General features: G+C 63.7%; 44 protein-coding genes and 1 pseudogene (2 of these 45 only partly in view). 17 read left to right on the top strand and 28 right to left on the bottom strand.

Annotation, left to right across the window (positions count from 1 at the left end; all coding sequences use genetic code 11):
- The 8 genes from ACEWPL_RS13980 to ubiA all read right to left on the bottom strand — a co-directional run.
- A protein-coding gene (locus ACEWPL_RS13980) for a flagellar basal body P-ring protein FlgI (protein WP_393934577.1) crosses the window boundary here: on the bottom strand, positions 1–731 show its 5' portion. 328 nt of this gene lie to the left of the window's left edge; the window shows 731 of its 1,059 coding nt (coding positions 1–731); its start codon is at positions 729–731; its stop codon lies beyond the left edge, outside the window.
- Positions 732–784: 53 nt separating this feature from the next.
- Complete coding sequence (locus ACEWPL_RS13975; RefSeq protein ID WP_393934489.1) at positions 785–1,792, bottom strand: flagellin; 1,008 nt, start codon at positions 1,790–1,792, stop codon at positions 785–787.
- A complete protein-coding gene (gene flgK, locus ACEWPL_RS13970) occupies positions 1,792–3,246 on the bottom strand; it encodes a flagellar hook-associated protein FlgK (RefSeq protein WP_393934490.1) in 1,455 nt (484 codons plus the stop codon). Before flgK ends, ACEWPL_RS13975 begins: the two co-directional genes overlap by 1 nt.
- 65 nt (positions 3,247–3,311) lie before the next feature.
- The gene (locus ACEWPL_RS13965; RefSeq protein ID WP_393934491.1) at positions 3,312–4,616 is read right to left on the bottom strand and encodes a flagellar hook protein FlgE; all 1,305 of its coding nucleotides are present in this window, start codon (positions 4,614–4,616) and stop codon (positions 3,312–3,314) included.
- Between the two features lie 121 nt (positions 4,617–4,737).
- Positions 4,738–5,565 (bottom strand): flagellar motor protein MotB, encoded by an 828-nt coding sequence (locus ACEWPL_RS13960; protein ID WP_393934492.1) that lies wholly within the window; start codon positions 5,563–5,565, stop codon positions 4,738–4,740.
- A 115-nt stretch (positions 5,566–5,680) separates the two neighbouring features.
- The gene (locus ACEWPL_RS13955) at positions 5,681–6,004 is read right to left on the bottom strand and encodes a hypothetical protein (protein WP_393934493.1); all 324 of its coding nucleotides are present in this window, start codon (positions 6,002–6,004) and stop codon (positions 5,681–5,683) included.
- On the bottom strand, positions 5,991–7,907 hold the full coding sequence (locus ACEWPL_RS13950; protein ID WP_393934494.1) for an OmpA family protein: 1,917 nt from the start codon (positions 7,905–7,907) through the stop codon (positions 5,991–5,993). The genes ACEWPL_RS13955 and ACEWPL_RS13950 overlap by 14 nt, the downstream gene beginning before the upstream one ends.
- Before the next feature lie 61 nt (positions 7,908–7,968).
- Positions 7,969–8,940: a 4-hydroxybenzoate octaprenyltransferase gene (gene ubiA / locus ACEWPL_RS13945; protein WP_393934495.1), complete on the bottom strand. Its 972-nt coding sequence runs from the start codon at positions 8,938–8,940 to the stop codon at positions 7,969–7,971.
- Between the two features lie 12 nt (positions 8,941–8,952).
- On the opposite strand from ubiA, the gene ACEWPL_RS13940 reads away from it, so the two are divergent.
- From ACEWPL_RS13940 to ACEWPL_RS13930, 3 genes are all read left to right on the top strand, one after another.
- Positions 8,953–9,678: a 16S rRNA (uracil(1498)-N(3))-methyltransferase gene (locus ACEWPL_RS13940; protein WP_393934496.1), complete on the top strand. Its 726-nt coding sequence runs from the start codon at positions 8,953–8,955 to the stop codon at positions 9,676–9,678.
- Positions 9,675–10,205, top strand: coding sequence for a hypothetical protein (locus ACEWPL_RS13935; RefSeq protein WP_393934497.1), 531 nt, complete (start codon positions 9,675–9,677; stop codon positions 10,203–10,205). The genes ACEWPL_RS13940 and ACEWPL_RS13935 overlap by 4 nt, the downstream gene beginning before the upstream one ends.
- A 77-nt stretch (positions 10,206–10,282) precedes the next feature.
- Positions 10,283–11,653, top strand: a complete 1,371-nt coding sequence (locus ACEWPL_RS13930) for a glutamate--cysteine ligase (RefSeq protein WP_393934498.1) — start codon at positions 10,283–10,285, stop codon at positions 11,651–11,653.
- 6 nt (positions 11,654–11,659) lie between these two features.
- Here the strand turns inward: ACEWPL_RS13930 and ACEWPL_RS13925 are convergent, their stop codons facing one another.
- The 12 genes from ACEWPL_RS13925 to ACEWPL_RS13870 form a co-directional block, all read right to left on the bottom strand.
- Positions 11,660–12,133 (bottom strand): flavin reductase family protein, encoded by a 474-nt coding sequence (locus ACEWPL_RS13925; protein ID WP_393934499.1) that lies wholly within the window; start codon positions 12,131–12,133, stop codon positions 11,660–11,662.
- Positions 12,134–12,254: 121 nt separating this feature from the next.
- On the bottom strand, positions 12,255–14,513 hold the full coding sequence (locus ACEWPL_RS13920; protein ID WP_393934500.1) for a TRAP transporter permease: 2,259 nt from the start codon (positions 14,511–14,513) through the stop codon (positions 12,255–12,257).
- Positions 14,514–14,614: 101 nt separating this feature from the next.
- Positions 14,615–15,601 carry a TAXI family TRAP transporter solute-binding subunit gene (locus ACEWPL_RS13915; RefSeq protein ID WP_393934501.1) on the bottom strand — a complete coding sequence of 329 codons (987 nt, stop codon included), beginning with the start codon at positions 15,599–15,601 and terminating at the stop codon, positions 14,615–14,617.
- Between the two features lie 214 nt (positions 15,602–15,815).
- A complete protein-coding gene (locus ACEWPL_RS13910; RefSeq protein WP_393934502.1) occupies positions 15,816–17,147 on the bottom strand; it encodes a sigma-54-dependent transcriptional regulator in 1,332 nt (443 codons plus the stop codon).
- The gene (locus ACEWPL_RS13905; RefSeq protein ID WP_393934503.1) at positions 17,144–18,919 is read right to left on the bottom strand and encodes an ATP-binding protein; all 1,776 of its coding nucleotides are present in this window, start codon (positions 18,917–18,919) and stop codon (positions 17,144–17,146) included. The genes ACEWPL_RS13910 and ACEWPL_RS13905 overlap by 4 nt, the downstream gene beginning before the upstream one ends.
- 59 nt (positions 18,920–18,978) lie before the next feature.
- On the bottom strand, positions 18,979–20,367 hold the full coding sequence (locus tag ACEWPL_RS13900) for a M20 family metallopeptidase (protein WP_393934504.1): 1,389 nt from the start codon (positions 20,365–20,367) through the stop codon (positions 18,979–18,981).
- A 3-nt stretch (positions 20,368–20,370) separates the two neighbouring features.
- Positions 20,371–21,939 carry a gamma-glutamyltransferase gene (locus ACEWPL_RS13895; protein ID WP_393934505.1) on the bottom strand — a complete coding sequence of 523 codons (1,569 nt, stop codon included), beginning with the start codon at positions 21,937–21,939 and terminating at the stop codon, positions 20,371–20,373.
- Positions 21,940–21,957: 18 nt separating this feature from the next.
- Entirely contained in the window at positions 21,958–22,947 is a 990-nt protein-coding gene (locus ACEWPL_RS13890; RefSeq protein WP_393934506.1) for an ABC transporter ATP-binding protein, read from the bottom strand.
- The gene (locus ACEWPL_RS13885) at positions 22,944–23,951 is read right to left on the bottom strand and encodes an ABC transporter ATP-binding protein (protein ID WP_393934507.1); all 1,008 of its coding nucleotides are present in this window, start codon (positions 23,949–23,951) and stop codon (positions 22,944–22,946) included. The genes ACEWPL_RS13890 and ACEWPL_RS13885 overlap by 4 nt, the downstream gene beginning before the upstream one ends.
- Before the next feature lie 4 nt (positions 23,952–23,955).
- Positions 23,956–24,852, bottom strand: coding sequence for an ABC transporter permease (locus ACEWPL_RS13880; protein WP_393934578.1), 897 nt, complete (start codon positions 24,850–24,852; stop codon positions 23,956–23,958).
- A 22-nt stretch (positions 24,853–24,874) separates the two neighbouring features.
- Positions 24,875–25,792 (bottom strand): ABC transporter permease, encoded by a 918-nt coding sequence (locus ACEWPL_RS13875; RefSeq protein ID WP_393934508.1) that lies wholly within the window; start codon positions 25,790–25,792, stop codon positions 24,875–24,877.
- 94 nt (positions 25,793–25,886) lie between these two features.
- A complete protein-coding gene (locus ACEWPL_RS13870) occupies positions 25,887–27,377 on the bottom strand; it encodes an ABC transporter substrate-binding protein (protein ID WP_393934579.1) in 1,491 nt (496 codons plus the stop codon).
- Positions 27,378–27,588: 211 nt separating this feature from the next.
- Here ACEWPL_RS13870 and ACEWPL_RS13865 point away from each other — a divergent pair, with 211 nt between their 5' ends.
- The 4 genes from ACEWPL_RS13865 (at position 27,589) to ACEWPL_RS13850 (ending at position 31,264) form a co-directional block, all read left to right on the top strand.
- Entirely contained in the window at positions 27,589–28,365 is a 777-nt protein-coding gene (locus ACEWPL_RS13865; protein ID WP_393934509.1) for an IclR family transcriptional regulator, read from the top strand.
- Between the two features lie 121 nt (positions 28,366–28,486).
- A complete protein-coding gene (locus ACEWPL_RS13860) occupies positions 28,487–29,473 on the top strand; it encodes a TRAP transporter substrate-binding protein (protein ID WP_393934510.1) in 987 nt (328 codons plus the stop codon).
- Position 29,474: 1 nt separating this feature from the next.
- Positions 29,475–30,020, top strand: coding sequence for a TRAP transporter small permease (locus ACEWPL_RS13855; protein ID WP_393934511.1), 546 nt, complete (start codon positions 29,475–29,477; stop codon positions 30,018–30,020).
- On the top strand, positions 30,017–31,264 hold the full coding sequence (locus ACEWPL_RS13850) for a TRAP transporter large permease (protein ID WP_393934512.1): 1,248 nt from the start codon (positions 30,017–30,019) through the stop codon (positions 31,262–31,264). Before ACEWPL_RS13855 ends, ACEWPL_RS13850 begins: the two co-directional genes overlap by 4 nt.
- On the opposite strand, the gene ACEWPL_RS13845 is transcribed toward ACEWPL_RS13850, so the two are convergent.
- Positions 31,261–32,250 (bottom strand): KpsF/GutQ family sugar-phosphate isomerase, encoded by a 990-nt coding sequence (locus tag ACEWPL_RS13845; RefSeq protein ID WP_393934513.1) that lies wholly within the window; start codon positions 32,248–32,250, stop codon positions 31,261–31,263. The genes ACEWPL_RS13850 and ACEWPL_RS13845 overlap by 4 nt on opposite strands.
- Positions 32,251–32,521: 271 nt before the next feature.
- Here ACEWPL_RS13845 and ACEWPL_RS13840 point away from each other — a divergent pair, with 271 nt between their 5' ends.
- The 4 genes from ACEWPL_RS13840 to ACEWPL_RS13825 all read left to right on the top strand — a co-directional run bounded on the left by ACEWPL_RS13840 (position 32,522) and on the right by ACEWPL_RS13825 (position 37,283).
- Positions 32,522–33,943, top strand: coding sequence for a mannose-1-phosphate guanylyltransferase/mannose-6-phosphate isomerase (locus tag ACEWPL_RS13840; protein ID WP_393934580.1), 1,422 nt, complete (start codon positions 32,522–32,524; stop codon positions 33,941–33,943).
- A gap of 117 nt (positions 33,944–34,060) precedes the next feature.
- Positions 34,061–35,176: a GDP-mannose 4,6-dehydratase gene (gene gmd / locus ACEWPL_RS13835; protein WP_393934514.1), complete on the top strand. Its 1,116-nt coding sequence runs from the start codon at positions 34,061–34,063 to the stop codon at positions 35,174–35,176.
- Positions 35,173–36,120 (top strand): GDP-L-fucose synthase family protein, encoded by a 948-nt coding sequence (locus tag ACEWPL_RS13830; protein WP_393934515.1) that lies wholly within the window; start codon positions 35,173–35,175, stop codon positions 36,118–36,120. The genes gmd and ACEWPL_RS13830 overlap by 4 nt, the downstream gene beginning before the upstream one ends.
- The gene (locus tag ACEWPL_RS13825; protein ID WP_393934516.1) at positions 36,117–37,283 is read left to right on the top strand and encodes a DegT/DnrJ/EryC1/StrS family aminotransferase; all 1,167 of its coding nucleotides are present in this window, start codon (positions 36,117–36,119) and stop codon (positions 37,281–37,283) included. Before ACEWPL_RS13830 ends, ACEWPL_RS13825 begins: the two co-directional genes overlap by 4 nt.
- A gap of 28 nt (positions 37,284–37,311) precedes the next feature.
- Here the strand turns inward: ACEWPL_RS13825 and ACEWPL_RS13820 are convergent, their stop codons facing one another.
- The 4 genes from ACEWPL_RS13820 to ACEWPL_RS13805 are packed head-to-tail and all read right to left on the bottom strand — an operon-like array spanning position 37,312 to position 41,579.
- Positions 37,312–37,923 (bottom strand): ABC-type transport auxiliary lipoprotein family protein, encoded by a 612-nt coding sequence (locus ACEWPL_RS13820; protein ID WP_393934517.1) that lies wholly within the window; start codon positions 37,921–37,923, stop codon positions 37,312–37,314.
- A 4-nt stretch (positions 37,924–37,927) separates the two neighbouring features.
- Entirely contained in the window at positions 37,928–39,643 is a 1,716-nt protein-coding gene (locus ACEWPL_RS13815; protein ID WP_393934518.1) for an MlaD family protein, read from the bottom strand.
- Positions 39,643–40,431, bottom strand: a complete 789-nt coding sequence (locus ACEWPL_RS13810) for an ABC transporter ATP-binding protein (protein WP_393934519.1) — start codon at positions 40,429–40,431, stop codon at positions 39,643–39,645. The genes ACEWPL_RS13815 and ACEWPL_RS13810 overlap by 1 nt, the downstream gene beginning before the upstream one ends.
- On the bottom strand, positions 40,431–41,579 hold the full coding sequence (locus tag ACEWPL_RS13805) for an ABC transporter permease (protein WP_393934520.1): 1,149 nt from the start codon (positions 41,577–41,579) through the stop codon (positions 40,431–40,433). The genes ACEWPL_RS13810 and ACEWPL_RS13805 overlap by 1 nt, the downstream gene beginning before the upstream one ends.
- A 291-nt stretch (positions 41,580–41,870) precedes the next feature.
- Here ACEWPL_RS13805 and ACEWPL_RS13800 point away from each other — a divergent pair, with 291 nt between their 5' ends.
- The 5 genes from ACEWPL_RS13800 to ACEWPL_RS13780 all read left to right on the top strand — a co-directional run bounded on the left by ACEWPL_RS13800 (position 41,871) and on the right by ACEWPL_RS13780 (position 54,511).
- A complete protein-coding gene (locus ACEWPL_RS13800) occupies positions 41,871–42,185 on the top strand; it encodes a TraR/DksA family transcriptional regulator (protein ID WP_393934521.1) in 315 nt (104 codons plus the stop codon).
- A 604-nt stretch (positions 42,186–42,789) separates the two neighbouring features.
- Positions 42,790–50,865, top strand: coding sequence for a hypothetical protein (locus ACEWPL_RS13795; RefSeq protein ID WP_393934522.1), 8,076 nt, complete (start codon positions 42,790–42,792; stop codon positions 50,863–50,865).
- 1 nt (position 50,866) lies between these two features.
- Complete coding sequence (locus ACEWPL_RS13790; RefSeq protein WP_393934523.1) at positions 50,867–52,693, top strand: hypothetical protein; 1,827 nt, start codon at positions 50,867–50,869, stop codon at positions 52,691–52,693.
- Positions 52,694–52,697: 4 nt separating this feature from the next.
- Complete coding sequence (locus ACEWPL_RS13785) at positions 52,698–53,261, top strand: SCO family protein (protein ID WP_393934524.1); 564 nt, start codon at positions 52,698–52,700, stop codon at positions 53,259–53,261.
- Positions 53,261–54,511: a c-type cytochrome gene (locus ACEWPL_RS13780; RefSeq protein ID WP_393934525.1), complete on the top strand. Its 1,251-nt coding sequence runs from the start codon at positions 53,261–53,263 to the stop codon at positions 54,509–54,511. Before ACEWPL_RS13785 ends, ACEWPL_RS13780 begins: the two co-directional genes overlap by 1 nt.
- A 226-nt stretch (positions 54,512–54,737) precedes the next feature.
- Here ACEWPL_RS13780 and ACEWPL_RS13775 read toward each other — a convergent pair.
- Positions 54,738–55,463 (bottom strand): annotated as a pseudogene (locus ACEWPL_RS13775) (peroxidase family protein); the annotation flags it as partial.
- A gap of 32 nt (positions 55,464–55,495) precedes the next feature.
- Here ACEWPL_RS13775 and ACEWPL_RS13770 point away from each other — a divergent pair.
- Positions 55,496–55,987: an ATP-binding protein gene (locus tag ACEWPL_RS13770; protein WP_393934526.1), complete on the top strand. Its 492-nt coding sequence runs from the start codon at positions 55,496–55,498 to the stop codon at positions 55,985–55,987.
- Here the strand turns inward: ACEWPL_RS13770 and ACEWPL_RS13765 are convergent.
- Both ACEWPL_RS13765 and ACEWPL_RS13760 read right to left on the bottom strand, forming a co-directional pair.
- Positions 55,982–57,334 (bottom strand): ATP-binding protein, encoded by a 1,353-nt coding sequence (locus ACEWPL_RS13765; protein ID WP_393934527.1) that lies wholly within the window; start codon positions 57,332–57,334, stop codon positions 55,982–55,984. The two genes, ACEWPL_RS13770 and ACEWPL_RS13765, sit on opposite strands and share 6 nt — an antisense overlap.
- Positions 57,331–57,671, bottom strand: the 3' portion of a protein-coding gene (locus tag ACEWPL_RS13760) for a response regulator transcription factor (protein WP_393934528.1). It continues 319 nt past the right edge of the window; only the last 341 of its 660 coding nucleotides appear in the window; the start codon falls outside the window, past its right edge; the stop codon is at positions 57,331–57,333. The genes ACEWPL_RS13765 and ACEWPL_RS13760 overlap by 4 nt, the downstream gene beginning before the upstream one ends.

The raw sequence follows: 57,671 nt of genomic DNA, 5'->3' as shown, positions 1-57,671 counted from the left end.
TGATCGACGACGACACGCGCCTTCGTCTCCGGCTCGACCAGCAAATTCTCGATCTGCGCCAAGGCGTGAGCCGGGGAGGGCGCACGCGTGCGCGCGATATCGAGTTGAACCGTGCCGCTATCCAGCATGACCGCCACGGCCCTGCCAAAGCTGCCGTTGATGACATTCTCGATCCGCCCGGCTGTGGTAAAATCGGGCTCCCTCAAAGCCAGCCTGAGCTGATCGAGCGAATTCAGCTCGAAAGCGATCTCACGCTCGACCCGCGCCCCTGACGGAATGGTCCCGGATGTGGGAACGCCCTGCACGACGGTCGCCGCGTCGCCCTTGGCCGCAGCTCCGCCCGCGATGATCGTTCCTTGCGCCACCGCATAAATCTGGCCGTCAGCCGCGTTGAGTGGGGTCATGACCAAGGTGCCACCAAGAAGACTGTCGGCATCACCGATGGCAGACACAGTGACATCGATTTGTCCCCCTGCACGCGCGAAGGGCGGCAGACTGGCGGTCACAAGGACGGCGGCCACGTTCTTGGGGCGAAACTGCTCGCCCGCGACGTTCACCCCGAGACGCTCGAGGATGTTCGACATGATTTCCTCGGTGAAGGGCGCGTTCCTGAGCCCGTCACCCGTCCCGTTAAGACCGACGACCAGCCCATAGCCGACCAAGTCATTGCCGCGCACACCGTCAAACTCCACAAGATCCTTGATCCGGATCGGGCTGGACGCGGCAGGCATCGAAACCGCCAGGATGATCGAAATAAAGCAGGCGAACTGGAGGATCAGATGTTTCAAAGGAAATTCACCAGGCTGAGGCGCGACGACCGCGCTGTGAGCGTATAAATCATCTCGAGCTGCAATTGCGCCTGTTCGAGGGCGCTCGCGGTTTCGAAAGGATCGACGGACAATAGATCGTTGCGGGCGATTTTCAGCGACGACTGCTCGGCTGCGTTGCGCGTCATGGATTGATCTATGCGTTCTTCGGCCGTGCCAAGATCCGCCCGCAACCCGATCAAATCGTCGATACCAACGGTCATCGCCGCCCCTGATGCGCGCATGAGGGACAGGCGTTCGCCATCACTCAGCGCCAGACTGTCATCTCCGGAGAGGGCCGCCATCACCGTGTTTTTCAAAGCCGCGCGTATCTGCAAGTCGTCAGCCCGGATCGACAGGGTGACCTCCTCGCCGTTCCCAAGGCGGTGAGGCGAAAGATCATCCGTTCCGCCAAGATAAATCATCGTCTCGAAACCGCCCCCGGCAGTATCGAAAAAATCATCCAGGGCGGTCATCACGGCGTTTGCACCTGTGGATCCCGCTACCGCGAGCCGCGCCGCATCCATGATCTGCGCCGAACTTGCAAGCGGGGAACTTCCGACAGAAGTGCCTGCGAAAACGGGACGCCCGGCGACCGTGGTGTTGAGTGCCGAGACCATGGCATTCAGAGCCTCGCTTGCGCCATGCGATATCACCTCAAGTCCGGATCCTCCGCCAATACCATACTGTATGGCCTGTCCGGCCAGATCCGTCATTTGGGTCTGCACCATTTCCAACGCGCTTTGCATCGTCGCAGCCTGTGTGGAGGCCAGAGTGCCCGCGGCACGATACGCGTCCTTCAACGCCAACTGGTTCTCCATATCCGCCAACTGCCCGAAGCTGCCGTTGAGATGCTGCGAGATGTCTGACGCCTGCCCCGAGGACAGCTCCTTGGTCAACCGCATGACGTCCGACTCGACCGACGCACTTTGGCGGCGCATCGAGATGGACTGTGCCAGTTCACCTATCGCATGAAACATCATCATCAAATTCCCAGTAGCGTTTGCATCATATCGTCGAGTGTCTGGATCATTCGCGCATTGGCGGTGTAGGCCTGCTCGATCAGCAGGAGGCGCGCGGTTTCGTCGTCGGAGTTGACCCCGTCGGCAGACAACCTCTCATCCAAGCCGGACTGGCGGACAGCGGCAAAACTGACCGCACGGTCTTCTGCCAGCGCGCTCTGGGCGAGTTGGGACACCATGCTGCCGACATGTTGCGATAGCGAACCAACAGCGCCGCCCAGATCGCCCGAGGCCATCGTGCCGCGCCCTGACAACGCATCGCTCAGTCCGTGCAGGACCGCCGCATTGGCAGAGGGGCCCGCCACTGTAGCGCTCAGACCATCGCGCAGCTTGGCGGGATCCCCGCCTTGGGCCAGATCAACCGCCGCATTCAGCGTCATCCGGCCTGCGATACCCGCCTCATTTGCCGGATCAAAACGTGCGCCCGCGTCGGTGAAAAGGCCGGCATCCGTGCTGCCGATTGTGGCATCCCAAGGCAGGTCCTGAAACCGCTCGATCATGTCGCGCGCCAGTGCATCGACCTGCCGCTGCGAGTCGACCGCCAGCGAGTCGCGCACCTCGAACAGTGCCGCAAGGCGCCCCCCCGCTAGGGGGCTGCGCATGCCTGATGGCGCGACATCCTTGCCATTCAGTTGAATCCCCGAGAGCAAACCATTGTCGAGACTCATATGCGGCTCGATAATATTCGTGCGTGTGAAGTCCAGCTTCGCGCTCGAGCTATCGACCAGGAGTGCACCGGCAGGCGTCATCAGCGCAACGGCGCCGTCGTCGCGCTGGACCTCGCGAACCGGCACCATTTCCGCCACACGGTCTATAACCACTTGCCGATGATCGAGCAGGCCAGACGCATCCGCGCCCTTGCGTTGCGCGTCCTGGATTTGGATATTGAGTTTGTGAACCTGCTCAAGATCGGCGTTCAGAGCTTTGACGGCCAGGGAAATCTCTTCTTCCGCGCGCATGCGCTGGGATTGGATATCGCCGGATATGTCGTTGAAGGCCTTGCTGACCTCCGCCGCGCGCAAGCTGACCTGCTGCAGCCGGTCGGCCGCTTCGGGTTGACTGGCGGCGGTAATGAGAGATGCCTCGAGCGCCGCGATCCGCGCCGAGAGCGAGCCTGCCTCCTCGGGCGTGCCGATGCTGGTCTGCATGCCTTGCAGGAACTGTGCGCGGGTCTGGGTATGGGCCACTTCGCTGCCTGCAAGCCGGCGATCAGATAGGACAGCACTGTCGACATGCCGCGTGATCCCGGTGACACGCACGCCGCCAAGGCCGGCATATCCGTTGGGCGACAGCTCGAGCTCCCGCCGCCCGTATCCGTCCGTTTGAATATTTGCCAGGTTGGCCGATACCACCCCCGCGGCGCGCGAGTTTGCGGCCAGACCAGACAGGGCGCTCGACAGGGCGGAGGAGATGCTCATCGGAGTGACTTTCTATCGGGATTGGAGGGCCGGACACAGGACCTGCGTCCGGGACACACGACTTATCAACGCTTGATGTTGGTTGTTTCCTGCAACATCTCGTCGACGGTCTGAATGACCTTCGCATTTGACGAATAGGCGCGCTGAGTCTGGATCATGTCGGTCAATTCGCCCGCCACGTCGGTTGCACTTTCTTCTCGGGCGAAGGCGACAACATCGCCGGTAGGGCCGTCACCCGCGTTCCAAAGGAAGAAAGAGCCGCTCTCGGGTGAGGGCATGTATGTCTGCTGATCAAGGGAGATCATACCGTTTGGATTAGGCAGATCGACCAACGGCACCTGATAGATGATCCGCGTCACTCCGGTGTCAAAGGACGCATGGACGAACCCGTTTTCATCCACCTTTGCGGAGGTCATGTTCCCAACCGGAGAACCGTCCTTCGAGGTGGACAAAGGCAGGAATTTCTCACCCAGCTGAGTCATACCATCCCGGGCACCGAGCGTGCCGATGTTGACCTCGACCGGGCCACCACTGACGTTCACGATTACTGATCCCGTAAGCGCGTCATATGCCCCTCCGGCACCGGCGGACACTACGCTGGCGAGGGTACCTCCGGCTGTCCGGGAGTCATTGAAATTCAGTGTGTACTCGCCGATGACGGCCCCGCCTTGGGCAGAATCGCGCAGCGTCATGGCCCATTCATTCGAATTGCCCGTGCCGGGAATGGTGGGAGCAAAGTCGATCTGCACGGTCTCGGGCTTGCCCAAATTGTCAAAATACTCGACGGACATCGTCTGAGGAATGCCCGCGGCCCCTGCATTTGTATCCGTGGCCGGCAGGTTGAGCCCCAGCCTGATCGAGGTCGTCGGCTCGCCTGTGACTTGATTGGCGTTGATGCGCACGGGCTCAAGCCCGTCTGCCGTATCACGCGGGAATTGTGACATCGTTCCATCGGGATTGGCAGGCCAGCCAAGCAGAACCAGGCCATTTTCTGTCTTCAGAAGGCCGTCGGCATCGGGACGGAAAGATCCCGTTGTCGTCAGCAGCATCTGCTGGCCGCCATTGTCCAGCGCCACTTCACTGGCGCGCGCCACGGGCAGCATCCCGCGACCGCGCACAGCCAGGTCCGTTGCGTTGGATGTGGTGCTGAGAGAGCCACCCTGGTCAATCAGGCGCTGCGTCGACGACCGCACGCCCCCGGCAGAATAGCTGCCGCCCGATCCGCTGATCACCATCGACTGAAAATCCGTTTCGACCCGTTTGTAGCCGTAGGTCGCCGAATTGGCGATATTGTCTGAAATCGCCGCGAGGCGGTTGGCATTGGCATTGAGCGCCGCCACGCCCGCATTGAGCGAAGAAGAGATTGTCATGGATACGCCTTTCTGCTGCATCGACCTTGATCGACGACCAGACTTACGCGCGCTCCTTTAACATCCGCCTAACAGATAAAATCCAATTCAATCCGGCCTGCATTTTGGACGACCGCCTGTTTCAGGTCGGCCGGCGCAAGAAGACCACCTCGACCCGATTGTTGCGCACGGCCATCGGATTTCGAACCACCGGGTCCCGATCTGCATGGCCTGTCACGCGCGACACCCGCTGAGGCGCGAGCCCGCTATCCATCAACAGCCCGCGCATGACCTGCGCCCTCTCGGTCGAGATATCCCAGGCCCGGTTTTCCTTTAGGACAACCGGGGCCGCGCGCAAATGCGCCTCGACGGCAACGGAATTCGTGACCATGCCGCCCACGTCCACCAGCAGATCCGCCAGCTGACGCAGCGTTGAGGTCGGGGTGGTTCCCCCCTCTTCGAAGAGAGGCGCGTTCGCGATATCGAACAGCTCGACCACCAACCCCTCATCGGTCACGCGGGTGATGATGTGCCGCTTCAACTCGGACGAAACCGTGCTTTCGCCATTGGTGCCGTTCAGGGTTTCGTCGATCTTTTGCTGCAGATCCTGCAGGTCCGCATCCACTCCCGTCTGGCCGCGCGCCATGTGCGATTCGTTGGCGCGCATCGCCGACGCGCCAAAGCCGTCGCTGGACAAGGTATCCTCGGCCATGACGCTTTCGCCGCCGAAATGCCCTTCGCCGCCGCCCGAGACGCGGCTGATCGGCACGACCGGACTGAAATAGTCGGCCAAACCCTTGCGCTGTTTTTCCGTTGTCGCGTTCAGCAGCCACATCAACAGAAAGAATGCCATCATCGCCGTGACAAAGTCCGCATACGCGACCTTCCAGGCACCACCATGATGCCCGCCACCACCGACGATTTTCTTTCTCTTGATGATGACCGGCGCCGCATTGCTTTGCGCGCTCATCTCACCACCTCTTGTCTCACCCGAGACCAGAGATATCAGCCCAGCTCTTACCGCGCCGTTAACACTTCAACTTGTAACGGTTTTGGCAGGCCAGGACGTAGGCGAGGGATCAGCGTCAGCCTTGCTCACGCTCGATATGGGCCCGCATATGCTCGGCCTCCTGCCGCGCCTCGCGCAGCCCGTCCATCGTGGCGGCCAGTTCGGCCTCGGTCTGGACCAGCTGATTGGTCAACTCCGCCTCGCGCTGCTGCAGATAGGTGATCGCCTGATCGCGCGTTTCCTCGGCCTCGTGCAATTCCTGGGCCATGCGGTCCAGTTCGCCGACATCGGAGTGGGAGACGCGGATGAATCTGTGAACCACCCAGTTGGCGAACCAGCCCAGCGCAAAGGCAACGAAGAGGATGATCGCCGTGGCGATGATAAACTCAGTTCTGTTCATCGCCCGAGCCTTCTGCCGCTTCGCCTGTCTCCGTCTCTTCCTGCCCCTCTTCTTCAAGGCTTTCAAGCCCCGAGTTCTCCGGGTCCGGCGCGGGTTCGGCCTCGATCAGCTTGAACTCGATGCGCCGGTTGGCTTCGCGGCCTTCCTCACTGTCATTTCCGGCGATGGGCTGGCTCTCGCCATAGCCCCTGGCGGTAAAGCTTGACGTCAGCACCCGGCGCGCGCGCAGCGCATCGAGGACGGCGTTGGCGCGGCTCTGGCTTAGCTCTTCGTTCATTTCCTCGCGGCCTTGGCTGTCGGTATGGCCGCCGATCTCGATCTGGATCTCGCCGCACTTGTCTAGAATATCCGCGATATCGTTCATGATGGCCGCGCCATTCCCATCGATATTGGCGGAGCCTGGCTCGAAATTGATCTTGTTCTCATCCTGAATAGCGGCGATCTGCGCCACGCATTCCTCAGGCGTCGGCAGGCCCGCCACCGGGTCGAGCGCCTCCTTGTAGTCAACGTCGATATTGAACTGCGCCGCGTCGCCGAGCTTGTCGGCCAGAAGCCCTGCAATCTGCGCGCCCGCTTCCTTGCGGCCGGTCTGTCCGGTGACGGTCAGATCGGTCGGCGTGACGACAACCGCCCCTTGCGCCAGAAACCCAAGCGCTTCCAGCCCGGTAAGCACGCGCAGCGGCCATTCCGCAGGAAGTCCCTCGACCACGCGGGCCCGGTTATAGACCGCGTCCGAGCGGAACCGCGCCTTGGCAAAGCTGTCGACCGTATCGCGCAGGCGCTGGCTGCCCAGCTTGCCGCGCAGCTGAACCAGCCCTTCGGGCGACAGGGTGGCCACGAACTCGGGGATGACCGGCGCGCCTTCGGTCTCGGGCGGGGGCAGAACGGCATGGAGGGCAAAGACATCCGGCAGATCGCTGTTCAGGCCGCCGACGATGTCGTCGAACTTGCCCTCGGGCGTTCCCTGCGCCGCAATCAGCGCGATATCCGCATCGGCGAAGGTGATGCTTCCGCCGCCCAGCTCGCCCAGCGCCTTGATGGCGATTGCGCCGGCCTTGCCCCATTCGGGCGTCGGCACGCCAAGGCCGATCGTGCAATCAGCCTCGCCTTCAAGGCCGGCCTCACGCGCGGCCTCTATAATGAGGCGCTGCGCCTCGGGCGTATCGGCTGAGCAGGCATCGAACCGGGCGACCCCGTCCTCGATCAGAAAGCGCAGCGTGAACGGCGTGATCACCGGGCGCGGCGCCGAGACGTTGACCGACACGCGCAGGCCCGACGGCACCCGGCGCTGCAGGCTTTGCTCCAGTGCGATTTTCTCTTCGGGACTGTCGGCCATTGTGATGATCGCCACCCGCCCCGCATCGACCGAGATCTTGGCGCGCGGCAGCTGGTCCAGCGCGCGCACGGCATAGCTGACGGCGGCGTTCCAGCCGCTGGCGACAGGGTAGTCGGCCGCCTCCAGAAGGTCGGTCACCTCGGCGCCATCCGCCACGTCCTGCAATTCCTCCAGAAATCCCTCGCGGTCCATCTCGGCCGGAATGAGGCCAATCAGGGAAATGCCATGATCGTTGCGCAGAATCTCGACCGAAAAGCGCGGCGGCGCGATTTCGGCGCTATCCTCGACCAGCATCTGGTCGATCACGCGCGCCGCATCCACGATCCGCCCCGCCACTGTCAGCGCCGCAAACCGCTTGGCCTCGCTGGGCGCGACGCCCGCCAGAAACACCTGCAGACCATCGGCATCCACCTCGGTCCAGGTCATGCCTTCCTTGTCCAGCTCGCTGCGCACACTGTGGCGGGCGTTGTCTTCGATCACGCGCACAGAGAACCCGGCGGCGACAAGGCAGAGGATCGCGGCAAGGAAAAACGTTCCGGCAATCGCGAATATGGAAGAAAGGCGCATGAACGGCCCGATCATTGTGAAACCTGAGCCATTGTTTATGCCTCCGCCCCCCGTAATTCAATCACACCAGCAGCGCGACGGCGAAAAACGGCAAGGGTAAAAGGCCCGCATCCCGGTTGGACCGAAAGAGGGTCAAAAGGCCCTGCATGTCCTGTGTATCAAGGCGCGTCATCTGCCATACCAGATGCAGCCCCAGCGCCCATGGCCCCAGAAGTGCGACCAATAGCGCCATCGGATCGCCGCCCTTTGCAGCCAGAATCACCGCGGCCGTCATCAGCAGCACGGCGGCCACCAGAAACCGCCGCAGCCATGTGGGCGAGCGGTCGCCAAAGAGGCGCGCGGTGGATTTCACCCCGATCAACGCGTCATCCTCGGCATCCTGATGGGCATAGATCGTGTCATAGAACAGCGTCCACGCAATGCCCGCGAGGTAGAGGATCACCGCCGGCCATTCCAGCCGCCCGGTATGCGCCGTCCAAGCCAGAAGGGCGCCCCAGTTGAACGCGGTCCCAAGGAAAACCTGCGGCCACCACGTGAACCGCTTGGCAAAGGGATAGACCGCGACAGGCGCCAGCGCGAGGATGCCAAGGCCGATGGCCATGGCCGGAAAGGTCAGCAGGATCAGAAAGGCGATCAGCGCCTGCAGCGTCAGCCAGACCAGCGCCCCCATCACGCTGACCTGCCCCGAGGGAATGGGCCGCGAGGCGGTGCGCGCGACGCTGCCGTCTATATGCCGATCAGTGATGTCGTTCCATGTGCAGCCCGCGCCTCGCATCAGGAAGGCGCCAATCGCGCAACCGCCAAAGATCCACAAATCGAACCACCGCGCCTGCCCGTCATGCAACATCGCCAGAACCAGCCCCCACCAGCAGGGCAACAGCAACAGCCACGTGCCGATGGGCCGGTCTGCCCGGCTGAGCCGCAGGTAGGGCCGCATCGGGGCGGCGGCATAGCGGTCCACCCAGTTACCGCGCACGGAGTCCGCGACAGAATCGCTCGCGGTGCCCTCTGGTCTCGTATCGCCGTCAGTCATATGGTGCGCCCCATGAATACCGCCAAGATCAGATTGTATGTAGAGCAGCCATTGGGGCCGGGGCAAACGGTTCGTCTCGGACAGGCACAGGCGCATTACCTTTTCGGGGTGATGCGACAGGGCCTCGGCGCGCCCGTGGCGCTTTTCAACGGGCAGGATGGCGAATGGCTGGCCGAGGTCAGCGAGGCAGGGAAAAAGGCCGGCGCGCTCGAGTGCCGCGAACAGACCCGCCCCCTGCGGATGCCGCCCGACCTCTGGCTGCTCTTCGCGCCGATCAAGAAGGCCCGCACCGATTTCATCGTCGAAAAGGCGGCCGAGATGGGCGCCGCGCGCATCTGCCCCGTCCAGACCGACTTCACCAATTCCGAGCGCATCCGGCAGGACCGCCTGCAGGCCCATGCCGTTGAGGCCGCCGAGCAATGCGGCGGCACCTTCGTGCCCCCCGTCGATGATCTGGCCAAGCTGGGCACGCTGCTGGACGGCTGGGATCCCGCCCGCCGCATCATGTTCTGCGACGAGGCGCTGGCAGGCGGCGGCGCGCTGGACCTACCTAAAGGCGTCGGCCCCTGGGCCATCCTCATCGGCCCCGAGGGCGGATTTTCCGAGGCCGAGCGCGCGCGTCTTGCCAGCCTTCACTACGCCCATGCCGCCCGCCTTGGGCCCCGCATCCTGCGCGCTGACACCGCCGCCGTCGCCGCACTGACCCTCTGGCAAAGCGCGATGGGCGACTGGACATGACCCGCTTCATGCGCCCCGAGGCGTTGCAATCTCTCAGCCGCTGGCAGGGCGTCCTGATCAGCCTCGGCATCATCGCCATCGGCGCTATGGTCGCGCTTGGCAGCTATGGCATCACCTTCTGGCTGGGCTGCGCCATTGCATTGCTGGGCGCCGTGTCCCTTATCGCCGCCGCGCAGCGCATGCGCTTTGCGGGTGGCGCGGGCGGGCCGGGCGTGGTGGAGATCGACGAGGGCGCGATCGGCTATTTCGGCCCGCTGGGCGGCGGGGTCATCGCGCGCTCGGAAATGACGGCGCTGGCGCTCGACCGCACGGGCAAGCCCGCGCATTGGGCGCTCAGCCAGCCGGGACAGGAGGATGTGATGATCCCGCTGACGGCCAGCGGAGCCGATGCGCTTTTCGACGTTTTCGCCGCTTTGCCGGGCATGAAGACCGAGCGGATGTTGGCCGAAATGCGGCGCAAGGATGCGGGCCGGACCCTTCTGTGGCGGCGTCCGGGCACCGAAGCACCGCATCTGCGCCTCACCTGAACTTGCGCGGCGCGGGTTGACACCCCCTCGCCCGCGCGCCACCTACTGGATTCTGAATTTCAGCGGAGGCTCTGCCCATGTCCATTCCCCAATCCGGCGGCGGGCCGATCGAGAACCACAGCCAGTTGGCCGAATATCTCGAGGCTGGAAACAAGCCCAAGGAAGACTGGCGCATCGGCACCGAGCACGAGAAGTTCGGCTATTGCAAGGATACGCATCAGCCCATCCCTTATAACGGTGAGCGCAGCGTTTCGGCCGTGCTGGAAGGGCTGCGCGACGCGCATGGATGGGCGCCCGTCACCGAGGATGGCAACCTGATCGGGCTGGAAAAGGACGGCGCGAACGTGTCGCTCGAGCCGGGCGGACAGCTTGAGCTTTCAGGCGCCCCGTTGGAAACGATCCACGGCACCTGCGACGAGGTGAACAGCCATCTGCGCGAGGTCAAGGATGTGGCCGACCGCGTCGGCGTCGGCTTCATCGGCCTTGGGGCCGCGCCGGAATGGAGGCATGAGGACATGCCGCTCATGCCCAAGGGTCGCTACAAGCTGATGGACAGCTACATGCAGAAGGTCGGCACGATGGGCCGGGTCATGATGCGCCGTACCTGCACCGTGCAGGTCAATCTGGATTTTTCCTCCGAAGCAGACATGGTCAAGAAATTCCGCGTGGCGCTGGCATTGCAGCCGGTCGCAACCGCGCTTTTCGCCAACTCGCCCTTCTTCGAGGGTAAGCCGAACGGTCACAAATCGTGGCGCAGCCGCGTCTGGCGTGATCTGGACCCCGACCGCACCGGCATGCTGCCCTTCGTCTTCGAGGACGGAATGGGGTTCGAGCGTTACGTGGACTACGCGCTCGATGTGCCGATGTATTTCGTCTACCGCGACTGCAAGTATGTGGACGCGCTGGGCCAGTCCTTCCGGGACTTCCTGCGCGGCGAATTGCCGGCCCTGCCGGGAGAAAAGCCGACCTTGTCCGACTGGGCCGATCATCTGACCACAATCTTCCCCGAGGCCCGAATCAAGAAATTCATGGAGATGCGCGGCGCCGATGGCGGCCCGTGGCGGCGCCTTTGCGCCCTGCCCGCCTTCTGGACAGGCATCATGTATGACGCCTCCAGCCTTGATGCCGCGTGGGATCTGGCCCGCGGCTGGACCGCCGAGCAGCGCGAGGCGCTGCGTGTCGCGGCCAGCGTCGATGGCCTGCAGGCGAAAGTGGACGGAATCGACATGCACGACCTCGCCCAGAAGGTGCTGAATATCTCCGAGGCCGGGCTGAAGGCCCGCGCGCGCCCCGGCGCCGAGGGGCTCATCCCGGACGAGACGCATTTCCTCAACGCCTTGCGCGAAAGCATCCAGTCGGGCCAGACCCCGGCGGACGAGTTGCTGGCGCGCTATCATGGCGAATGGAACGGCGATCTCAGCCGGATCTACGGCGAATATTCCTACTGATCCGCCTCAGATCGTGATGAACTCGCCCCGGTGATAGCCGAGGGCGGGGCCATCGCTGATGGCCGTTTCCAGAACCTCACCAATCAGGATCACATGATCACCCGCCTCCACCAGCTTGTGCTGCGCACAGATCAATGTGGCAAGCGAGCCATTCATAAGCGGCATGTCATGTGTTCCGGCATACCAATCAGCTTTTGCAAATTTGTCATCGCGGTGCGAGGCAAAGAGCTTACCCGTCTCCTTCTGCGCCCCCCCGAGAATATTGACCGCAAAATGCGGCGCCGCACGAAAGGCGGGGCCGCTATGCGCATTGTTCCCGATGCAGACCAGCACCAGGGGCGGATCAAGCGACACCGAGCTGAAGGAATTGGCCGTAAAGCCGCGTGGCGTCCCATCGGCCTCGCGGGTGGTCAGCACTGTCACGCCGGTGGCAAACCGGCCAAAGGCAGCTCGCAGCGCGCGGGTATCTGTAACGGTCATGAACGCTCCGGCAAATGTCGGTGAATTAGATAGGGCGCGCGCCGCATTTGGCACGCGCCCCTTCTATAGGCAGCTTTCCGGCGATGCACCCCCTTGCGGTGCGCCGCGCGCCGGGCGCGGCTCAGTCGCTGCCGCGCACGGCAATCTGCGCATCCGCAGCGGGTGCAAACCGACGCTGCACGAAATAAAGCAGCACGGTCAGCCCGATGCCGATCAGATCCGTAATCAGTCCGCCAGCAATCATGCAGAGCGCAGCCAGAACCAGCCCCGCGCGCATGAACCACGCCACGCGCCCACCCGCGAACCAGCCCTGCACGCCCGAGGACAAAAGGAACACGCCGAAGATGGCCGTCGCGCCCGCGCGGATCACCTCGACCCATGAGCCGTCCATCAGGATCGCGCCATTGTAGAAGAACATGAAGGGCACGATGAAGGCTGAGATACCGATCTTGAACGAGGCGACCGAGGTCTCCATCGGGTTCGCGCCCGATATGCCCGCCGCTGCATAACTGGCCAGCGCCACCGGGGGCGTGATGGCCGATACGACCGCGAAGTAGAAGACGAAGAAATGCGCCGTCAGCTGCGGGATGCCCAGCTGCACAAGGCCCGGCGCCACCACCGACGCCGCCACCGCATAGGCCGCCGTGGTCGGCATGCCCATGCCCAGAAGGATCGAGATGCACATCGCAAAGAAGAGCGCGATGAACTGGCTGGTGTCTGCAAGGCCCAGAAGAACCGACGAAAACCGCGCGCCCACGCCCGTCAGGCTGATCACGCCCACGATGATGCCCGCACAGGCGCAGACCGCGATGATCTGGATCGACATGATGCCGGCCAGCTCGAACGCCTTGACGATGCTGCGCAGCCCCATGCGGTAGGGCGTCAGCCACGAGACGACCGCCGCCGCCGCCGTCGCCAGGGTGCCCGCCCGGATCACCGAATAGCCCATGAAAAGCGCATAGATCAGGATGATGATCGGCAGGAACAGAAAGATGCGCCGCACCATGTCGCGGACCTTCGGCAACTCGTCCTCGCGCATGCCGCGCATGCCCAGCTTGGCCGCCTCGAAATCGACCATGAAGTAGATCGACACGAAATAGAGGATCGCCGGGATGATCGCCGCGATGGCGATGTCGGTATAGGGAATGCCCGTGATCTCGGCCATGATGAAGGCGCCCGCGCCCATGATAGGGGGCATGATCTGCCCGCCGGTGGAGGCCGCAGCCTCGACCGCGCCCGCCGTTTTCTTGTGATAGCCGACCTTCTTCATCAGCGGGATGGTGAGCGAGCCTGTGGCCACCACATTGCCCGCCGAGGTGCCGTTGATCATGCCCATGAGGCCGGAGGCGAAGATCGCCACCTTGGCCGGGCCACCGCGTGCGCGGCCTGCGGCTGCAAAGGCGAAGTTGACGAAATAGTCGCCCACTTTCGAGGCCTGAAGGAAGGCCGCGAAGATGATGAAGAGGATGATGTAGGTCGAGGAGACAGCCGTCGTTGGCCCGAGGATGCCCGCATCGGTGTAAACCTGGCTGAAGAAACGCGTCCACTGGATATTCGGCGCGTTCAGAAAGCCGGGCAGCAGATCACCCACGAAGACATAGACGAGGAAAATGCCCGCGATCACGATCAGCGCAAGCCCGGCCACGCGCCGCGTCATCTCCATGATGAGCGCGGTTCCGGCGACGGCAGCGAGGCTGATGCCGATCGGCGCGAAGGGCGTGCCCGTCGAGTTGCGCATGAGCGTGCCATACATCGTGATGAGATAGACGGCGACGGAAATGGCGCAGAGCGACAGGAGCAGGTCGGCGATGGCGATCTGCCCGCGCTCCCGGCCCCGGACCCAGCCGATGACGATGCCCGCGGCGGTCGCCACGACCAGAGGCAGGCCATAGTGATAGATCTCGAGCGTCTTGAATTCCGGGCTCATGCCGTTCCACTGAACGCCGCTGGCAATCTGGTTGGCAATGTCGAACGCAATGTAGATGGAGTAGAGCGCCGGCAGGATCGCGGCCAGCGCCAGCAGGTCCAGAGGATGCCGCGTGCTGCCGCCTTGGCCTTCGTCCAGAAACCCGCGCGCGGAATAGAGCGTGAAGCCGAGGATCAGGGCACCCGCGACATGGACGATGCGGAAATTCCATGTCTCCATCGGGAAGGTCGGAAGAAACGGGAGGCTGATCCCGGTCCAGGCCTCGATCGACATGCCGTTGAGCGCGGCCACGTGGAAAAACGCATAAATCGCCGACAAGGCCGCCACCAACAGATAGCCGCGCCCGCCAAAGAGGCGACGATTGGCCTCGACCGGCTCGTCATCGACACCCTCGACCACGATCGGGCCTTGCGGGTCGATCTCTTCGGCATCGCTTTTCAATTGGTCCGACATGCAAAACCCCCTCCCCGGAGCGTCGCCGCAGGGTTTGCGGCGCCCAAGTGTAGCATGCCGCCCCCTTCTTTGGGGGCGGCATGCCTGTCAGTGCGGATGGATCAGTTGCCGTAGATCATGTCGGCGGGGATGTCGGCGCCCGCATTCTCGATGAACCATTCGGCGGCGCCGGGATGCCACTTCAGCACTTTGTTCTTGTCCCAGTTCTCGGGCAGGGTCGAACCTGCGGCCTTGTGGATGCCGACCATGCGCTCGTTATCCGACATGACGACATCGACGGCCGCCTTGACGAAGGACGCGGGCAGATCGCAATTCGCGATCGAGAAGTTCCACATCGAGACCGAGCGCGCATCCTCTTCAAGCGTGCTGTAGGTGCTCGCCTTGATCGAGAAATCCGACACCGGGAAGGCTTCGATCAGCTGGGCCTGCTCTTCTTCGGTGAACTCGATGATATTCACGTCGGTCTGCACTTCGAGCTGGCTGACGGCGGGCACGGGCACACCGGCGGCAAAGGCGATGACGTCCAGAAGACCGTCCTGAAGCTGACCGCCCAGATCGGCCCAGCCACCGTTGCGGCGCTCGTAATTCACGCCCAAGGTGTCCATCATGCGCGGGAAATATGTGTCCGAGGTCGAGCCGGCGGGGCCGAAGCCGATCTTGGCGCCATCGGGGATCTCACTGACCGAGGTGATGCCCGAGGAGGCCAGCGCCGTCACCGAGAAGGGCGTCTGATACATCGGGAACATCGCGCAGGCCTGCGTCATCTCGAGGCCGGGTGCGATGGGGTTCGTGCCGGCCAGCGATTCCGCCGCCGGGCCCATCGTGGTCATTCCAAACGCGGCCTCGCCGGTGTGGACCAGCGCCATGTTCTGCATCGGCCCGCCGGTGACTTCGCCGCCGCCGGTCAGACCCAGCTCTTCGGCCACCAGATTCGCCCAGCCCGAGCCATAGGCGAAATACGTGCCACCCTGGCTGGCGGTGCCGACGGTAAAGCTGCTGGGCCAATCGGACTTGTCGACATCCTGCGCGAAGGCCGTGCCGGCGGCCATAATGATCGTGGTGGATGCAAGAATTGCGGTGAGTTTCATGTCTCTCTCCCTTAGGTCCATGAGATATGCGCGGCCCCCTCCCGGTGCCGCGACCATGCGCGACTAGATCGGAGCGCAGAGGCGCGCAGCAAGCGAAATAGGAGGGGTCAGGGCGGCAGCATAGCAGAAATCGGCGCGCGATGGGTCGAAAAGGGGGCATTGGCACCACATCGCGTGTCGATTGGCACACATTTCGGCGCCCTGCAAATGGCGCTCAGGCGAATTCGCCCCGGTCTAGTCCATGCTTCTGCATTTTCTCGTAGAGCGCCTTGCGGCTGATCCCCAGCGCCTCGTAGGTCGGTTTCAGCGCGCCGTTATGGGCCGCCAGCGCCGCGGCAATCAGCGCACGCTCATGCGCCGCGACCTGGGCGGACAGCGGCCCGGCGGGCGGCGCGGGCTCGGCAGGCGCCGCCTCGGCAGGCAGGCCCAGAACCATACGGTCGGCCACATTGCGCAGCTCGCGCACATTGCCGGACCAGTCGCGCGCGGCGGCCTCGGCCAGAGCGGCCGGGTCCACATCAGGCGCGGGCCGTTTGTAGCGCGCCGCCGCCTCCTGGACGAGATGGAGCAGCAGCAGCGGAATGTCCGAGCGCCTCTCGGACAAAGGCGGCGCGCGGAGGGTCACGACATTGAGACGATAAAGCAGATCGCTGCGAAAACGCCCCTCCTCCACCGCATCCTCCAGCCGATCCTTGGACGCCGCGACAAAGCGCACATCCAGATCGACCGGATCGTTCGACCCGAGCGGCGTGATCTGGCGGCTCTGGATCGCCTGCAGAAACTTGGCCTGAACGCCAGTATCGAGGCTGTCGATCTCATCGAGAAAGACGGTGCCGCCGCGCCCATGCTCCAGCTTGCCGTAGCGCGTGCGATGCGCGCCCGCAAAGGCGCCTGCGACGTGGCCAAAAAGCTCGATCTCGACCAGATCACGGGGCAGCGCGGCGCAGTTGATATGCACGAAGGGCTTGCCCTGCCGGGCCGAGGCGCGGTGAAGCGCGCGCGCAATCACCTCCTTGCCAGTGCCGGTCTCGCCCGTGATCAGCACATCCGCCTCGGTCGCCGCGACGGCGCGCACCTGCTCGCGCAGGCGCACCATCACGTCCGAGCGCCCGATCAGCCGGGCCTCGATTACGTCGCGCCCGCCAACCTGATTGCGCAAGCTGCGGTTCTCCAGCGTCAGACGCCGCTTTTCCAGCGCGCGGCGCACGACCTGCACCAGATGCGCCGGATCATAGGGCTTTTCGAGAAAATCATAGGCGCCGTCCCGCATCGCCTGAACGGCCAGCTCCACATCGCCATTGCCCGTCACGATAATGACCGGCAGCGCTGGGTCAATCTCCAGCGCGCGGCGCATCAGAGTCATGCCGTCCATGCCGGGCATGCGGATATCGGTAATCAGAACGCCCGGAAAGTCGCGCGCCAGTCGCGCCAGCGCCAGCTCGGCCTCGCCTACCGCCGAGGCGCTCAGACCCGCCAGCTTGAGCGTCTGGGCCGCGGAAAACCGCAGTTCTTCCTCGTCATCGACGAACAGCACCTCGTCGGTCATTCGGCTGCCTCCTGCACGGGCGCGTCCGCCGCGACCAGATCAATGCCGAAAATCGCGCCGCCCTCGGGGTGGCTCTCGCCCCAGAGCGTGCCGCCAAAGTCCCGCACGATATTGTAGGAAATACTCAGGCCCAGCCCCAGGCCCTGCCCCATCGGCTTGGTGGTGAAGAACGGGTCGAACATCTGCTCGGCCGCGCCTTCGGGCAGGCCGGGCCCATCATCGCGCACCGTCACCCTCCAGCCACCGCGATGCCGCGCAACGGCGATGCGCAGCAACCCGCTGCCTGGCATCGCATCGACGGCGTTCGAGATGAGATTAACCAGCACCTGCTGCAGTCGCACATGCCCGCCGATCACCCATGGCGCGCCCTCGGCTGGCGCGTAATCCAGCGTCACGCCGCTGGCCTTCAGCTTGGGCGCGCTGACGGCAAGCGCGTCATCGATCACAAGGTTCAGCGGCACCGGGCCGATCGCCTCGCCGGGGCGGCGCGCGAAATTGCGCAGGTGGCGCGATATGGCCGCCATCCGATCAGCCATGCGGCTGATGCGCCCAATATTGTCACGCACCTCGCCCGTTTCGCCACGGTCGAGGAAGGTCTGCGCGTTCTCGGCATAGGCCTTGACCGCCTGCAGGGGCTGGTTGAACTCGTGGCTCAGTGCCGCCGACATCTGGCCCAGCGCCGACAACTTGCCCGCCTGCACCAGCCCGGCCTGCGTGCGGCGCAGCTTCTCCTCGGTGCGGCGGCGCTCTTCGACCTCGTGTCGCAGCGCCGAGGTGCGCTGTTCCACGCGCTGCTCCAGCATCTTGTGCACCTGCACCCGCTGCGCGGCGCGGTGGCGCAGGTAGGCGACGATGCAGATCGCGAGGATGACCAGCAGCGCGATGGCCGCAAAGATCATCCCCGCCTGAAGGCGCGCAGGCGCGGCACGGCGCAGCGACGTGACGGTCCAACCCGCGCTGGTCAGCGCATCGCCGGAGGACGCGATGTATTCCGTCCCGTCGATCACCGCCAGATCGACCCCCTTTTCCGAGCGCGCCCCGATATCGAGAAGGGCCAGCCGATCCGCCGGATATTGCTGATTGGCCCGGATCACGCTGAGCGCGCGGGGCGTCAGCGGCACGCTGGCCCGCAGGCGCCAGTCAGGGCGGCTGGCCATGAAGATGATGCCGGCCGGGTCGGTCACCACGACGTCGGACGATGCCGCCCGCCAGCCGTCCTCGAACGCCTCGACCGTGAATTTGACCGCCACGACACCCAGAATATATGGCCCGTCCCGCACCGGCGCGGCAAAGAAATACCCCCGCTCGCCCGATGTGATCCCGAACGCGAAATATCGCCCCAGCCCACCCGCCGCCGCCTGGGTGAAATAGGGGCGAAAGCTAAAATTGCGCCCTACAAACGACCGCTCCTTGCGATAAGAGCTGGCGGCCAGCGTCAGCCCCTCCATGTCCATCAGGTAGACATCCGAGGCGGTGACGGAAATCGCAGTGTTCAAGAGGATATCGTTGACCATCTCGACCGTGCCGGGATCATCCGGATTGCGCAAAAGCTCGGCCAGCTCGGGCCGCGCGGCAATCAGGTGCGGCAAGGGCGCGTAACGGTCCAGCGCGGCGCGCAGGCCGTCACTGACCAGTTGCAGCGTCACGCGGTTTTGCGCGGCGGCATCCTGCAGGAAATACCGCTCGACCCGCGGCCAGACCAGTGCGGCCAGCACGAGCGCAGCAAGGCCCAGTTGCAGGGCCAGCCGCCATCCCGCCGATATCTGTGACATACGCGCAAACATGGCGCCGAGAGTAGCGCGCGGCGCAGTGCTGCGCCAGATGCCGCAGGCTACCGCGCTGGCGTGCCGCCCGCGCCCACATCCCAGAAAATGCCCGCCATCACCCGCAGCGCATCACGGCTGAGCGATTTCAACACATGCTCGTTTGGGGCATGTTGCGAGCAACCGCGATAGGAATGCGGCACCCAGACGGTGGGCAGCCCGAGGATGTCAGCAAAGCTGTCATTGGGCAGGGACCCGGCAAGGTTGGGCAGCACATGGGGCGGTTTGCCGGCGGTCTGCTCGATCGAGCCGGTGACGAACTGCACCCAGGGGTGTTTCGGGTCCAGCCGCGTCGCAGCGAAGAAGCCGCGATCATGCGGCACGATCTCGATCTGCTGGTAGCCGTGCTTGTCGAGGTGCCGGCGCAGTGCGGGGATGATATCCTCGGGGTCGGTGCCGACGACATAGCGCAGCTGGCAGGTGGCGCGCGCGGAGGCGGAAATGGCGTTGACCGGGGCCTCGGGTACGCCGCTGGTCATGGCGAGGATGGCAAAGCTGTTCCAGCCATAGACACGCTCGGCGGGGGTGAGGCTCTCCTCGCCCCAATCTTCGTTCACCTCGGGGCCTTCGCCGCCGGTGACCGGCAGGCCATCCAGCGCGGCGCGCACGTCGTCGGTCAGGCTGTCGGGGCGCCATTCGGGGATCTGGATCTGCCCGCGCCGGTCGCAGATCGTGGCCAGCGCATGGGCCAGGATCATCGCCGGATCGGCCAGAAGGCCACCCCAGTTGCCCGAATGATGCGCGCCCTCGCGCAGCGTCAGTTTCAGATCGAAAGTCACGCCGCCGCGCGAGCCCATGAAGACGGTCGGCACCTCGGGCTGAAGGCGCGGGCCGTCAGATGCGATCAGCACATCGGCGGTCAGCCGGTCCTTGTGGCTGTGGAAGACCTCGGCCAGGCCGCTCGATCCCACTTCCTCGCTCATCTCCAGCACGATCCGGGTGTTGAAGCCAAGGCTGCCGCGCGCGTCGAGCACCGCCTCCAAAGCCGCGATGTTGATCAGATGCTGGCCCTTGTTGTCCGCCGTGCCGCGCCCGTAAAGGCGGTCGCCCTCCTCGATCAGCTCGAACGGCTCCAGCCCCTCGCGCCACATGCCCTCCTGCGCGCGGATCACGTCACCATGGCCGTAGGTCAGCACCGTGGGCAGATCGTCGCCCTCGCGCCGCTCCCCGATCAGAAGGGGGCCGCCGCGCGGGTCGGGATTATCGATAATCTCGCATTCAAAACCCATCTTTTCCAGCCGGGGCTGCATCGCTTCGGTAAGGTAGCGGCGCAGCTCGGGGCCGGTACCCTCCTTCTGGCTTTCGGTGCGGTAGGTGACCAGATCGGCCAGCTCGGATTTGAAAGTGCCCTTGTCGAAATAGGCGGTGACGGTGTCGATTGCTGTCTCGCGGCTCATGGCTCAGTCCTCTGTCTCAAGCGCGGCATCGCCCCAGGGCGACATGATTTCGGTGCATCCGGTATTGGTGTCGCCGTCGCGCATCACCCCGGCGGGGCAGGCAAAGGCGTAGGGAAAGACGGTGCGCGGGGCGGTGACCACTTCATTGCCGTTGCGTAGGCGATCCAGCACCTCGGGTTCATGCGCCTCGTCGGCCACCACCTTGGGCCCGCCTGACACGTCAATGCGCGGATGATGAAACGCCTCTTCGATATCCATGCCGAAATCGGCCACGAAAGACGCCATTTGCGTCATCGCCGAGACAATCTTGCGCCCGCCCGACGCGCCGAAGGCAAAGCGGCGCGCCCCCTGCTCGCCCAGCATGGGGCAGACATTCATCAGGCAGCGCTTGTCCGGTCCCAGCGAGTTGGGCCGGCCCTGCACCGGGTCGAACCACATGATGCCGTTGTTCATCAGGAAACCCGTCGAGGGCGACACGACGCGGCTGCCGAAGATCGACAGAAGCGTCTGCGTCTGGCTGACCATGTTGCCGTCGCGGTCCACCACCGAGAAATGCGTGGTGCAGCCGGGTGCATCGGGGCTCTCCCCGGTGTCGCCCATCGTGCCCAGCCGCGCGGCATAGGCACCCTGCAGAGCTTCGGCATAAGCGGCGAAGGCCTCGGGCTTGGAGGAAAGGTCACGGGTTTCCAGATCACCCATCGCGTGAGCAAAGGTCGGCCCGGCGGTCAGACCGTCCACCAGATGAAACCGCGCATCGCGGTAGGTCATGCTGAGCGGCGCCTGCATTTGCGCGCGGTAGCTGCGCAGATCGTCATGGCTCAGATATCCGCCCTTGTCCTGCACGTCCTTCGCCAGCGCTACACCCAGATCGCCATCATAAAGCGCGCGCGGGCCGTCCTTGGCGATGATCCCGAGGCTGTCGGCCATGCGGCTTTGATCCAGCCGCTTTTCGGCAAGCGCGGTCCAGCCCGAGATGGTCGGCCACTGCCCGTCCTCGAGGAACATCGCGGCCGCATCCGCATCGCCCGCCAGCGCGCGGGTGGTCGAGGCGATGACCAGCGCGGCATACCAATCGACCAGCATTCCCTGCCGGGCATGGGCAATCGCGGGCGCGAGCAGATCGGGCCAAGGCATCCGGCCATAGTGCTGATGCACCTGCCCCAGCCCGTCGACGACGCCCGGCACGGCAATCGCCTTGGCGCCCTGCACGTTCACATCGCCCGTCACATGTTCCCACGGGAAGAGATCATCGGAAATGCCGCGACCGGACAGGGGGTAATCCTCGATGCGCAGGCCCGATGGCGAGCGCATCCCGTGATTGACGGCCACGGCCTTTTCCTCGCCCGCGCGCCACAGCATCATCGCGCCGCCGCCAGCGGGCCCGCTCATCCACGGCTCCAGCACGCCCACGACAAAGGACGTCGCCACGGCGGCATCAACTGCATCGCCGCCGGCACGCAGCACCTCGGCCCCTGCCTCGGCAGCGAGGCGATGCTGAGACGCGACGACGCCGCCCTTGGTCTCGATTACGGTCTTGGAGGTGCGCGCGGTGCGCGACAGGGACGAGGCCATGAGAGCGTTCCTCAGCGGTTAAACGGTGAAATCGGGGCGATACATCTTGCTGTCCGGGTCATGCAGGTGGCATTCGACCAAGCCACCATCCCGCTTTACGGGGTGCGGCGCGACCGCCTTGCAGTGATCCTCGGCAAAGGGGCAGCGCGGATGGAAGTGGCAGCCGGACGGCGGCGCAATCGGGTTGGGATAGGCCGCCCCCAGCTGCGTGTCCGGCACGCCAAGGCCCGGATCGGGCGTCAGCACCGAATTGAGCAGAGCGCGCGCATAGGGATGGCGCGGCGCCTCAAACAGCCCCCCCACCGGCGCCTCCTCGACAATGCGGCCGAGGTACATGACCGCGACGCGGGTGGCGAGATGCTCGACCACTGCCAGATCGTGGCTGATGAAAAGGTAGGTCAGACCGAACTCTTCGCGCAGATCGTTCAGAAGGTTCAGGATCTGGCTTTGCACCGACACGTCCAGCGCCGATGTCGGCTCGTCGCAGATGACGATCTCGGGGCGCATGATGAGCGCGCGCGCGATGGCGACGCGCTGGCGCTGGCCGCCGGACATCTGGCTGGGATAGGTGTTCAGCACGCGCGCCGGAAGGCCGACCAGATCCAGCGTCTCGCGCACCGATTTCTCACGGCTGGCGGCGTCGCCGATGCCATGCACGCGCAGTGGAAGCGAGACGATATCGGCAATCGTCTTGCGCGGGTTCAGGGACGAATAGGGATCCTGAAAGATCGGTTGGATACGCCGCGCCAGCGCAAGGCGGTCCTGCCCGCCGATCTCCTCGCCATCGACCAGAACCTTGCCCGAGGTCGGCATTTCCAGCCCCAAAAGGATCTTGGCCAGCGTGCTCTTGCCGCAGCCGGACTCGCCCACCAGCCCCAGAACCTCGCCCCGGCCCAGCGTCAGCGACACATCATTGACAGCGGTCAAAGGCTTGGCCTTGCCGAACAGACCCTGCTTGACGCGGTAGGTCTTGGCGACGTTTTTCAGCTCCAATACGGGCGCGCTCATGCGGGCTCTCCTTCGGCGGCACGGGCGCCATCGGGATGCACGCACAGGAATTCATGGGACGCATCCCCCCGCTCGGGGATCGCGTCGCGGCAGCTATCGACGGCATGTGGGCAGCGGGTGCGGAACGCGCAGCCCTGAACATCACCCACCAGCGACGGAACGATTCCGGGTATCGTGCCGAGCGGACTGCCGCGCTCGGTCTTGCCGGGCTGCGGGATGCAGTGCAGCAATCCGCGCGTGTAGGGATGCAGCGGCGTGCCGAAGACCTCGGCGGCCGGGCCGGTCTCGACCAGCTCGCCTGCATACATGACGCCGACCTTGTCCGCGACGCGGGCCACGACGCCCAGATCATGCGTGATGAGGATCATCGCGACATTCATCTCCTTGGTCAGATCGACCAGAAGCCGCAGGATCTGGGCCTGAATGGTGACGTCGAGCGCCGTCGTCGGCTCGTCCGCGATGATCAGTTCCGGCTCGCACATCAGCGCCATCGCGATCACCACGCGCTGACGCAGACCGCCCGACAGCTGATGGGGATACTGTCCAAGACGGCTGGCCGCCGCCGTAATGCCCACCTTCTCCAGAAGCTCGACCGCCCGCTTGCGCGCGGTGTCGCGGCTGACGGAGCGGTGCAGTTGCAGCGCCTCGATCAGCTGGTCGCCGATCGTGTAGGCGGGATTGAGCGATGTCATCGGCTCCTGAAAGATCATCGCGATCCGGTCGCCGCGCAGCGCGCGCATCTGGCGGCGGCTGGCGGTCGTCAGTTCAGTCCCGTCGAAATCCATCCGCTCGGCCGAGCGGCGGATATTCTTGTCGAGAAGGCCCATGATCGCCAGCGAGGTCAGGGATTTACCCGATCCGCTCTCGCCCACGATGCACAATGTCTCGCCCCGGTGCAGGTCAAAGTCGATCCCGCGTACGGCATGCAGCATTCCGCTGGCCAGAGGGATATCCAGTGTGAGCCCCCGCACCGAAAGGAGGGGTTTGGCGTTTGCGTCGCTCATCAAATCAGCTCCGGTTTTCGGGTGCGGTGACGTCGCGCAGACCGTCGCCCATGAGATTGATCGCCAGCACCAGCACAAAGAGGACAACGCCCGGGATCAGCACCAGCCACGGCTCGAACAGCATCATGTTCTTGCCCTCGCTGACCATCAGGCCCCAGCTGGGCGTGGGCGGCTGAACGCCGAGCCCGAGAAACGACAGCGCTGCCTCCAGCAGGATCGCGTGGGCCATTTCCAGCGTCACGATCACGATCAGGTTGTTGACGATGTTCGGCATGATCTCCGAGAGGATCACGCGCGGCGTCGAGGCGCCGATGGCCTGTGCGGCGGCGACATATTCACGCCGGCGCACCTGAAGCGTCGAGGCGCGCATGACCACGGCAAAGCGGTCCCAGAGCAAAAGGCCCAGAACGCCGATCACCACCTGAAGCGAGCCACCAAGGATCGCGACCACGGCAAGCGCCACCAGCACGACCGGCATGGCAAGGCGCACATTGATCAGGAACGTCACGACCGCATCGACCTTGCCGCCGAAATACCCGGCAGCGACGCCCATCGCGGTGCCGATCACGCCGGAAATCAACGCGGCGACCGCGCCGATCAGCAGCGAGACGCGCGCGCCGTAGATCAGACGCGACAGGTAATCGCGGCCGAGATGGTCAGTGCCCAGCGGATGCTCCCATGTGCCGCCCATGAAGACCGGCTTGACCATGCGCTGCGTCAGATCCTGCAAATAAGGGTCATGCGGCGCCAGCACCGGAGCAAGGATCGCGACGATCACCAGAAGCAGCACGACGCCAAGGCCGAAGATGAGGCCGGTATGGCCGACTACCCGCTTGCGCAGGATCTGGCGGGGCGTCGGCCCCTGGATCTCCTCCAGCAGGGGATCGGTCGTGCGATTGATCGTTGTCTTGTTCATCGCCATCTCAGGAGCTCCTCATGCGGGGGTCGAGCCATGCGTTCAGCACGTCAGCGAGGAAAGTGAAGATGATGTAGAACATCGAGAAGATGAGGATGAGCGCCTGTACGGTGGGCAGATCGTTGCGCGCAATGCTCTCCCAGGCGAGATAGCCCGCACCATGCAGGGCAAAGACCGACTCGACCACGATCGAGCCGCCCAGCATGAAGCCCATCTGCACGGCGGCAAGGCTGACCACCGGGATGATCGCGTTGCGCAGCGCATGCTTGAAGAGAACGCGGCCCTCGGCGGCACCCTTGGCGCGGGCCGTGCGGATATAGTCCGAATTGAGAACCTCCAGCATGCCCGCGCGCGTCAGGCGCATGATGGCAGGCATGGCGTAATAGCCCAGCACGATGGTCGGCATGATGAAATGCCGCCAGCTATCGGCGCCCGAAGGTGGCAACCAGCCAAGCTGGATACCGAAAAGCACGATCAGGATCAGGCCGAACCAGAAGCTGGGCATCGCCTGCCCGGCCACCGACAGGAACAGCGCGATGCGGTCAATGATGGAATTGGGCCGGATCGCCGCGGCCACGCCCAGCGGCACGGCGGTCAGCAGGGCAAATGTGATGCCGCAGACGCCCAGCGTCATGGTGACCGACAGCCGGTCCCCGATCAGCGAGGCAACCGGGAGTTTGAAATAGTAGCTTTCGCCGAAATCGCCGCGCAGCGCGTTCCAGAGCCATTCGCCATATTGCACCAGCATTGGCCGGTCGAAACCGTAGAGGCGGCGGATCGCTTCGATGTCTTCGCCGCTCGCCGTCTCGCCCGCAAGGGCCGCCGCCGGATCGCCCGACAGAAACAGCAGCGAAAAGCTGATGAAGCTGACCGTGAAGGCCACGAGGAGGGCAAGCCCCAGCCTCTTGAGTATGAATGGCAGCATGGGCCGCTATCTCCTTGCGGATGGGGGCGCAGGACCTAATTGGCAAAAGAAGGCCCGGAGGATCACACGGATCCTCCGGGCCGATGTTATCGGATCAATTCCAGGTCATGTCCGTAAAGCGCAGCACCTCGTCCGCCGTGGGGGTGTAGGCCACCTCCTTGGTCATGACGTAGTTGGTGTTGTAGCTGAACATCGGCGCCCAGTAAGCCTCGTCAGCGATGCGCTGCAGCGCCTTGCGATAGAACTCCTTGCGCTCTTCCGGATCGGTCGAACTGTCGGCGGTGTTCAGGAACTCCAGCACCTGATCGTCCTGCGCATCGTCGAGTGTGCCATGCTTGAAGAACTGGCTGACCATCGCCGAGGCGTCGTTGATCGAGTAGCTGCCCCATGTCTGGAACGAGATCGGAACCTCACCCTTCATGTTCAGCTCACGCAGCGCGGAATACTGCAGCAGCTTGAAGTTGGTCTGGATGCCGACCGCGTTCAGGTAACTGGTGATCGCCTCGGCATATTCGCGGTCGCGGTAGGCATAGAAATCGGTGGTAAAGCCGCCCTCATAGCCCGCCTCGGCCAGCAGTGCGCGCGCCTTCTCGGGGTCGTACTCATAGCTGGTCACGTCCTGCGCGCAGCCGAACTGGCTGGGGAAGCAGGCGGTCGAGACGACCTTGGACTTGCCCTTGAGCAGGTTGTCGACCAGCGCCTGACGGTCGATGGCGTGATTGACGGCCTGGCGCACCTTGAGATCGGTGAAGGGGTTGGGATCCATGTTCGACCGGCCCGCGGCATCCATCGCCAGATAGCCGACACGCATCGTGGATTCGTTGGCCACGGTAAAGCGGTCGTCCATCGACGCCATCTTTTCCGCCTGATCCGCCGGCACCTGCCAGATCAGATCGAGCGAGCCCGAGAAAAGCTCGGCCAGCTGGGTGTTGACGTCCGGAATGGTGCGGATGTCGATATTCGTAATGCTCGGCTGGCCCTTGGGGCTGTCGTGATAGTCCTCGTATTTCTCCAGCACGAAATGCTGGCCCGGCTCAACCTCGGTCACCTTGTAGGGGCCGGTGCCCACGGGCTTGAGGCCCATGCCCGACGGACCGACCTCTTCATAATAGTCCGACGGATACATCGAGACGGGGCCGGACAGAAATTCGATGGCCGCCGGGAAGACCTCCTTGGTGGTGATGCGCACGGTGTAGTCATCGACCTTCTCGGCGCTCTCCATCCAGTTCACGTTGCGCTGCGTCTTGACGCCGCTTTCTTCCTTGGCGACGAAATTGACCGTCGCGACCACGTCATCGGCGGTGAAGTCCGAGCCATCATGGAATTTGACGCCCTCGCGCAGCTTGAATTCCAGCGTCTTGTCGTCGATCCATTCCCACTCGGTCGCAAGATTTCCCTTGTATTCGTTGGTTTCAGGATCGCGATAGATCAGGCCGTCCCAGACCGCGCGCTGCATCACCACACCCTCGCGCGACGAGTTGAAAAAGCTGTCGACATTCTCGAGCTCTTTGGTGAAGGCGACGTTCAGCGTATCATTCGCCTTGTCGGCCATTGCGGCGCCACCGGCGCCCACGGTCAGCGCCATGGCAAGCGCGGTGGATTTCAAAAACGTGGCTCTCATTTGCTGTTCTCCCTGCCGCGTGTTTTCGCGGTGTTTCGTTTTCCATTGCAAAAATGCAAATATCATATAGTGATACGTTAGATCACGATGTAATTATTTGAAACCCGCTCCAACGTGGAAATCAAGCGCCAATTTACACATAATTCACTAAGCCGTTACGCAGACGCGAGATTTGATGACCAAGACCAAACAGAATACGCTTTTCGTCAGCTCTCTGGCCAAGGGCCTGCGCCTGCTTCACGCCTTTGACGAGACTCACACCGAGCTGTCCCTTGCCGGGCTGGCCGATCTGACCGGTCTCGACAAAAGCGCGGTCCAGAGGCTGGCCAACACGCTCCACCTCGAAGGGATGCTGGACAAGGATCCGGTCACACGGCGCTATCGCCCGTCCCATGCGTGGCTGCGGTTGGCCTATGCCTATTACTGGTCCGATCCCCTGATCGCCCGCGCCATGCCCAAGCTGATCGACCTGTCGCAGCGACTGGGCGAGACGGTGAACCTGGCCGAGCTTTCGGGCACGCATATCATCTATGCCGCCCGCCTGCCGTGCACGCGCACGATCTTTGCGGCCTCGGTGCCGGGGCGGCGTGTGCCGGTGCTCAGCACCTCGGCCGGGCGTGCCATATTGGCGACCTTTCCGCCCGACGAAGCCAAGGCCGCGATCTATAACTGGCCGCTTGAAGCGCACACGCCCCAGACCACCATGAACCGCAGCATCATCGCCGATCAGATCGCCGTGGCGCGGGAGGCTGGCCATGTCATCACGCATGGACAGATGATCCTCAACGAGATGGGCATCGCCTGCGCGATTCGCGGGCCTGACGGGCGCGCCTGGGCGGCTGTGCATTGTTCGGTATCGGCGCATCACTGGAATGACGACCGCATCCGGCACGAGATCCTGCCATGGCTTCAGGACACCGCGAATGCCATCTCGCCGCAGGTGCGAACCTAGCTCTCCTGCGGGCAGGTTCATCGGGCGGAAGCCGCCGCTCGGCACGAACGCGCCTGCCCTTGCATCTGGCGCGGCGATCACGCCATAACCGCGCGTCACATGACCATTTGGGAGGATTCCGATGACTAATCTGTTCAAACTCGCCGCCGCGGCGATCATCGCCGCAGCCGCGGGCGCCCTGCCTGCCGCCGCCGAAATCGAGCCGGTCAAACTGCGCCTCGCGCATGTCGTGAACGAGCAGGACGGGTTTCACGCCGCTGCCGTCAAGTTTCAGGAACTGGTGGCCGAACGCTCGGACGGCGCGATCGAGGTCGAGATATTCCCCAACGCCTCGCTGGGCGATGAGCGTACGCTGCTGGAAGGCATGCAGATCGGCACCGTCGACATGGGCGTGATCACCAACGGCCCCGTGTCGAACTTCCTAGAGGAAATCGCGGTGTTCGAGCTGCCGTTCCTCTTTCCGTCGAACGAGGCCGCCTACAAGGTGCTGGATGGTGAAATCGGGCAGGAACTGCTGGACCGCCTGTCGGAGGTCAACCTCAAGGGTCTGGCCTATGCCGAGCGCGGCTTTCGCAACCTGACTAACTCCGAGCGTCCCGTCGCCAGCCCCGCCGACATGGAAGGCATGCGCATCCGCGTCATGGAAAACCCCGTCTATATCGACACATTCCGCGAGCTGGGCGCCGATGCCATCCCGATGGCTTGGACCGAGGCGCTGACCGCAATGCAGCAAGGCACCATCGACGGCCAGGAAAACCCGGTGAACGTGGTCCATTCGTTCAAGCTGAATGAGACGCAGACCAATATGACCATGACGCGCCACGCCTATGCGCCCGCGATCTTCGTCATGGGCCTGCCGGTATGGGAGAAGCTTTCGCCCGAGGCGCAGACCATCATTGACGACGCCGCGCAGGAGGCCGCCGAGTATGAGCGCGCCCTGAACGCCGAGCAGCAGGAAGCGCAACTTCAGGAGCTGCGCGATGCGGGCATGGTCATCAATGACAGTGCCGATCTCAGCGTCTTTGCTGAGAAGGTAAAGCCCGTCTACGAGAAGTACGGCGCCAAGTTCGGTGATTACCTGCCGCGCATCCAGGAGGCGCTGAAGTAAGATGATGACGGGCTTGGGATGGATCGACCGATTTCTGGGCGCCGTTCTCAAGCCCGTCGTCTTTGCCGGGATGATGGCGCTGACCGGCGTCATCACCCTGCAGATCGTATCGCGCGTATTCTTCACCTCGGTCGCCTGGACCGAGGAGGTCGCGCGCTTCCTGCTGATCTGGATCACCTTTCTGGGCGCGGCCCTGGCATGGCAGCAGGGGCGGCACCTGGCCGTTGCCATGCTGCGCCAGTGCCTGCCCGGCCCCGCGCGCCGCATCGTCACCGGCGCGGCCCTGCTCATCAGCATCGCGTTTCTGGTCGCCCTGACGGTGATCGGCATCCGCTACATGAACGTCCAGAGCTTTCAGAAATCGCCATCGCTGCGCATGCCGATGAGCTATGTCTATGCCGTCATGCCCATCGCCGGCGCCCTGATGGCGACGCTGTCGGTGATCGACCTTCTGCGCGTAATCGCTGGCCTGCCGCTGCGCGACGATGCGCCGAACCTTCCGGACATCCCGGACCCGGTGGGGCCAGACGGGGGCGAGCTGAGATGAGCCTCGTCCTTGCCGGTCTTTTCATCCTTTTCCTGCTGATGGGCATCCCCATCGCCGTGGTGATCGGCGCGGCCACGATGGGCGCGTTGAACCTCTCGGGCGTGCCCTTGATGGTGGTGCCGCAGCAGATGTTCTCAGGCATCAACAGCTTTGCGCTGGTCGCCGTCCCGATGTTCGTTCTGGCCGGCGACGTGATGGCGCAGGGCGAGATTTCCAAGCGCCTGGTGGCCTTTGCCGATTCCATGTTCGGCTTCATCAAGGGCGGGCTCAGCATCGTGTCGGTGCTGGCGGGCATGTTCTTTGCCGCCATTTCCGGCTCGGGCGCGGCGACGACGGCCGCGGTTGGCGCCAGCCTTGTCCCCGAGCTGAAGCGCAAAGGGTATGACCCGGCCGCCGCTGCGTCGCTGATCGCCGCGTCGGGCACGATCGGCGTGGTCATTCCGCCCTCGGTGCCGATGATCATCTACGCTGTCATTGCGCAGGAATCGGTCGCGCGGCTTTTCCTCAGCGGCATCATTCCCGGCATCGCCATGGGCGTCGGCCTGATCATCGTGGCGCTGATCCAGGGGCATCGCCGCGCCTATCCGCGCGGCACGGCATTCAACCTGCGCACCATCTGGCGCACCTTCACTTCGGCGATCTGGGGGCTGATGGCGCCGCTGATCATCCTTGGCGGCATCTTCTCGGGCATCTTCACACCCTCCGAGGCCGCCGTCGTCGCGGTCAATTACGCGATCCTCATCTCGCTTTTCGTCTACCGCGACCTGAGCTTTGCGCAGCTCTACCGGATCGTCATCCGCGCGGGTGTGACCACGGCGGTCATCATGTTCGTCATCTCCGCCTCGTCGGTGCTCAGCTGGGCGCTGAGCAGCTGGCAGGTGCCGGGGGCGATCGCGGATTATGCGCTGGCGCTGACCAGCAACCTCTACATGCTGCTGCTGGTGATCATGCTGATCATCCTCGTCACCGGAGTGTTTCTGGAAACCGCCTCTGCCCTCGTGATCCTCACGCCCATGCTGTTGCCTCTGGCGCTGCAACTGGGCCTCGGGACGGTGCATTTCGGGATCATCATCGTGGTCGGCCTTGCCATCGGGATGGTGACGCCGCCCGTCGCGATCAACCTTTTCGTCGCCTCGACCACCGCGGGCCTGCCGATCGAGCGGATCACGCGCGCGGTGCTGCCCTATCTGGCCATCCTGGTCGTGGTCTATCTGCTGATCGGGTTCGGGCCGCTGGCCTTCTAGACGACGCCCGCACGCAAAAGGTCATGCAGGTGCAGAACGCCGACGGGGCGCATCTGCGCATCCGCGACGATCAGCACCGTCAGGGCGCGGCTGTTCAGCAGCGCCAGCGCCTCGGGCGCCGAGCAATCGGGCGCAACGCTCAGCGGCTGCTTGGTCGAGACATCGCGCGCCCGGCGCTCCATCAAGCCGTCCATGTTGCGGCGCAAATCGCCATCGGTGATCACGCCGCTGATGACGCCGCCGCGCGTCAGGATGCAGACGCCAAAGCCCTTGGAAGTCATGGCCAGCAGCACATCGGCCATCGGCGCATCCTCCTCCAGCACCGGCAGAGCATCGCCCGAATGCATCAGGTCGGCCACGCTGCGCATCTGCGCGCCCAGCTTGCCGCCCGGATGATAGACGCCGAAATCCTTCGGCGCAAAGCCGCGCCGCTCCATCAGGGTCACCGCCAGCGCATCGCCCAGCGCCAGCGTCAGCGTGGTCGAGGTGGTCGGGGCAAGGCCGATGGGGCACGCCTCGGGGCATTTGGGCAAGGTCAGGCGGTGGTCTGCCGCCTTCATCAGCGTGCTCGCCTCATTCGACGAAATGCCGATCATCGGGATGGTGAACCGCTGCGTGTGATAGACGATATCGCGCAGCTCCGCCGTCTCGCCGGAGTTCGAGATCAGGATGCACACATCCTCGGGGCCGATCATGCCCAGATCGCCATGGCTCGCCTCGGTCGCGTGGACGAAATAAGCGGGCGTTCCGGTCGAGGCGAGGGTCGCGGCGATCTTGCGCCCAATATGGCCCGACTTGCCGATGCCCGAGACGATGACGCGCCCCTTGCAGTCCATCACCGTCTCGACCGCGGCGGCAAAGTCATCCGGCAGGTTCTCGGACATATAGCGCAGCGCCTCTGCCTCGATCTCCAGCACCTTGCGGGCGGCTGCCACGCTGCTGACCCGGTGTTCGGGCGACGGATCGGTCACGGGCAAAGAGCGCATGGCATAACTTTCAAGACTGCGGCATCGGGATCTGGCGGCACTCTAATGGATCGGCGATGGACAGGCCAGACCGGGCAAGCCATCGCTAAACGAGCCAGACCCACGCCGCAAACCGGATGATATTCCGCACACCGCACGGTAGAGCTGTGACAGCCCCTTCGCTTCTGCCAAGCAATTTTGTAGAACCGGGCACAGGCTAGGGTTGTGACCTTGCCCGGATGTGAACCACTTGAGCCGATCCAAGGCCGGTTTCGGAAAGAATGGAAGAATGATGATCAATCCTGTCCTTCTCTGTGGCGGCTCCGGCACACGCCTGTGGCCCCTGTCGCGCAAGTCCTACCCCAAGCAATTCGCGCGCCTCATGGGCGATGAGAGCCTGTTTCAGGCCTCGGCGCGGCGGCTGTCGGGCGATGGCTTTGCCGCACCGTTGATCGTGACGGGCGATCCCTTTCGCTTTATCGTGACCGAGCAGCTGGCCCAGATCAGCGAGGCGCCCCAAGGCATCCTGATCGAGCCCGAGGGCCGCAACACCGCGCCCGCTGTCCTCGCCGCCGCGCTCTGGCTGGCCGAGAAAGATGCGGAGGCGCTGATGCTGGTCGCACCCTCCGATCACGTCATCCCTGACGCAGATGCGTTCCGCGCCGCCATCGCCGCCGCAGCTCCGCGCGCCCAGGCGGGCGATCTGGTGACCTTCGGCATCGCGCCCACCCGGCCCGAAACGGGATATGGCTATCTGGAGCTGGCCGCAGGTGCGGATGCAGGCGCCGCCAGCCCGCAATCGCTGGCCCGCTTTGTGGAAAAGCCGGACGAGGCGCGCGCGCAGGCCATGCTAGAGGCAGGGAATTTCCTCTGGAATGCCGGCATATTTCTATGCTCCGCCAAGGCTGTGATTGCCGCCTATGAGGCCCATGCGCCCGAAATGCTGAGCGCCGTGCGCGCGGCGCTGAACGAGGCGGATGTCGATCTGGGCTTCACCCGGCTTGCGCCCCGGCCCTGGGCGGGCGCCGAGGATATCTCGATCGACTACGCAATCATGGAAAAGGCGCAGAACCTTGCCGTGATGCCCTATGCCGCCAGTTGGTCCGATCTGGGCGGCTGGGATGCCGTCTGGCTGGAATCGGGACCGGACGATCAGGGCAATGTCTGCTCGGACCACGCCACCGCCATCGCCTGCGAGGATTCGCTCCTGCGTTCCGAAAGCGCGGATGTCGAGCTGGTCGGAATCGGGCTGAAGGATGTCATCGCCATCGCCATGAACGATGCCGTTCTGGTCGCGCATAAATCCGAGGCCCAGCGCGTCAAGGAGGCGGTCACTGCCCTCAAGGCACGCGGCGCAAGTCAGGCCGTGCAGCTGCCCCGCGACTATCGCCCGTGGGGTTGGTACGAATGCCTCGCCATGGGCGGGCGGTTCCAGGTCAAGCGGATCGTCGTCAATCCCGGCGCAAGCCTCAGCCTGCAAAGCCATCACCACCGCTCGGAGCATTGGATCGTCGTCGAGGGCACCGCGCGCGTGACGGTGGGCGGCGAGGTGCAGCTTCTGAGCGAGAACCAGTCCGTCTACATCCCGCTCGGCTCCGTTCACCGCATGGAAAACCCCGGCAAACTGCCGATGGTGCTGATCGAGGTTCAGACCGGCAGCTATCTGGGCGAGGACGACATCATCCGCTATGAGGACGTCTACGCACGCAAGTGACCAACGGGGCGCCCGCACCCCTGCCGCCTTGCATGGCCGCATCATGTGTCCTATTCGAATGGCGAAAATAAGGGTGTTTCTGATTGCAGACCCACGCGAAATCAAACGGAGACCTCGATGAAAAAGGCCTTTATCACCGGCACGACGGGTCAGGACGGCTCTTATCTGGTCGAGTTTCTTCTGGACAAGGGATACGAGGTGCATGGGCTCAAGCGCCGGGCCTCATCCTTCAACACCCAGCGCGTCGATCACCTCTTTGAGGATATCCACGACAAGCCGCGCTTTCGCCTGCATTACGGCGATCTGACCGACACATCCAACCTCACGCGCCTTCTGTCCGAGATCCAGCCCGACGAGATCTATAATCTCGGCGCACAGAGCCACGTGGCCGTCAGTTTCGAGGCGCCGGAGTATACCGCCGATGTCGATGCGATCGGCACGCTGCGCCTGCTCGAAGCGATGCGCTTTCTGGGGATGGAGAAGACCTGCCGGTTCTACCAGGCCTCCACCTCCGAGCTTTACGGTCTCGTGCAGGAAACCCCGCAGAGTGAGACGACGCCGTTCCACCCCCGCTCGCCCTACGGTGTGGCCAAGCTCTATGCCTACTGGATCGCCGTGAATTACCGCGAGGCTTACGGCATCTATGCCTGCAACGGCATCCTCTTTAACCACGAGAGTCCGCGCCGGGGCGAGACCTTCGTCACGCGCAAGATCACGCGGGGGCTGGCCAATATCGCGCAAGGGCTTGATGACATGCTCTACATGGGCAACATCGATTCCTTGCGCGATTGGGGCCATGCCAAGGATTACGTGCGCATGCAGTGGATGATGCTGCAACAGGACACGCCCGAGGATTTCGTGATCGCCACCGGCGTGCAGCATTCGGTGCGCGAGTTCATCACCTGGGCGGCCGCCGATCTGGGTATCACGCTGGCCTTTCAGGGGACGGGCGTTGATGAGGTTGCCGTGGCCCAAAAGGTGGAGGGCGACAATGCCCCCCATGTCAAACCCGGTCAGGTCGTCATGCGCATCGATCCGCGCTATTTCCGCCCCGCCGAGGTCGAAACGCTGCTGGGCGATCCGTCCAAGGCCAAGGCCAAGCTGGGCTGGGTGCCCGAGATCACCGCGCGCGAGATGTGCGCCGAGATGGTCACCGAGGATCTCAAAAGCGCGCGCCGCCATGCCCTTTTGGCCGCGCATGGCTATGACAGCATCCAGGGGCATAGCGAATGAGCGCGGCCGCAGGCCATCGAAGCCGCATGCTGCTGACCGGGGGGCGCGGCATGGTCGGCAGCAATATCCGCGAGCATGCCCTGGCACGTGAATGGGAGATCCTCGCCCCGACGAGCGCCGAGCTGGACCTGACCGATACCGGCGCGACCGCGGCCTATATCGCCGAGCACGTCCCCGATATCGTCGTTCATGCTGCGGGCCGGGTGGGCGGCATTCAAGCCAACATGGCCAATCCCGTCGCCTTTCTGGACATCAACACCGCCATCGGGCGCAATGTTATCATGGGTGCGCGCTCCGCCGGCGTGCCGCGCCTTCTAAACCTGGCCTCCACCTGCATCTACCCGCGCGAGGCGCAGGGTCCGCTGACCGAGGAGATGGTGCTGACCGGCCCGCTCGAGCCGACGAATGAGGGCTATGCGCTGGCCAAGATCATGGCGCTGCGCCTCTGCCAGTACATCCGCGCCGAAACGCCGGAGATGCAGTACAAGACGCTGATCCCCTGCAATCTCTATGGCCGCCATGACAGCTTCGATGCCGCCGCCTCGCATATGGTGCCTGCCGTGATCGCCAAGATCCACGAGGCGCGCGAGGCCGGGCGCGAGACCGTCGACATCTGGGGAGACGGCACCGCACGGCGCGAATTCATGTATGCAGGCGATCTGGCGGGTGCAGTGCTGCGCGCCGCCGCCGATGTGGACGCGCTGCCCGACCTGATGAATGTCGGCGTGGGCACGGATCATTCGGTGAACGACTATTACGCCGCCGCCGCCCAAGTCATTGGCTGGACCGGGACATTCGCCCATGATCTGACCAAACCCGTCGGCATGAAGCAAAAGCTGTGCGATACCTCCCGCCAGACCGGCTGGGGTTGGATTCCGCAGACGGATCTGCAGGCCGGCATGGCCGCCACCTATCACTTCTACCTCGAAAGGCTGTCCTCATGAGCGCGCGTTTCCCCCTTGCAACCTCGTCCTGGGATCAGGCCGAGCAGGACGCCCTGCAGCGCGTCATTGCCTCCGACCGCTTTACCATGGGTGCCGAGGTAGCCGAGTTCGAGCGCCGCTTTGCCGCGCATTTCGGCAGCCGCTACGCGGTGATGGTCAATTCAGGCTCATCCGCGAACCTGCTGATGGTCGCGGCGCTGGCCTATACGTCTAACTCCGATCTGCGGCTGAAACCCGGTGACGAGGTGATCGTGCCCGCCGTCAGCTGGTCGACCACCTACTACCCGCTGCATCAATACGGGCTGAAACTGAAATTCGTCGACGTCGATGCCGAAACGCTCAACTATGATCTGGACGCACTGGCCGATGCCGTCACGGACCGCACCCGTGCGCTGATGGTCGTAAACCTTTTGGGCAACCCCAATGATTTCGATGCCATCGCCCGCATCACCGAAGGGCGCGGCATCGTGATGATCGAGGATAACTGCGAGTCGATGGGCGCCCAGTTGAACGGCAAGCAATGCGGCACATTCGGTGTCATGGGAACATTCTCGACCTTCTTTTCCCACCACATTTCCACTATGGAGGGCGGCGTCGTCGTGACCGATGACGAGGAACTCTACCACGTCATGCTGTCCCTGCGCGCCCATGGCTGGACGCGCAATCTGCCCAAGGAAAACCACGTTACCGGCACCAAGAGCGACGATCCCTTCGAGGAAAGCTTTCGCTTTGTGCTGCCCGGCTACAACCTGCGCCCATTGGAGATGTCGGGCGCGCTGGGAATCGCGCAGCTGGCCAAGCTGGACGGGCTCATCGCCGGGCGCCGGCGCAATGGCGATGCCTTCGTCGCTGCGATGCAGGACCATCCCAAGTTCCGCATCCAGCGCGAGATCGGCGAGAGCAGCTGGTTCGGCTTTTCGCTGATCCTGCGCCCCGAGCTGGAGCAGAGCCGCGCCGATGTGGTGCGTGGCCTCGAGGCCGCAGGGTTCGAATGCCGTCCCATTGTGGCGGGCAATTTCGCGCGCAAGGAAATCGTCAAGCATTTCAACTTCGACATTCACGGCGATCTGCCCAATGCCGATTACCTCGATACGCGCGGTCTTTTCGTGGGCAATCACCATTACCCGATCGACGAGGCCATCGAGGCGCTGACCCACTTCTGAGGCGCAGACCCGTTTTAGAGGGCGCCTCTCACCCGGTGGCAGCCCAGTTCGCCATCAGGGGCAGTAGCGCGTCGAGGATGGCCTGGAAGGCGGCGACGATGGCGGTGGGCGTGTCATTGGCCGCGGCAATCTCGTTGCGGAAGACCGCCGTCTTGATCACGCTTTGGTCCCTGTCGCGCAGCAATGTCAGGCTGATATCGATCTTGGCGACTGCGGCCTCGCCGGTGATCTCGACCTGAAAGGCGTCTATACGCGGCAAAAGCGCCAGATCGGGCACGGGACCCGCCTCGTTCGGGCCGACATATCCCATGCGGCCCGTGCCGGCGATCGAGCGGACCAGCAGCGATTGCACGAGCGCGGGCAGTTCATCGGACCAGCGCGCATCGGGGAGATAGGTGACCGCAGCGGCGCCGGGTTTCACCATGATCCGGTCGCTTGAGACCGCAGCGGGCGCATTCGGCACGGCCACCAGTAGCGTCCGGCCTGACCTGCGGCCAGCGGTCGATCCGGCGGCGGGCGACAGATCGTAGGTATCCAGCGGCGTCGCCGCCGCATTGAGCGACGAGAGCGCGCCGCAACCGCCGAGGCTGGCAGCAGCGCCCAGCATCGCGGCGCGGCGGGTGAGGGTCATGGTCTGCATCTTGTCATCTCCGGTATTCGGGCACGCGTTCATCCAAGAGGAACCGTGCGGGGTCTCGTTCAATGCGGCGCACCAGTTTTTCGAGCGATTGGACCAGCCCGCGCGCCTCGGCGCTGAGGCGCCCCAGCTCGTTCAGACCGTTGCCGGTGAAGTTGCGGATGCCCGGCGCGGCGTCGCTGACCGTGGCCTGAACCTGTGCGACGACATCATCCGCGCGGCTGATCAGCGCGCGCAGATCGGTGGTGATCTGCGGCAGGTCGTTGGATATCTGGTCGGCCGCGCCGCCAATCTGATCGGTCGCCGCGCGGATATCGGACAGCACCGGACCCAGATCGGTCGAGATTACCTCGTCGGCGCTGTCGAACGCCTTCTCCGCCGAGCTGAGCGCGCGGTCCGCCGCGACCAGAGAGCCGTCGATGCTGGCCAACGTGACATTGGCCCGCTGAAACAGATCCGTGGCGGCGTTGACCGACTTGCGCGTGTCGTCCGCCAAGGGCGTCAGGCCTTCGGTGAAGTCGGTCAGATCGCGCGCCGCATTATCCACCGCGACCGAGGCCGAGGATACGGCGCTGCGGATATCCTCCACCACGGCGGGCACGTCCTGATCGATGACCGTCTCGATCTTGGATATCGCGCTTTGCGCGCTGGCCAGAACTTCGCGCGCATCCGCGACCATCAGGGTGCCATCGCCCGCAACCAGCGTGCTGACGCTGTTCGACGCATCGGTCACAGCCGTGAACGAGGTGCTGGCATCCGACAGCGTCTGTTCCAGCTCCTGCAGCCGCGCGTTCAAGAGGGCCGCCGTCTCATCAAACCCGTCCAGCGTGGTGACCGACCGCTCTGAAATATCGGCGACCGCCTGGTTCAGCGCATCGACCGTCTGCGAGATCTGCGCGGCGATCTGCGGCACCTGATCGCGCATGAGGGCCTCTGCCTCGGCAAAGGCGGCGCCTGCGCTGTCGATGGCGGTGCCGGTCGTGTCGATGGCCGCTTTGGCCGACTCGAACGCGCCAGTGGCCGAGGTCAGCGTCTGGTCCGCATTACCCAGTGTCGTCTCGGCCGCTGCGCCCAGCGTGTCGAGGCGCGCGCTGAAACCGGAAATCTGTTCGGTGGCATCGGCCACCGTCCGGGTAATGTCGGAAAAATCGGTCAGGGCCTGATCCAGCCCGCCGGACGCATCGCTGAGATTGGTCAGGATGTTCTGCACGTAGGCCTGATTTTCCGGCCCTGCGATCTGCTGGAACTGTTTCAGCAGGTTCGTCGCCTCGGTGATGAGATCGGGCGCATCCTCGACCAGTTGCTGCACGGTCGAGCGGCGCGACGGGATGATGGGCGGCGTTCCGTCAGGCGAGGTGAGCGGCGCCGCGTTGGCCGTGCGGTTCGTCAGCGCGATATAGGCCACGCCCGTCACGCCCGACGAGCTGAGCTGCGCCACGGTATCCTCGCGCACGGGCGTCGTCGCGTCGACCTCGATCCCGACATAGACCTTGGAGGGATCGGGATCGTGGATATGCACGTCGATGACACGGCCCACGTTGATCCCGTTGAAGACCACGTCGCCAGCCGAATCCAGCCCCGACACATCATCGAAGAGAATGCCGTAATAGGCGTATTGCCGGTCGAGCTGAACGCTCGACAGCCACACGGCAAAGACAAGGCTGCCGATGATGCCGAGCAGCGTGAACGCGCCGATCAGGATGTAATTCGCACGGGTTTCCATCACTGCACCTTTTCGTCTTGTTCGGTTGCCAGGGCTGCCCGTGCGCGGGGGCCGTGGAAATACTCGTGGACCCAAGGATGATCCACCTTCATCAACTCGGCCATGGTGCCGACCGCCAGTACCTTCTTCTCGGCCAGCACGGCGATACGGTCGCAGATCGCATGCAGCGAATCCAGATCATGCGTCACCAGAAACACCGTCAGTCCAAGCGTCGTCTGCAATTGGCGGATCAGCGTGTCGAAGGCCGCGGCGCCGATCGGGTCCAGCCCTGCCGTCGGCTCGTCCAGAAACACGATCTCGGGGTCGAGCGCGATGGCACGGGCAAAGCCGGCCCGCTTGCGCATCCCGCCCGAAAGCTCGGAGGGGAACTTGCCCTGCGCGACTTCTTCCAGCCCAACCATACGCACCTTGATCCCTGCCAAGGTCTCGCGCAACTCGTCCGGCAGGTCCAACTGCTCACGCATGGGGGCCTCGACATTCTGGCGCACAGTCAGGGACGAAAAGAGTGCGCCGTCCTGAAACATCACGCCCCAGCGGCGGCGCAGCTGCTTGTATTGCTCGGGCGAGGTGCCGTCGACGCTCTGGCCAAACACCTCGATACTGCCGCTGTCGGGCCTCAGCAGGCCGACGATCTGCTGGAGCAGCACTGATTTGCCCGTGCCCGAGCCACCCACGATGCCGATGATCTCGCCCCGGCGCACGTCCAGATCCAGCCCCTCATGCACCAGGTGGCTGCCAAAGCCCTTGGTCAGGCCGCGCACTTTTATGATCGGCTCCGCGTCGCTCATCAAATTCCTATCAGCGCAAAAACCACAGAGAACACGGCATCCGCCACGATCACCATGAAGATCGACAGCACCACCGAGGTCGATGTCAGCCGTCCCAGAGATTCCGCGTTACCGCCCACCTTGAGCCCCTCGTAGCAGCCGATGATCCCGATGATCATGGCAAAGAAGGGCGCCTTGATCATGCCGACCAGAAAGTGCCAGACGTCCGTGTTGCTGACCAGCCGCGCCTGAAAGACGGCGGGGGACACACCCAGCTCGATCCATGACATCATGGCGCCGCCCACCAGCCCCGCCAGGTCCGAGATCAGTCCGAGGACCGGCAGCATCAGGATCAGTGCCAGCACCCGTGGCACCACCAGAATGTCGATCGGATCGAGGCCCAGCGTGCGCATCGCATCAACCTCCTCTCGCATTTTCATCGAGCCGATGGCGGCGGTATAGGCCGATCCCGACCGGCCCGCGACGATGATCGAGGTCAGCAGGATCCCCAACTCCCGCAGCACCGAGATGGCGATGAGATCGACGACGAATACCTCGGCGCCGAACTGGCGAAGCTGCACCGAGCCCTGGAAGGCCAGCACGACGCCAATCAGGAACGACATCAGCGCGACGATGGGAATGGCGTTCCAGCCGACCTCCTGCATATGATGCACAAGCGAGGTCAGACGCAGGCGGCGCGGATGGATCACCATGGCGCCCAGCGCCGCGATGACCTGCCCCAGGAAGCTGGTCAATTCGACGGCAATCTGCGCGCTGGCCGCCGTCTTGCGCCCCAGCGACTCGACCCGGTCCGCCAGCGAGATGCGCTTGGCACCGCCCGTATCCTCCGGCGGCATGTTGCGGCGGACCACCTCGATCAACTGCTCCTGCGGCTCGTCGGCGCCAAGGATCGGCACCTCGGCCTTGCCGCCGGCCAGCCGCCTTTGCGCATCGACGATATACCACGCGCCGGCGGTATCCATATGGCTGACCTGCGCGATATCGATGGCCTCCGCGCCCTGCCCCCCACGCTCCAGCGTCGCGACCGTGTCGATCAGCAGGCGCCCCGACAGGATCAGCTGGCCGTTCTCCAAGTTCGCTGAAGGGGCGGCGCCTGCCGCCTCGGCGCGGGACTGATCCTGGAGCGTATCTTCACTTTGCTGGACCATCGCTCGCCTCTACCCCGTCTGGATCTGCCTGCGGCCGTGATCGGGGTGCCACGATGCGCGCGATCTGGTTACAAGGCGCCCTCGCCCGCGCGGAGGCCGTGTTCACAAAGGATCGAGCGACGCTATCACCCCGAACCCGTCCCATCAACGTCCCTGCCATGCACCTTTTCAAGCGCTCCTCCCTTTGCCTTGCTATAGTTAGATCGCCCGGCCGCCAACTTGATTGACTCAAATCAAGGCTGCATCTGTTACCGTGATACAATCTCATCCAAATTCAAAAGAGGAGAAGACATGGATATCGCAAAGCGCGAAGCGACCCTGCGGGAGCGGCGGGAAGAGTTGACCCGGCATCTGGAGACGGTGGAGGACACGCTTGACGAAGCCCAGCCCAAGGATTGGGAGGACCGCTCGTCCGAGCGACAGGGCGATGAGGTGCTGGAATCGCTGGGCCAGGCGGAACTGGCCGAGGTCAGGCGGATCGACGCGGCGCTGGACCGGATCAAGGCCGGGACTTACGGCGTCTGCCAGGTCTGCGGAGACGAGATCTCGGCCGCGCGGCTGGACCTGCTGCCAGCAACGCCCTTTTGCAAGAACTGCGCGACCTGACCAGGCGCGCCTTGCGGGACGCGTCCATCGCTCAACCGTTTGCGCGCGCCTACCGCGCGCAAACCGCCCCAGCGGGCGCGGGCGGTTCAGGCCGCATCACGGCCCGTCATTCGCGCGTTCAGCGAAAACCTCCCGCCTCGTGTGCGATATGCGTCAACCGGACTTGTCGAATCATTGCGCCGCCCGCCCGCTAATTCAAGAAAAGAGGTCCTGAGGCCGATGAGCATCGGTGCGGAAACGCGAAGACCTCCCGAATTTGCCGAACGCCAAGGCCGGGGTCCCGCAGCAGCGGATCGGCGAGACGGCCAGGAAGGCAAAAAACCTTTTTTGCAAAGCCTTTAGGGGCTGTTTCCTCGCGTTGATCGAGCGAAGGTAAGGGAACGGCCAATTGCAGCGACGGCAACGGCTCTACCTATGGTCGTATAATTTATTGCAAAAAATGCGCCTTCATGGTAATTTCACAACAGCGCGAGCGCTCTGTGAGTGCCCGGATTTCTCTGATCAGTATTTCTAGTTCACCACCGAATTCAGACGCTTAGGCGCCTTCTGAAAGGGTTATCCTATGTGGATGTGAAATTGGTGAAGCCATCGCGGGGATCCAATTATGTCAAGATTTATTGTGAACGGTCTGCGTCTGGTCCTCCCGCTAACGGTGTTGATATGCGCCGCGGGGATCACACCCACGGCGGCGCGCGCGGAAATGGAATGCGCGCCCATTCATGAAAAGCTGAACGAGGCCGAATTGGCGGCGGGAGCCGCCGACAAAAGGTTCGGGCGTACTGTCTGCGCCGACGTCGTGGCGATGGATCAGATGCTGGTCTACAATCGGTTCGGCGCCTTCAACCCCTTCGGCATGATGTATGCGCTGCGCCGCGATGTGGTACCGCTGAGCGAGGCGCCCAAAGCCATTACGGCGGATGCCTGCGATGCCTTGCTGGGCACGGAAACACTGAAAAGCCCCCTCTCGGCGGGGAAGGTGCGGCTCAAGGATTGCAAGCGGCCTCGCCCGATGGTGCTGCGCGCCAATGTCGGCGACGTGCTGCATGTGCGCATGACAAACCTGCTCAAGCCCGACCAGCCGAATTTCTCGTCCGGGTTTTGCGGCGCCGGCAAGAATATCGTTCCCGGCAGTCGGGGTGACATGTTTCCCCGCATTCGCACCTGGATGTCCGAAGGCGACGACACGGCGCTGGACCACGGTGAGGCGAGTTGCGATGCGCTGTCCTCGGGGGACCGGGATGGGGACAACAATTGGCCGGCCGACCGGGGCCTGAACTTTGCGATCCAGGGATTGACGGCGTTTGCCATCGAGGACGGCAAGATCGTCGAGGCGCCTCGGTACTGCAAGGGCCTGTCCAGCATCGCGCCCGACGCCATCAAAGACTGCTATTACATGATCGAGCGCGAGGGTCCGTTCTTCCTTGCCTCGACCGCAGCACCTTCCGGGGGCGAGGGCGATGGGGGGTCCATCACGCACGGCCTTTTCGGGGCGGTCGTGGCGCAGAACATGAACGTGCGCGCCTATCGCAGCCAGACCAGCCACGGCGCCTTCGACGCGGTCTGGAAGCAGACGAATACGCCGCGTCACGCGCTGGACAGCATCGGCGATCTGAGCGCCTACGAGACCAAGGACGCGGACGGCGTTCCCATCCTGAACATATGGCAGGACAAGGGGGACAACGCTTTTGAGGTGATCCACTCTGACCTGAACGCCATCGTGCATCAGCCTGCCGTGGGCGAGAAGGACTCCCACAGCTTCCGCGAGTTCAGTGTCTTCTTCCATGATGAGCTGAAGACCTTCGTCAACCGCAATTTCGAGGAATTGGGTGATTTCGCGACGGGCCAGTTGGCCGGCGTGCGCGACGGCTTTGCGATCAACTACGGGGCCGGTGGCATGGGGGCCATGCTGCTGGCCAATCGCAAGGGTATCGGTCCAGCGGCCAATTGCGCCGAGTGTCTTTACGAGGAATTCTTTCTGACCTCTTGGGCCAATGGCGATCCCGCGCTGCTGGAGCAATACAGTGACGACCCGTCAAATGTGCATCACTCCTATCTGAATGACGCGGTGACGTTCCGGAATTTCCATGCAGGGCCGAAGGAAACGCATGTGTTCCATCTGCACGCGCATCAGTGGTTCGCCGGCAACGATCAAGGTCGCGGCTCGTATCTGGACAGTCAGACCGTCGGGCCGCAGCAAAGTTTTTCATACAACATCTATGATGGTGGCCTTGAGGTGTATCACCCCTCCGGTGCGCCGGGCCTGCCGGGTTGGTACGAGACACTTGGGTCGGGCAACCGCAATCGCACGCCCGGCGACTCGATCTTTCACTGTCATCTCTACCCGCATTTCGCCCAAGGCATGTGGGAGTTGTGGCGGGTGCATGATGTGCTTGAGGACGGCACGCGCAAGCTGCCCGATGGCCAGTGGGAGCCGGACCTTTCCCTTGCCGAGATGGATCTGGACACCCGTGCCAAAAAGCGGCCCGGATCGGTGGACCCTGCCACGGGCCGATGGATCGACCGTGACGATCAGGACGACCGCGACCAGTTGGGCACGCCCGTGCCCGCCATCATTCCGCTGCCTGATCAGCCTTGGCCGCTGCTCCCGTCCTATGAAGGGGATGACCTGGTCCTTACGGACAATGCGGCGATCGTCGAAGCCGACGGCAGTAATGTCATCGCATCTGATGAGCCGCTGAAGAGCTTTCCGGGGTATCCGTACTACATCGGCGGCCAGCCGGGCCATCGCCCGCCGCAGGCCCCGATGGATATCGCGCGCGAACTTGCGGGAAATGCGGTGACGGATGCGTATCTGGATGGCGGGCTGCCGCGGCATGTCGTGACGGACAAAGCCAAGCGGAAGTTCCCTTTCTCTGTGCCGGCGCTGTCCGACTTGTCAGGCGTCACGTCGCTGGCGGATGCGCTCGCAAACCCCGGTCAGTCATCCCGCGAAGCCGCGCAGGCCCAGATCGTCGCCAAGGCGCTTGCGATGGGCGACATGACGATGAAGTTTGTCACGGCAAAGCTGGATCTGCTGCCCTATGACGGCACGCCGATCGAGCGGACTGGCATGGCATTCCATGAAAACGGTATCGTCGACGGGCAGGTCATGACCCTGTTCGACGCCCTGGGCGCGCCTACCGGGCTGTCCGGTGATGGCCGGACCTACCGCTCGGTCTCTGCCGCGGGTGGCGGGGTGTTCGGGGTGAACGGGGCGCCGTCCAAGCCCGGCGCGCCATTTGCCGACCCATGTGGCGGCCCGGATGATCTAGGCGCCGAGCCGGGGCAGTCGATCCCGATCCTGATGGAAAAAGACCCCTTCCTTGACGGTCTGGCAGGCAACATCTTTGCCCCCGACCCCGCGCTGGATGGATATCGCCGCTACGAAGGGTCCGCCGTGCAACTGGATCTGGTCACAAACCGGGCGGGCTGGCACGATCCGCAGGCGCGCATCAATGTGCTGACGGCGAATTCGGATGGCTACAAGGCAGGTGGCGGCAAATACTCCCCCACCGTCTCGGCCAGCGAAGAGCCGTTCTTCTTTCGCGCGCTGTCCGGCGAGTGCATCGAATTCCGGCACACCAACGAATTGCCCAAGGATTTGGAGCTGGATGACTTCCAGATCCGGACCCCGACCGACACCATCGGCCAGCATATTCATCTGGTAAAATTCGATGTGACAGCGTCAGACGGGTCCGGCAACGGCTGGAACTACGAAGACGGCACCTTTGCCGCCGATGAAATCGCCGCGCGCATCTGCGCCGCCAAGAACGAGCAGCCGAGCGATATCATCACCGGAGCCCGCCCGGCGGGCGCATTGAAAATGCGCGAGGTGCCGGGACTGTGCGAACTGAAAGCGCAGGATGACGGCGAGGAAATCTGGGTTGTCGCCGAGAAATTCAAGGACATCTGGCGCAGGCCGCTATCGGACAATCGCGATCTGTTCCAGACCACGGCGCAGCGCTGGTTTGCCGATCCGATCCTATCCTCGACCCGCGCCGATGGCTCGCACGATGGCAAGGATTTTGACCGCACGCTGCGCACGGTGTTCAGCCATGACCATTTCGGACCGTCCTCGATCCAGCAGCACGGATTTTACACCGCGCTGGTGATAGAACCCGCCGAAGCCCAAATCTGCAACACGTCCAAAACGGTCTGCACGCCTCAGCGCACCACGCGTGACCTGATCGTGGCGACCGATATCGATGTGGGCGCGCGCAAGATCATCCGCGACAACATGCCCCTGGATCCGGCAACGCCCGAATATCGCGAATTCGCCCTGTCGATTGCCGATTTCGCAACATTGTACGATCCGCGTGCTGCCACGAAGCCGGGCCTTGTCGCCGCGACCTTCGATGCCTCACAGACCGAGGTTTCGGATTATGCCAAGGGCATGGCGACGCTGGTCTGTGAGGCTCAGCACGCCGTTGGCGGAGATGTGAAAGCGATGCAGCGCATCTGCGGAAGCGACGTGGCCGAACAGTCCGACGGAGCATGGGCTTCACCCGGCGATGATGTGCCTCCGGCCTGGGTCGCAGCGGGGCGGCCCGGTGACAGCCACCATCCGGCGGCCAATCTGCTGGAGGCTGGCGAAGTCCTGACCAGTTCTGCACTTAACGATCCGAATGCCACGCACACCGATCTGACGCTGACGGACCACGTGATCCGCTATCGCCGCATGGCCGCGGGCTTTGACGCCCACGATCCCGACGCGCGCCTTGCGGCGCCGGTTTCGCCGCCGCACCGGCCCGAAAGCATCTCGGTCGACCACCACGACCCCTATCTAATGAACTACCGCGGAGAGCCATTGCCCTTGCGGATCGGAACTAATTCCGGCGGATCGTCCGACTGCGATCTGAAGCCGCTCAGTCATTGGGTGGCGGGCTTGCAGGCTGGCGTGGTCGAGGATTGCGAGATCAGCAGGCAGCGGCTTGACGCGCGCGGCGACATGGCCAACGCCTTTTTGACCGGCTCGACGGCTGCCGGCGCCGACAAGATGCACGGCGATCCGGTGACGCCCATCCTGGACACATATGACAATGATCCGGTCCAGGTCCGCCTTATCCAGGGTGCGCAAGAGGTGCAGCATACCTTCACGCTGGAGGGCTATACCTGGGAGCGCAACATCGATCAGAAGTTCCCCGCCATCCTGCCGCGCACAGACGATATCACCCGCCGCGGGGCGTTGGTGGATGCGTGCCGCCTCGATCCTGTTCTGGGCGGCGTGGTCAGCCTGGCACTGGATGGCAGGCCCGAGCAATACCGCCGCTGGATGATCTATGGACCTTCCGGATTCAGCGGCGCCGATCAGGATTACTGGAGCAAGTTCGAGACGCAAATCGCCCAGTGTTTCAACGTCGAAGGGCGCGTCGCTGCGCAGGAAATCGGGATTTCCGAGCATTTCGAATTCCGCGCCTCCTATCTCTTCAACAGCAATCTGGAAGGCAGCGGAGCGGCCAACGTGCGCAGAAAGCTGGCCTTTTATCGGAGCCTCGAAAACACCGTCCCTGAAAACTGGGCGATCATGGACCAGCTGGACAGGCTTCGCGAAGAACTGCTGCTGGCCAAACGCCGCACGTCGCCATCCGATACGCTGGTTCATTTCGGATCGACCGACGCGCTCTGGAACGGGGCATGGGGTTTGCTGCGCGTGCGCGGCGCCGGAGCAACGAAGGTTCCGGTGGATTTCAGCGACCGCCTTCTGGGCAATGTGAACCGCATCGACGAGCTGCTGCTTCGGCTTCGCACGAACGAATTGCGCGCCCCCGAGGCGCAGCGCATCATCGATCCCGTGACGCGCGAGGCGGAATCCCTGCTTGACCTGCAGGCGCTGCTACAGCCCGAGGAGCCGGTGAGCCCGCAGATTCCGGATCTGGACCTGCGGGTCCCGAACAGGGATTTGCCGGAGATCCTGGAGAACGGCGGCGGTCTTCGCACTCCGGACCTTGGCACACCCGACAGGCGTTTCCCGGACCTACGCATGCCAGATTTGCGCGTTCCCGAATTGCGGCTGCCTGAATTCGACTTGCCCGAAATCGACATGCCAGATCGGGAAGGATTGCTGGATCGCACTCTCTTTCCCGCCCCGGGCGCCGGGCGCGTCATCCCCGCTCAATTCACCGAACCGCCGGCGCCACTGGATCGGATGCTGGACTTTCGCAACCGCTTCGACGGTTTGATGACCAAGCCGGAACCGAAGGGAACCGCACTCGAGCCCGAGTTGATCGCCAAATGCGATCCGTCGGCGCCGCATGTCTACACTGCCGTCGTTGCGATCGAATCCACGACCGTATTCGGATCGGGTACGCCCTATTCGCGGCCCTTGTCCGACCCGGACGGCTTGTTCTTTGCGATCGTCGATCCGCGCCGCGTACTGAGCCTTGCACATCCGGGTGAGTTGCCCACGGTCGGCGATGTGACCCCGGCGATCATTGACGATACCGGCTCGTGGAATTCCATTCCGCTCGCCGACGTCATCACGGCGGTTCAGGAGGCTTATGACCGCCCCGAGCCAATGGTGCTGAACGTCAATGCCGGCGATTGCGTGAGAGTCACGTGGATCAATGCGCTGCGCGAAGCGCCCGGAACCGGTGGGCTCAAGGACCGACCGGGCGACGCGATGATGCCCAAGATCACGTCGCTCAACGTCGATGTCCGGTGGTCGCCCGAAGAGGAGGCCGACGACACCCCCAATGAGAACGCGACGCTGACATCCGAGCTGGATGTGGACGACGACCTCGTGCCGTCCAACCGCCTTGCCGTGAATTTCCCGCTGCCGATCATGAACAAGCAGCGCAGCTATGCCCGGCCGGTGGGGCGCAATCCGATCTGGGCGCTGGATGGCGCAGATCCGGGGCCGGTGGCCAGCATCACCTTGACCAACCTGGATCAGAACAGCCCGCCGGACGACCGCGAGCGCAGTGCGCAGATCATGCAGATGGAGTTCTATGCAGGTCGGGCGTTCGGCAACTGGCGCCGCATTCCGGTATGGGGTCTGGTAAATCCTAGCTCTGTGCTGCAACTCTCGGCCGTGCGACGCTACATCCCGGCGGAAATCGAAGAATTGGCGGTTTCCGATCTGGTCAAGCAGACACCCGCATTGCTGGCACTGGAAGAGGAAGCGCGCAAGCTGGAAGAGGAAAACCCACGCCTTGCCCGCCTGTTTCGGGATCGCGTCGGATTGGCCTCCATAGACCGGACTTTGGGGCAGGAGCTTGACGCTGTCGAAGAGCTTGCCAACGGATACGCCGAGCGGCGACGCACCTTCGCGGCCATGATCCGGGATCTTCTGCCTGGTGCGGAGCTTCTCGATCTTCAGCCGCAGGAAGAGCTGGATGTTGTTGGCGCCGATCCGCTCCGGATCGATCCAGAGACCCGCAAGGAACTGCGGATCGACCAGATGCCTCTGGGCAGAACGACATTCCGGGGTATTTCCTTTGGGGAAAGCGTCTTACTGCCGGCGGAACTGGCCGAGAAACTCGGGCTGGCGGGCCGGGACACGACCGGGGATGATCGCCGCGTGCAGGTTTCGCTGGAAACCGCCGCTGCCGCCGCCCTTCGCGCCGACCGCGACGCGGCACTGCGCCTGATATCGGTGACGCTGAAGCTGGACGAGACAACCCGCAGGTTCGCGCGCGAGCTGGATGCAACCCTGTTCCGGCCCGGTCTGGTCTGGATCATTCACTGGCTGGACGTCTTCGACGTGCGGTTCACGCCCTATGCCTTTGGGGCGCTGCCGGTGAAGTCGCAGGGCGATGTCATCGGTCACCCCCTCGAAGGGCTGATCGGTGCCATCACGGTGGTACCCGAGGATGCCGTGATACGGGATGTGCGCGCGCGCAAGCAACGGTTTAGCGGAACACGCTTCGGATGTTTTCGCCTCGACCTGCTGGCGCCTGATGCGCAAGGCAACAAGCTGCCAATTCCCGAGCGCTTCTTGCGAAAGACGAACGATCGCGCCTGCACCGAGAGCGTTATCGTGTCGAGCAAAAGCGAAAGGCCATTCTGGACAGCAAAGCTTACGACACCAGGTCCGGACGGAAAGAAACACACCATCCGACAGTTCACCCTTTTCTGGCAGGATGGCCTGAACCTGACAGATCGGGGCACCCAGGATGAAACAATCGTTTCGGGCAGCAACATCAGACTGGTGGCGACCTGCGGCATCTGCGGTGACAGTTATGACTGGGGCGAGAAAGGCGTCAGCTACCGCAGCGAGCCGTTCAATGTCCGGCTCCGTGACACCGGACAGGGCGATGTCGAAAGCCATTTCAACCTGAATGCCTTCAAGTTCGGCGAAGAGTTCTTTCCGCTGAAACCTCAGGAGCTGACCATTCCGGCCAAACAGCCAATGCCGGTCCTGCGCGCGATTGCGGGCGAAGAAGTGGTGGTGCATGTGGTGCATCCAGGCGGACGCGCGCGCCAGCGCGCCTTTGTCACGATTGCCCAGGATTACGATGACCTCTTCCGTGGGTTCGGTTTCCCCCGGGCCTCCCTTCTGGCCCCCGGCAAGGCGATCACTGCCTCGCTGACCAAAGCCGTGGAGCCGGGATGCTACCTCTGGTTCGATGGGCCCACCCATACGCGGGCCGGGGGGAGCTGGGGCCTTCTGGACGTGGTCAGTGCCGAGGCGTTCGACAGCCCGGACGTCAGCGCATGCGAACGGGCGCGGAGGCGTTAGGATGCGGATCAAACCGTGGTTTGCCTGTTGCCTCGCGGCCGCCTTGTCAGCCGGGCACGGCGCGGCGCAGGACGGCATCACCAGCCTGACGGCGGATCTGATCCTGACCGATCCGGTCTCTGGTCAGCCGATGCAGCCCGGCGCGGGTCAGTTGGTTCAGCTGGATTTGACACTTACTGACGCGGTGACAGGGCAGCGGCCACGCGGCGTGCCCCTGCAGGGATGGGTCCGGCCGGTCCAACCCGGAAACTCCAGTTGCGAGCAGGCGGTTCGCGGATTTCTGACCACGGGGGCGGTGCCCACCGGCTCGGTCAATCTCAATACTTCGGTGCTGGCGATGTTGTCGCGCGATGGGTCTGTCGGCGTGATCGATCCCAAGCTGAACCTGATGAGCGCCAACATGCTTGCGGCCTTCAAGCTGGACGAAGTGCCCACGGGCATCGCGGTCGATACGGACCAGATGCGGATCCTGGCAACGCAAAGTGCGGCTGGCCGGGTGATAGCGCTTCCGGTTCCCGGCGGTGAGGCGACCGTGCTGGCATCAGGTCTGGTTGCACCTGCCGGGCTCGCTCTGTCCGAGGATGGCGATATCTGGGTCGGCTCTTCGCAAGGCGGCACTCTCAGCCGCCTTGCCCCAGACGGAAGCGTGCGCAGCAGCACGCGCATGGGCGCCGCAAGCGTCACATTACGCGATGAGATCGACCTGCCTCTCGTGGCCTTTTCTGACACCGGCGCAATCCGGATCATCGATCGCGTAACCGGCCAGACAGTTTTCGAGAAGGGACCGGGCGCGCGCCTGTTGGATGTTGCGGCGATCAGTGACACCGGAGTGTTGAGTCTGCCCGCTGGCCGCACCGCTGCGGATCTGCGCTATCTCGATGCCGCTGATCTGCCGGTCAGCATACCCTTGGGCCTGCCCTTTACGCGCGTCTCCAGCAGCGTCGATGGGCGGTTTGCCCTTGCCTGGACGCCGGGTGAGGGAACCTTCGTGCTGATCGATCTGGCACGCGCGCAGGTGGTTCAGCCCGTTCAACTGCGCGACGCGACCCTCACAGAGGCGCGGATTTTCAATGATGCCGCCTACCTGCTAAGCCATGATGGCGGCTATGTAGGGGTGATCGATCTGGCCACGGTCGGCATTGGCCGCCCGGCCGAAATCACCGAAGTCCGGCTGGGCGTGAAGGGCCCGCGGCCGGAAGGGGACACCGCGCTTCTGGTGCCGCTGGCCCCTTCTCCGCAGCTCTTGGCCGTTGATCCCGTCACGCAGACCGGATTTGTGATCGGGGCCATGGCCGGGGTCAACGGCATGCCGCCAATGGATGCGACCCGTCTGCGCGGCGGTATTCCGCAAAAAGTGCTGATCGTTGACCGGCGCCTTGAAGAGGTCGCCCCCGGTGGATTCCGCGTGGTCTGGGCCTTTGCAGCGGGAGAATACGAGCTGGTGCTGACCACCGGGATATCGGGTCTGTCAAGCTGTCTGCGCTTTGCCGTGCAAGGCACGCGGCAGGCCAACGGTATACTGCCGGTCCGGATGGAGGTGACGGCGGGGCCGGGCGCAATACTGGCAGGGCGCGAGCATGAATTGCGGATCACGTTCTACGGCCCGGACGGGGCGGTCCTGCCGATGCCTGCAACCCGCTTTGTCGTGCCAAGCTTCAAGTCGGGATGGCGGACGGACGTGGTGGCGACACCGCAGGCCGATGGCGCCCTCGCGATGCGCGTCACGCTTCCCCATGCGGGCAGTTTTGCGGTTCAGCCAGTTCATCTGCCCGCTCCGTTTGGATTGCGATCGGCCGTCATGATCGAAGCCCAGAAAGAAGGAGGATAAGCCGATGTTTCGCTTTCTCGAAATAGCGCGGGTCTTGATGTTGATCGCTGGCGCAAGCGCTGCCGCCGCACAGCAAAGCGGCAATTTCGTGCAGGGTCATGTCACCATGCCCGCGATCACGCTGATTGACCATCACGCCCGTTCGCATGACTTGCGCGGCGGTCTGGACAGCGGTGCGCTGCTGGTCATGACATTCAATTACACGCTCTGCGGCTCGATCTGTCCGATCGGCAACGACATTATGGCCCAGTTGGATGACGAAGTGGACAGCATTGGCGGGCGGGAGGTTCGGCTGCTGTCCATCACCATCGATCCCGGCAATGACACGCCCGCGATCATGGCCGAATCCGCACGCAGATTCGAGGCCAGCGATCGCTGGTTCTGGCTGACCGGGCGGCCAGGTGACATTCGCCGGCTCCTGCAATCGGTCGGCGCGCCGGTGCATGATCTTGAGCTGCATGACCCCGTCTTTCTGGTGGGCAACGGGGAAACCGGCCAGTTTTTCCGCACCCAGACCATGCCGGATGTGGAAGAGTTGAAATCCATGCTGGAGGCGTTTTCGAACTGATGCGCGGCAGTGCGATACTGGCGACGATGGCCGTTCTTTCGGCGGCCCCGGCGCCCGCCGATCCCGCGCATGACCTGTTCACCGGACAGGACACTTCCGCAGCGGACGGACGGCTTGCGCTTTTTGCCTGCCACAACTGCCATGGGCGCGATGGCCGGGGCGGCATCGAAGGGGATGTGCCCGAGATCGCAGGAACCGCCCTGCTGGAGCCGACCGATCTGCGCCCGGCCTACGACGCCGACAGTTTCCGCGATGCGCTTGTCTCCGGTGTCGATCCCGCAGGGCGCAGCTTGAGCCGGATCATGCCGCGGTTTGATCTGACCGAAGCGGAACTGGCGCTGCTCTGGGCATATCTGCAGGACCTTCCACGGCGGCAGGCCCTGGGCGTCGAACCCGGGCGCGTTCAGGTCGGCATCGTGATCAACCCGGCCCGTCCGGAGCTGGGTCTGCGATATTTGCGCAAATTCAGGGACGAAACAGACCGGATTTTTGCGTCAAGCACCATCTTTGGACGCAAGGTCGAGATCGTCCCGCTGAGCGATCCGGCAGCCCAGGCTGACGAGATGATCGCCGCGCTTGCCATGCCCCCTTCCCTGGGCGGCCTGACCGAGCAACTAACCGCACTGGGCCTGCCGGTCCTCTTCCCTCTGGCGGGGCTGAAGGGACGCGAAGATGCGTCAATCCAGCGCGCGTTCGTGCCCACGGACCGGGATGTCAACGGCGCCATCGCCTATCACCTCGCCAGCACGACCGCGCAGCGGATCGCTATTTCCGCCGATCCGGCCCGCGCCGAAGCGCTGTCTTACATGATCCGCCTCGAGATGCCCCAGGCAGATGTCTGGCGATTGGAAACACTCCCCGCCGACACTCAGGGCACGCTTGATGCCCTGATCGATCTGGGCGGCGACCTGCCTGAAAACCTGCCGACGCCGGCCATCCTCTACCAGTTGGCCTCACAGCCCACGCGGGCGGTCGCTGCGCAGCAGAAATTTCTGGTCATCGAGGCCCCGGACCTGATCAACCTTGCGATCGACGAAGGGCTTCACCCTCTCGAAGCGCATGCCGTGCTCGCCGCCCGCATTCTGGCCGCGTCCCTGACCGAAGCGGGACGTGACCTCACCCGCAGCCGGCTGCTGTCGCTTCTCGGCCGTGCAGATCTGGCCTCGGAGAATCTGGATTATGCCCGCCTACCGCTGAGTGGAACGGCGCATGTGTCGATCCTGGAAGACCGCGGAGCAGAGCCACAATAGGGACGTATCCTTGTGGCATCGGCGACGGAGGGCACATGCCCGTCAAGCACTTGAAACCAGCATGCCGCAAACTTGTCGGGGCGGCACATCCAGTGCCGCCCCGGCGTTTTCACAAGTGGTTGATCCGCTGTGCATTCATGCTCGGTGGTCCTTGCAGGTCGAAACATTGCCTGCCTTTGCATCTGAGGGGACAATCAGATGCAAGTTCTGGTTTGCGTCATGCGGATCACGCGAGGTCAAAGCGATCGAGGTTCATAACCTTGGTCCATGCATCGACAAACGCGGTCACGAAGGCCTCCTGTGCGTCCTCGCTGCCGTAGACTTCGGCCAGGGAGCGAAGTTGCGAGTTCGAGCCGAAAACGAGGTCGACGCGCGTTCCGGTCCATTTGACCTTGCCGGTTTTACGATCCCCTCCGTCGAAGACACTGTCAGATCCGGGCTGCTGCGTCCATTCTGTATCCCTGCTCAGCATGTTCACGAAGAAATCGTTGCTCAGCGTCTCGGGGCGGTCGGTATAGACGCCGTGGCTGGACCCATCCGCATTCGTCCCCAGGACGCGCATCCAGCCGATGAGCACCGTCATTTCCGGCGCAGTCAGCGTCAGCAACTGGGCGCGGTTGACCAGCAGATCTTCTGCCGGACTGTTTTGCCCGGGCTTGAGATAATTGCGGAAACCATCTGCGGCAGGTTCGAGAACGGCGAAGGACTCCACATCGGTCTGGTCCTGCGTCGCACCCGTGCGTCCCGGCGAAAACGGAACCACGACATCCTGACCGGCGGCCTTGGCCGCTTTTTCAACCGCCGCGCAGCCGCCAAGAACGATCAGGTCGGCCATCGAGACTTTCTTGTTCCCCGAATTGAACTCTCTCTGGATGCCTTCCAGCTTGTTGAGGACTGTCGCCAGTTGAGCGGGATTGTTGGCCTCCCAATCCTTTTGCGGAGCAAGGCGAATGTCCATGCGCCTTCAAGCCCACTTGAAATCGGATGGACGCCACTGCCCGTGCCAAAGCTGTTTTTCCAGCCAAGGAGCACCTGGACTTCGTCAACACCGTTCCGGAATGGGTGGAGCTTGCCATCAATCAGGGTGATTTTCTCGAAATTGCGGGAAACCTGCTCGAGAATGCGTGCAACTTCGCAACCAGCGCGATCTCGATTGAATGCGCAGTGCATGACGGGTGGGCGTCGATCACCATCAACGATGATGGTCCCGGCGTCGCCGAGGCGCGGATTACCCACATGACGAAACGCGGCGTCCAACTGGATACGGCCGACGCAGGGTCCGGCCTTGGCCTTGCCATCGCTAAGGACATCATTGAGGCGCATACGGGCCAGATCCGCCTCGAGAACCGGACAGGCAAGGGCCTCCGCCGCGGTGACCCTACCGGTGGCGCGGTCGTGATACGTCTGCATCAGGGACATCGCGATGTATCCCGGCGGCCCTTGATCCTTCCCGGCCGGGATGCGTTCCCACTATGAGACGTCCGATCCTCGCGCAGTTTCCACCGGAAGGGAGATTGTCACCTCGAACCCAGAGGCGCGCCCTGACCGAGGCGATTTCAACAGGAGTGGCTGTCCGATGCGCTCGGCAATCGCCGCGACAATCGCGAGCCCGAGGCCACTGCCATCTGCCGCCGCTCCGGCGCGCTCAAAGCGGGCCGTCAGGCGGGATAGCGTCTCTTGCGGTATTACGTCCCCCTCGTTGGAAACCGTCAACACGCCGCCGGGCGTCAGAACGACCGTCACAGGCTCGGTCCGGGCGCCGTGCCGGACTGCGTTTTCAACCAGGTTTCTGCACAGAATACCAAACGTGTCGGGATCCATATCCGACATCACGGGCTGGTCCGGAAGCGTCAGCGCAATTCGGTTCGGGGCCAGATGGCGTTCGATATCCTCCACGACGATACGTGCGACGATGCGCAGGTCCGAGGCCTTGTCCAGCCGCAGACGTCCGCCCTCGACACGCGCCAGTTGCATCAGCCGCTCGGACAGGCGGGTGAGACGTTTAAGGGTCGCCTCGATGTCGGCGGCCCGTTCCTTTGACCTGGGATCGCTTGTCTCGGCCTGAAGGCGCTGCGCCTGCGCGATTGCGCCTGCTAGCGGGGTGCGCAATTCGTGCGCGGCATTGGCGGCAAAGCCGCGCTCCGCATCGAAGGCCCTTTTGAGCCTATCCAGAAGGTGGTTCAGCGCGGTCGCGATGGGCGCGATTTCGGAAGGCAGACTATCCGTGGGAACAGGCGTCAGATCGCGCGCGCTGCGCGCCGCAAGCCGGTTGCGAAAGCGGCGCACGGAGACAAGGCTGGCCTGCACGGCCAGAACGATGGCGAGCAATGCGAGCGGAATCACGATCAGCAGAGGCAGGCCAAGGCCCATCTGGATCTCACGCGCCACCTGGGTCCGGTGATCCAGCGGCTCGGCGACGGTAAGGCGGATGCTGCCGCGCAAGGCGTCCTCGTTATAGAGCCTGTGTGTCGCGGTCTGGCGAAAACCCGGTCCGTCATAGGGCGGAAAGATGCCCGGATCGGCGGAATGCGATTGCAGCAGGATACGGCCCTGCGCGTCCCGGACAATATAAGTGAAGAATTCCGAATGCTCGCGGATCGTGCCCAGCCGCTGCGTGACGCCATCTTCTTCGCGGCCGATGATGTCCACGACAGCCAGCGGCAGCAGGCGCTGCGCGGTTTCCTGCAAGGCGGAATCGAACACCTCGTCCATTTCGCCCCGCAGGGTCACGGCCGTCAACGATGCGGCGGCGATCCACAACAGCGTCAGCACTATTCCCAAAAGCAGCCCCAGGCGGGCCCGCAGGCTACGCGGCAGCCTCATGGCGCGCCCAGGCGGTAGCCCATGCCGCGCTCCGTCTCGATCACCTTCGATCCCAATTTCTTGCGCAGGCGGCTGACGTGAACCTCGATCGTGTTGCTCTCGATCTCGGCCCCGAAGGCATAGAGCTTGTCCTCGAGCTGAGCCTTGGACAAAAGCTGACCCGGGCGGGCGAGCAATGCCTCGAACAACGCCCATTCGCGCGCGGTCAGCGGCATGTGCTTGCCATTCCTGTGGACACTCCGGGCGACAAGGTCGATATCCAGATCGCCATGCGTGACGATGGGATTTGGGTTGGCGGTATAGCGCCGTGCAACCGATCCGATACGCGCTGAGAGCT

This window comes from Roseovarius roseus (assembly GCF_043355935.2).
Lineage (GTDB): Bacteria > Pseudomonadota > Alphaproteobacteria > Rhodobacterales > Rhodobacteraceae > Roseovarius > Roseovarius roseus.
The sequence above is the reverse complement of the archived record's forward strand: the minus strand, read 5'-3'. Positions and strand labels throughout refer to the sequence as shown.

Excerpts from the sequence above, each read along its gene's own strand:
- ACEWPL_RS13975 (WP_393934489.1), bottom strand. The coding sequence starts at position 1,792 with ATGATGATGTTTCATGCGATAGGTGAACTGGCACAGTCCATCTCGATG.
- flgK (WP_393934490.1), bottom strand. The coding sequence starts at position 3,246 with ATGAGCATCTCCTCCGCCCTGTCGAGCGCCCTGTCTGGTCTGGCCGCA.
- ACEWPL_RS13965 (WP_393934491.1), bottom strand. The coding sequence starts at position 4,616 with ATGACAATCTCTTCTTCGCTCAATGCGGGCGTGGCGGCGCTCAATGCC.
- ACEWPL_RS13960 (WP_393934492.1), bottom strand. The coding sequence starts at position 5,565 with ATGAGCGCGCAAAGCAATGCGGCGCCGGTCATCATCAAGAGAAAGAAA.
- ACEWPL_RS13955 (WP_393934493.1), bottom strand. The coding sequence starts at position 6,004 with ATGAACAGAACTGAGTTTATCATCGCCACGGCGATCATCCTCTTCGTT.
- ACEWPL_RS13950 (WP_393934494.1), bottom strand. The coding sequence starts at position 7,907 with ATGCGCCTTTCTTCCATATTCGCGATTGCCGGAACGTTTTTCCTTGCC.
- ubiA (WP_393934495.1), bottom strand. The coding sequence starts at position 8,940 with ATGACTGACGGCGATACGAGACCAGAGGGCACCGCGAGCGATTCTGTC.
- ACEWPL_RS13940 (WP_393934496.1), top strand. The coding sequence starts at position 8,953 with ATGAATACCGCCAAGATCAGATTGTATGTAGAGCAGCCATTGGGGCCG.
- ACEWPL_RS13935 (WP_393934497.1), top strand. The coding sequence starts at position 9,675 with ATGACCCGCTTCATGCGCCCCGAGGCGTTGCAATCTCTCAGCCGCTGG.
- ACEWPL_RS13930 (WP_393934498.1), top strand. The coding sequence starts at position 10,283 with ATGTCCATTCCCCAATCCGGCGGCGGGCCGATCGAGAACCACAGCCAG.
- ACEWPL_RS13925 (WP_393934499.1), bottom strand. The coding sequence starts at position 12,133 with ATGACCGTTACAGATACCCGCGCGCTGCGAGCTGCCTTTGGCCGGTTT.
- ACEWPL_RS13920 (WP_393934500.1), bottom strand. The coding sequence starts at position 14,513 with ATGTCGGACCAATTGAAAAGCGATGCCGAAGAGATCGACCCGCAAGGC.
- ACEWPL_RS13915 (WP_393934501.1), bottom strand. The coding sequence starts at position 15,601 with ATGAAACTCACCGCAATTCTTGCATCCACCACGATCATTATGGCCGCC.
- ACEWPL_RS13910 (WP_393934502.1), bottom strand. The coding sequence starts at position 17,147 with ATGACCGACGAGGTGCTGTTCGTCGATGACGAGGAAGAACTGCGGTTT.
- ACEWPL_RS13905 (WP_393934503.1), bottom strand. The coding sequence starts at position 18,919 with ATGTCACAGATATCGGCGGGATGGCGGCTGGCCCTGCAACTGGGCCTT.
- ACEWPL_RS13900 (WP_393934504.1), bottom strand. The coding sequence starts at position 20,367 with ATGAGCCGCGAGACAGCAATCGACACCGTCACCGCCTATTTCGACAAG.
- ACEWPL_RS13895 (WP_393934505.1), bottom strand. The coding sequence starts at position 21,939 with ATGGCCTCGTCCCTGTCGCGCACCGCGCGCACCTCCAAGACCGTAATC.
- ACEWPL_RS13890 (WP_393934506.1), bottom strand. The coding sequence starts at position 22,947 with ATGAGCGCGCCCGTATTGGAGCTGAAAAACGTCGCCAAGACCTACCGC.
- ACEWPL_RS13885 (WP_393934507.1), bottom strand. The coding sequence starts at position 23,951 with ATGAGCGACGCAAACGCCAAACCCCTCCTTTCGGTGCGGGGGCTCACA.
- ACEWPL_RS13875 (WP_393934508.1), bottom strand. The coding sequence starts at position 25,792 with ATGCTGCCATTCATACTCAAGAGGCTGGGGCTTGCCCTCCTCGTGGCC.
- ACEWPL_RS13870 (WP_393934579.1), bottom strand. The coding sequence starts at position 27,377 with ATGGCGCTGACCGTGGGCGCCGGTGGCGCCGCAATGGCCGACAAGGCG.
- ACEWPL_RS13865 (WP_393934509.1), top strand. The coding sequence starts at position 27,589 with ATGACCAAGACCAAACAGAATACGCTTTTCGTCAGCTCTCTGGCCAAG.
- ACEWPL_RS13860 (WP_393934510.1), top strand. The coding sequence starts at position 28,487 with ATGACTAATCTGTTCAAACTCGCCGCCGCGGCGATCATCGCCGCAGCC.
- ACEWPL_RS13855 (WP_393934511.1), top strand. The coding sequence starts at position 29,475 with ATGATGACGGGCTTGGGATGGATCGACCGATTTCTGGGCGCCGTTCTC.
- ACEWPL_RS13850 (WP_393934512.1), top strand. The coding sequence starts at position 30,017 with ATGAGCCTCGTCCTTGCCGGTCTTTTCATCCTTTTCCTGCTGATGGGC.
- ACEWPL_RS13845 (WP_393934513.1), bottom strand. The coding sequence starts at position 32,250 with ATGCGCTCTTTGCCCGTGACCGATCCGTCGCCCGAACACCGGGTCAGC.
- ACEWPL_RS13840 (WP_393934580.1), top strand. The coding sequence starts at position 32,522 with ATGATCAATCCTGTCCTTCTCTGTGGCGGCTCCGGCACACGCCTGTGG.
- gmd (WP_393934514.1), top strand. The coding sequence starts at position 34,061 with ATGAAAAAGGCCTTTATCACCGGCACGACGGGTCAGGACGGCTCTTAT.
- ACEWPL_RS13830 (WP_393934515.1), top strand. The coding sequence starts at position 35,173 with ATGAGCGCGGCCGCAGGCCATCGAAGCCGCATGCTGCTGACCGGGGGG.
- ACEWPL_RS13825 (WP_393934516.1), top strand. The coding sequence starts at position 36,117 with ATGAGCGCGCGTTTCCCCCTTGCAACCTCGTCCTGGGATCAGGCCGAG.
- ACEWPL_RS13820 (WP_393934517.1), bottom strand. The coding sequence starts at position 37,923 with ATGCAGACCATGACCCTCACCCGCCGCGCCGCGATGCTGGGCGCTGCT.
- ACEWPL_RS13815 (WP_393934518.1), bottom strand. The coding sequence starts at position 39,643 with ATGGAAACCCGTGCGAATTACATCCTGATCGGCGCGTTCACGCTGCTC.
- ACEWPL_RS13810 (WP_393934519.1), bottom strand. The coding sequence starts at position 40,431 with ATGAGCGACGCGGAGCCGATCATAAAAGTGCGCGGCCTGACCAAGGGC.
- ACEWPL_RS13805 (WP_393934520.1), bottom strand. The coding sequence starts at position 41,579 with ATGGTCCAGCAAAGTGAAGATACGCTCCAGGATCAGTCCCGCGCCGAG.
- ACEWPL_RS13800 (WP_393934521.1), top strand. The coding sequence starts at position 41,871 with ATGGATATCGCAAAGCGCGAAGCGACCCTGCGGGAGCGGCGGGAAGAG.
- ACEWPL_RS13795 (WP_393934522.1), top strand. The coding sequence starts at position 42,790 with ATGTCAAGATTTATTGTGAACGGTCTGCGTCTGGTCCTCCCGCTAACG.
- ACEWPL_RS13790 (WP_393934523.1), top strand. The coding sequence starts at position 50,867 with ATGCGGATCAAACCGTGGTTTGCCTGTTGCCTCGCGGCCGCCTTGTCA.
- ACEWPL_RS13785 (WP_393934524.1), top strand. The coding sequence starts at position 52,698 with ATGTTTCGCTTTCTCGAAATAGCGCGGGTCTTGATGTTGATCGCTGGC.
- ACEWPL_RS13780 (WP_393934525.1), top strand. The coding sequence starts at position 53,261 with ATGCGCGGCAGTGCGATACTGGCGACGATGGCCGTTCTTTCGGCGGCC.
- ACEWPL_RS13770 (WP_393934526.1), top strand. The coding sequence starts at position 55,496 with ATGGACGCCACTGCCCGTGCCAAAGCTGTTTTTCCAGCCAAGGAGCAC.
- ACEWPL_RS13765 (WP_393934527.1), bottom strand. The coding sequence starts at position 57,334 with ATGAGGCTGCCGCGTAGCCTGCGGGCCCGCCTGGGGCTGCTTTTGGGA.